Below are 57,671 nucleotides of genomic sequence, written 5' to 3' on the forward strand. Positions count from 1 at the left end.
CAATTGAGACGACAGGAGCAGGAGATACATTCTGTGGTTGTGTATTACATTATATCTGTGAACACGGAATGGAAGGTTTGGAGGAAGAAAACCTGAAAGAAATGCTGACTTTTGCAAATGCAGCGGCATCTGTGATCACAACAAGAAAAGGGGCACTGCGTGTAATGCCGACAAGGAATGAAATTCAGAATATTATTCATGGTTTATAAAAACTAAACCTATTGACATAGTAGGTATATAGATGTATTATAAATACGACAGAGAAAACAGTTATGAAATCTGTAACAAGCCGGTGCAGGCAGTGGTCAGGAAGTTATACGAGAATATAGAATAAATAAGAGCATGCAATAAATCCGAAATAACGGATCATTTTGAAATGTTTTCCGGTATGTGTCGGATCAAACGTTTTATGAATTTTATATAGAAGACGGAAGCAGCAGAGCACAGCCGGTCAGAACCGAAGATTTTAAGGGCTGTGCGTTCTCTACACGCTGTCCGCATGCGACAGAAAAATGCAGACAGGAAGCACCGGTTTTCAGAGAAGTGAAGGCGGGGCATAAAGTAGCTTGTCATATGGTAGAAGAATAGAGGTATGTAAGAAAACACCGCAGGAAATGGGGGAATCCTGCGGTGTTTTTGTGTGGAAGGGGACGAAAGGCAGGGGAGGTTGTGAGACCGACCGGACGAAAAGAATTGTCATAAATTCCATTACGCAAACCATTCCGATGAACCCCTTGGGGCGGGAATCGTGTTCAGCAGAGGCTTCCACGATTCCTGGGTTTCATCTCCATTGCGTAATAAGTGAATCTATGACAAATCTTTTTGTCCGGTCGGTCATTCTACTTTGCCGGCTTTGCCCTTCTGAGTATTCCATAATAAAAAGGGCAGGGATTTCTGCTGTGGGAAGTGGGCGGATTATTTATGTAGAAATAAAAGAACGAAAGTTCAGTCAAAAGATTATATGACACAGAAATGAACGAAAATTTAAGAAAATCTAAATAGTATTTCCAACTGTTTTCCAGTATACTGAAACTATGATTGGATATCGGAACGCAAGTTACGGGGCGATGGTATTGTGCGATAACTTAGAGGGACAAAGTGTATATAGAAAGTGCTGCGGCTTCCTTATTGAGGCAATGGAGAGGAAACTCAGGAATCGTGGAAGCCTTTGCTGAACACGATTCCCGCTTTCAGAGGTTCCTCGGAATGGTTTGCCGAAGGGAAGCCGCAGCACTTTCTATATACACTTTGTCGGACTAACTTCAACAAACTTTTACACCTTAAAAGTAGAATGATGAGGAGGGAATGAGAATGAATTTCAAAGAAAATCTGATGGGGAAGAAAAAGGTGATTTTTATTGTATGCTTTATTTTTGCAGTCGCTCTGATTGCCGCAATCCTGCACATGGTTTCAGGAGGGGGAAAGGATTCTGCGAAGAACATCCTCTACGCGGATAAGGTCAGCGTGATCACCGGAAACGGAAGCGGAACCGTGAACCGCTTTGCAGGCGTTGTGGAGGCGCAGGATACTTTGAAAATCTCACTTTCAGAAGGACAGAAAGTGAAAGAGATTTTCGTGGAAAAAGGGCAGGAAGTGGAGCCTGGGACGAAACTCTTTGAATATGATACAGAGGAGCTTGCGATGACACTGGAGCAGGGAAATCTGGAACTGGAAAAGATAGGAAACAGTATTTCCAATCTGAATTCACAGATTGCGGCCTTAACGACAGAGAAAAAGAATGCACCGGCAGGTGAGCAGCTTTCTTATACAACGCAGATCCAGGAGCTGCAGACGAATGTAAAACAGGAAGAATATAATTATAAAGTAAAAGAACTGGAAGTGAACCGGACGAAGAAGAGTCTGGAATCATCCACGGTGACATCCACGATTGCAGGAATCATCCAGGAGATCAATCCGGATCCTGGTTATGATGATTACAGTGGAGAAAAGCAGGCATTTATGAGCATTCTTTCTACCGGAAAATATCGAATTAAGGGAAAGATCAATGAACAGAATATCGGTGAGCTTCAGCCGGGAATGGATGTGACGGTGCGGGCAAGGAATAACCAGGAGGAGATCTGGAAGGGATCTGTGGATGTGATCGACACAGAAAAACCGGAGAGCAGTTCACAAAGCGAGATGTATTCCGGTTCGGATTCTTCTGCCCGGGCAACTAAGTATCCATTTTATGTAACGCTTGAAACCAGTGATGGTCTGATGCTGGGACAGCATGTATATATCGAGCCTGGAACCGGAGTAAATACAGAGGGATTACATCTGATGACTGCTTATATTGTAGATGCAGACGGGAAAGAGCCTTACGTTTGGGTAGCAAATAAAAAGGACAGACTGGAAAAGAGAAATGTAAAGCTTGGTGCTTATGATGAGGAGCAGGATACATGGGAAATCACAGAAGGACTGAAAGAGACGGATTACATTGTCTGGCCGGATGGAGAATGTAAAGAAGGAGCAGCCGTTCAGAAGAACGAAAATGTACAGGCAGGAGGCATGGAAGAGGGGGAATAAAGGATGACTTTTCAAAAAAGAAATAAGAAAAAAATTCTTCAGATCGGGATTGCTTTGGTTGTCTGTGTATGTTTCATTGGAGGCGGCATTATATTTGCAATGAAAAAAAGTGAAAAAGCGGTCAAGGTAGCACCGGTAGCCAGTATGAGTAATGGTGGATGGTATTCAGAATCGGATATTTATGATTATGCGAAGGTGCAGGCAGGTGCGAGCCAGGACATTTATCATGATGATACCCTTACGATCAAGGAGATTTATGTCAAATCAGGGGATACGGTGAAGATCGGCGATCGTCTGGTTGCTTATGATACCACGCTTGCAGGTCTTGAGCAGGAAATGAAGCAGATGGAGATTCAGGGGATTGAACTGAATATTCAGAATCAAAAGGCAGAATTAGAACAGTTGAAAAATGCAAAGATTGTTGCGTCTGTTGAAAGAAGCCAGGATGAACTACGAAAAATGACTGCAAAAGGAACCAGACCTGGAATAATACGGACTGCGGATGCAAAGAAAAATGAAGGGGAAAATCCGGATACTTCCGAAAATCCTGAGCAGCCGGAGACACCAGAAAATCCGGAAGGACCGGAAAAACCATCAATCGGGAAACCGTTTCCGGAAGAACTGAAGGATAAGATCATTTATAAAGAGATTACAAAGGACGCTGCTCCTTATAATGAAGATGGAGATGGAACAAAAGAAAAGCCGTATCGCTATCTTTGTGCGCCGGGAGCAACGGTAAATGCGGAGTTCATGCTGAAAATGCTGGAAGAGAGGACCGTCTGCGTCTTTGATGTAGTGGATCAGGAGAAGGAACCGACGCTTCTTTTATATTCCTGGACGCTGGACGGAAAGACCGGACAGGTGATAAAGCCCGAAAATCCGGAACAGCCGGGGACACCGGAAGAGCCGAAAATTCCGGACGAACCGGATAATTCTGGTGGATATGAGGAGCCGGATCTGGGAGAGGCAGATGGAATGACCAGGGAAGAGCAGGCAAAGCAAATCCAGGAAAAAGAGCAGAAGATCAAGGACCTGGATCTGGAAAAGCGAACAGCACAACTGGAATTGAAAAAGCTGGATAAAAAAGTAAATAATGGTGTTGTAAAGAGTACAGTAGAGGGAACGGTAAAAGCTGTACTTGACGAAGAAGAGGCAAAGCTGGAGAATAAACCGGTTATATCTGTGACCGGAAAAAATGGTTGTTATGTAATCGGAGGGATTGCCGAAAGCAGCTATGATAAATTAAAAGAGGGTATGACTGTGATGGTGACTTCCTGGAATACGGGGAACTCTTATGAGGCAACGATCACCAGTATCGGTAATTCACCGGTTGAAAGTATGAAGAGCAGCGAGAATCCTAATATGTCCTACTATCCGTTTACTGCAGTGGTTGAGAAAGATGCAGACCTTTCATCTGGTGAGGGTGTCAGTATTTCCGTAGACGGACTTTCGGGTGACAGTGGGAATTCGATTTACCTGGAACAGATGTTCATAAGAGAAGACGGAAACCGCTCCTATGTATACAAGAAAGGAAAACATGGAAGGCTGGAGAAGCAGTATGTAGAGGTTGGAAAAAATATGTACGGTTCCATTGAAATCGTTTCCGGACTTACCATGGAGGATGAGATTGCATTTCCGTATGGAAGAAATGTAAAAGAGGGTGCGAAGACAAAGACAGTGGAGTCATTGTATGATTATAATTAATGAGGGGGTGAGGAGATGCTTGAAGATATCAGGCTGGCATTTCAGGGAATCTGGAGTCATAAGCTGCGGTCTGCGCTGACGATGCTTGGTATTATTATCGGAATCGGATCGATCATTGCAATTGTTTCAACGATCAAAGGAACCAATGAGCAGATCAAGAAAAATCTGGTTGGCGCGGGAAATAATGCGGTCAATATCCAGCTTTATCAGGGAGACTGGACACTGGATCTGTCTTATCAGGAGGTTCCGGATGGAATACCGGAGATTTCAGATCGGGTACTTGGTGAGATCCAGGCACTGGATGAGGTGGAAAGTGCAGCCCTTTATCACAGACGGAATGAATATGATGCTGTATATGCAGGCAGTCAGAAGCTGGCAAGCTGTAATATTTTTGGAATAGATTCCAATTATCTGGATGCCTATGGATTTCAGATTACAAAAGGGCGTGGCTTTTCCGAAAAAGATTTTACTGCAAACCGAAAAGTTGTGCTACTTGATAAAACGACAGCCACAGCTCTATTTCCGGATGGAAATGTGATTGGAAAGATTATTGAGGTTAAAGGGGAGCCATTTACGGTGATCGGTATGATGGCGAGAAAAGAAAATTCACAGCCGGTGATCAATTCGATGGAAGACTATTATCGTTATGTATCCACGGATGGAAGTGGAACGATCTGTATTCCGGATACACTGTGGCCGATTATTTATCAGTACGATGAACCGCAGAATCTGGTTGTCCGCGCGACAAGCACAGATGAGATGACTGCGGCAGGAGAAAAGGCGGCAGATATCCTGAACAGTTACCTGACCGTGTCTGATGAGACGATAAAGTATAAAGGGGAAGATCTTCTGGAACAGGCGAACCAGATCCAGGAGATCAGCAGCTCGACGAACCAGCAGTTGCTCTGGATTGCAAGCATTTCACTTCTGGTTGGCGGGATCGGTGTTATGAATATTATGCTGGTGTCTGTGACAGAAAGAACGAGAGAAATCGGTCTGAAAAAGGCACTGGGGGCAAGAAAAAGAAGGATCCTGACGCAGTTTCTGACGGAAGCGGCAGTACTTACCCTTCTTGGAGGTCTGATCGGTGTGGCAGGAGGGATTGCGCTTGCCTATATTATTTCCGCAGTCTCGGCAGTTCCGGTGGCAATCAGCGGAGTGTCCATTCTGGTCGGAGTAGTATTTTCCACATTGATCGGAATTATTTTCGGACTCCTTCCGTCGGTGAAGGCGGCGAACATGAATCCAATCGATGCACTGAGAAGTGAGTAGGTTTATGTAGAGAAGAATTATTTGTCGGATCCAAGATTGCAGATAAATAGATAGTATCTGTTCTACAGGAAAGTGGCGTGCCTTACTGGCACGCCATTTTTAAAAATTCTTCCATTGCCCTTGTCTGGTAGCGACCATTTTTCCAGTAGAACCGGATGTCACGGCTGCTTTCGCCTGCAGGAAGCTTATAGTACACCACATCAGGGGTAAGAGGTACTTTTGAGAGCATGATATCTCCGATAAAAGAGATCCCCATGCCGGAGCAGGTGATGTTGTAAGAAGTCATCTGCTGATCCATTTCCAGGATGATATTTGGTTCAAAGAGATTGTTCTGGCAGATCATACGGGCACGTTTTCCAGTGTCGTTTTCCGGTTTCAGCATAATAAAAGGCTCACTTTTAAAGCGTGTCAGAGGAACGGGAGGACAGGATTCTTCCAGAAATTTTTTGTTCAGGATATCTTCTACAGGAAGCTGATAGGAGCGCAGCGTATTATTGATCGGGAATGCTCCCGGAACAGCAAGGATCAGGTGCTCTTCCTGAAATTTACGGCAGCCGTAGATGGTGGCATCCAGAACACTGCTGTCCAGCATCAGATCCAGCTGCCCGTGTCGCAGCATACGGGCAAGATTGGCAGTGGTTTCTTCAACCAGGCTGATCTGGATCAGAGGATATCTGCGGGCAAAATCCGCGATCAGCGAAGGCAGGATCCAGGAGGAAAACAAGTTGCTTCCTCCGAGGGTGAGTGTTCCTTTTTTTAGGTCGCCCCAGTCGTTTGCAAATCCTTCAAATTCATTCTGGATACTTTTTATTTTTTCTACCGCTTTGATATACTGTACCCCACATTCGGTAAGGGAAAGTGGTTTGGTACTCCGGTCAAAGATCGGATATCCGATGTGATGCTCGACACGCTTTACGTTGGCACTGAGTGAAGGCTGTGAGATAAATAACTTCTCAGCCGCCTTGGAAAAGCTTTTTTCCAGATAAACTTCATAGACATATTCCATTCCCTGAAACATAGGTATTCTCCTTTGACATAGTTTTAAAATTATAGTTACTATAAAAATATATGTATTAGATTATATTATAACACAGAGCTATAATGAAAACAACAAAGGCAATACGCCAGAGAAAAATGGAAAATCGAGGGATTTTGAGATGGAAAATGGAAAAGAAAACAAGACAGGTTATCGTGTAGAACAGGATTCAATAGGAGCAAAAGATATTCCAGGAGATGTATATTACGGGGTACAATCACTGCGTGCTGCGGAGAATTTCCGTATTACCGGGCTGAATATGCATCCGGAGATCATCAACAGTCTTGCGTACATAAAGAAAGCATCTGCGATCACCAACTGCGAGAGTGGGATTCTGGAAAAGAAAAAGGCAAAAGCAATCGTACAGGCATGTGATGAAATCCTTACAGGAAAATTGCATGAGTACTTTATCGTAGATCCGATCCAGGGAGGTGCGGGTACTTCTCTGAACATGAATGCAAACGAAGTCATTGCCAACCGTGCGATTGAGATTCTTGGCGGGAAAAAGGGAGATTATTCAGCAGTAAATCCGAATGATGATGTAAACTGCGGACAGTCCACAAATGATGTTATTCCGACAGCTGGCAAGATGACTTCACTCAGACTTCTTCAGAATCTGAAAAAAGAACTGCTCAGACTTCATGAAGCGCTCTGCAAAAAGGCAGAGGAATTTGACCATGTGATCAAAATGGGACGCACCCAAATGCAGGATGCAGTTCCGATCCGTCTGGGTCAGGAATTTCAGGCATATTCCGATGCCATCATGCGTGATATCCACCGTATGGATAATGCGATGGACGAGATGCGTACCGTCAACATGGGTGGAACGGCAGTCGGAACCGGAATCAATGCAGATGAAGCCTATGTAAGCCGCATTGTTCCGAATCTTTCAAAAATATCTGATATTCAGTTTGTCCAGGCTTTTGATCTGATCGATGCAACCCAGAACCTGGATCCGTTTGTGGCAGTATCCGGTGCAGTGAAAGCGTGTGCAGTCACACTTTCCAAGATTGCCAATGACCTGCGTCTGATGTCATCCGGACCAAGAGCCGGATTTGGTGAGATCAACCTTCCGGCAAAGCAGAATGGTTCTTCGATCATGCCAGGAAAAGTGAATCCGGTTATCCCGGAAGTAGTGAACCAGGTCGCATTTAACATCATTGGAAATGATGTGACGATCACGATGGCAGCAGAGGGTGGACAGCTGGAACTGAATGCGTTTGAACCGATCGTATTCTACTGTCTGTTCCAGTCGATCGATACACTTGCCTATGCAGTGCAGACTTTTATTGACAACTGTGTGACAGGAATCACAGCCAATGAAGAGAGATGCCGTCAGCTGGTAGAGAACAGCATCGGCGTAATTACTGCAATCTGTCCGCATGTAGGCTATGAGAAAGCAGCGGAGATTGCGAAAAAAGCAATGAAGACCGGGGAATCCATCCGTAATCTGATCCTCAGAGAAGGTCTTTTAAGTGAAAAAGAGATGGAAACCGTTCTGAATCCGGTCAATATGACAGAGCCAGGTATTTCGGGAAAAGAACTTCTCAGAAAATAAAGAATAAAATTTTTCTAAAAGACATGATTTTCTCCTTTTAAGGGTGTACAATGAAACATACGCGTTTCATGAGTTACAACTTAAAAGGAGAATTTTTATGCTTCAAATTCAACATATCTGCAAAGAATACCGTACAGGTACGCTGGTACAGAAGGCACTGGATGATGTAAGCCTGAATTTCAGGGACAATGAATTTGTTGCGATCCTGGGACCGAGTGGTTCGGGAAAGACGACGTTTCTTAACATCATCGGTGGACTGGATCGGTACGATAGTGGTGATCTGATCATCAACGGGATTTCTACGAAAAAATATAAAGACAGAGACTGGGATTCCTATCGGAATCATACAATTGGTTTTGTATTTCAGAGTTATAATCTGATTCCACATCAGACGGTGCTTGCCAATGTGGAGCTGGCACTGACTATTTCTGGGATCGGGAAGGAAGAACGGAAAAAGAGAGCGATTGAGGCTCTGAAGAAAGTTGGTCTTGGGGAGCAGTTGCATAAAAAACCGAGCCAGATGTCAGGCGGACAGATGCAGAGGGTGGCAATCGCCCGTGCGCTGGTCAATGATCCGGATATCCTGCTTGCTGATGAGCCGACAGGAGCGCTGGATACGGCGACCAGTGTGCAGGTTATGGAACTTTTAAAAGAAGTGGCAAAAGACCGGCTTGTTGTAATGGTTACACATAACCCAGAGCTTGCTGAAGAATATGCGACCCGTATCGTAACGCTCAAGGATGGAAAGATCCGTTCGGATACGGACGAATTTTATGTCAATGAAGCGGTCATGAAGGAGCCGGAGCATAAGAATATGGGGAAAGCTTCCATGTCATTTCTGACGGCTCTTTCCCTGAGCTTTAATAACTTAAAGACGAAGAAAGCAAGGACTCTTCTGACATCTTTTGCCGGTTCTATTGGAATTATCGGGATTGCACTGATACTGGCACTTTCCAACGGAGTCAATGCCTACATCAAGTCAATTGAAGAAGAGACTCTTTCCGAGTATCCGCTTCAGATCCAGAGTACCGGATTTGATATGACATCGATGATGGTAGGTAATATGGACAGTGATTCGGGCAGTTCGGATAAGAAGGAGACAAAAAAAGACGGGGAAGTCAAGGTTATGCAGATGATGACCAATATGTTTTCCACGATGGATTCCAACGACCTGAAGTCTTTAAAAGAATATCTGGATGGAGGAAAAAGTGGAATTGAGGACTATACCAGTGCCGTTGAATATTCTTATAATATTTCACCAAGAATCTATCGGCAGAACAAGGATGGTTCCATTCGCCAGGTGAATCCGGACAAATCCTTTGAGTCGCTTGGAATCAGCTCTGGCGCAAGTACCAACAGTCTGATGTCATCGATGATGAGTACGAATGTTTTTTATGAAATGCCTAAGACGGAGGGGCTTTATGAGAACCAGTATGATGTGAAGGCGGGACGCTGGCCGCAGAATTATAATGAATGTGTACTGGTGTTGACTTCGGACGGAGGCATGAGTGATTTTCTCCTTTATACTTTGGGACTGCGGGATCAGATGGAACTGGACGAAATGATCCAGGAATTTATCAATGAAGAAGATGTGAACACTCCGGCAAATATCGGAACATATACCTATGAGGATATTATTGGAAAAACTTTTAAACTGGTCAATGTGTCTGACTGCTACGAATATGACAGCCAGTACAAGATCTGGAAGGATAAATCCGATAATAAGGAATATATGAAGAAACTTGTGGATCAGGGCGAAGAACTTAAAATCGTCGGAATCGTACAGGCATCGGAAGATGCAAATGCTTCCGCTCTGACACCGGGGATTGGCTATCCGCAGAGACTTACTGAGCATGTCGCAAAAGAGGCTGCAAAAAGTGAGATTGTAAAGGATCAGCTGAAAAATCCGTCAAAGAATGTATTTACTGGAGAACCGTTCGGGACGACAGAAGAGAAGAATGGACTGGATGCGGACAGCCTGTTTACGGTCGATGAGGATGCACTTCAGAAAGCATTTGGTTTTGATAACAGTGTACTTTCCAGTGGATTTTCCGGTGATATGTTGTCAGCAGATTCCCTGAACCTGGAAAATGCATTCCGGATGGGTGGGGATTCTCTGGATCTGTCCGGGATGATAAATCTGGATCGGATCAGTCTTGACGTGTCCGGTATGCCACAGATGAATCTTGGCGATATGATCGGAAGCCTGAATCTTACCGTAAAACCGGGTGGAATGCAGAAGCTGTCCGAGAGTGTTATGGAAGGTTATCAGGAGTATGTAAAATTCCATCCGGAAGCAGATTATTCAAATCTGGCAAGAGATTTTATGGATTACCTGATGACGGATGAAGCGCAGAAGATCCTGAAAGATAATCTGCAGGAGATCATTGAGAGCACCGGTGGGTTTAAGATTACAACTGATCAGATGCAGGAGCTTGTACAGCGTGTGATGGAAGGATATCAAAAGTATGCTGCGGAAAAAGGATATACAGATCCGGATAAATTTGGAGAATACCTGGCGGAGTATTTACAGACCGAGGAAGCAAAAGAGATTATGAATGCCTGGCAGCAGGAGATTTTTGGAGATACGGTGATAAATATTACTTCTGACCAGCTGAAAAAACTGACAAAAGAACTGGCGAGTAGTTATTCGGCATATGCTGCGGCGAATGGAAAAGCAGATCCGACCAAAATGGGAGATTATTTTCTGAACTACCTTGCTACAGCAGATGGAAAACAGCGTCTGATGAACGGGCTTTCCGAGGTGATCGATATGGATCAGCTGGAGAGCCAGTTAAGTGCGACAATGGGAAGTTACATGGCAAAGGCAATGGGAACTTATACCCGAGCAATTTCGGATGTGCTTGAGACACAGATCACTTCGGCAATGAATCAGATCGTCACTCAGATCACAGAAGAAATCGGGAACGCCATGCAGGCTGCCATGGGAAATGTGGGAACCCAGCTACAGAACATGCTTGGAAGTTCGATGAAGATTGATACCGATGCATTTGCAAAGGCATTTCAGATTAATATGACAGAAGATGATCTGAAAGAGCTGATGACATCCATGACAATGAGCGCGACTGCTTCCTATGACAATAATCTGCAGAAGCTTGGATACGTGGATTTTGCGAACCCGAGTCAGATTTCCATATATCCGATGGATTTTGAGAGCAAGGAAAAAGTGGTGAAAATCCTGGATTCTTATAACAGCCGGATGGAAAAAGAAGGAAAAGAGGAACAGATCATCACTTATACCGATATAGTCGGAACACTGATGTCTTCCGTGACAAATATCGTGGATATCATCAGCTATGTGCTGATTGCGTTTGTGGCGATTTCCCTTGTAGTATCTTCAATTATGATCGGGGTTATCACCTACATCAGTGTACTGGAACGGAAGAAGGAGATTGGAATCCTGCGCGCGATCGGGGCATCTAAGAGAAATGTATCGCAGGTATTTAATGCAGAAACCGTTATCATTGGTCTGTGTGCCGGACTGATCGGAATCGGACTGTCACTGCTGCTTCTGATCCCTGGAAATATGATCATCCATGCAGTGGCAGATAATAACAAAATCAATGCATTTTTACCAGTGCTTCCGGCAATTGTGCTGATTCTTTTGAGTATCGGGCTTACCCTGCTCGGTGGAATCATTCCGTCAAGGAAAGCAGCAAAGAGCGATCCGGTGACAGCGCTTAGGACAGAATAAAAAAAGAGAATGAGGGAAAAGGAAAATGGATAAAGAGAAAAATACAGAAGCAGTGAGTGAGGAAAATATTTACTGTCTGAATGGAAGAGTGCCGGTAAAAAAGGCGATTCCGTTCGGACTACAGCATGTTCTGGCAATGTTTGTGTCGAATCTGGCACCGGTGCTGATCGTGTGCAGTGCGGCATTTGTGAGAGGATCGGAGAATCACTTAAGTGCTGCGGAAATTACGCAGCTTCTGCAGTGTGCGATGTTTGCAGCGGGGATCGGGACCTGTCTGCAGCTTTACCCGGTATGGAAGATTGGCTCCAGGCTTCCGATCGTTATGGGAGTCAGTTTTACCTTTCTTGGTAGTCTGCTGATGATCTGTACCAATCCGGAACTTGGATATGAAGGGATGGTTGGTGCGGTGATCGCCGGAGGTATTTTTGAGGGACTGGTAGGAATGAGTGCCAAATACTGGAAACGGTTCCTGACACCGGTAGTATCGGCATGTGTGGTGATTGCGATTGGGCTTTCCCTCTTGTCGGTAGGAATGGATTCCTGGGGCGGTGGAAACGGAGCAGAAGATTTTGGAGCGTGGTATCATCTTCTGGTTGGATTTTTCACACTGGTTGTGTGTCTGGCTGCCCGTTATCTGTTAAAAGGTGTATACAAGAACCTGAACGTACTGGTTGGTCTGGTCTGTGGGTATCTTCTGTCCATTATATTTACTGTGGCAGGGATTGCACCGATGGTTGATTTTTCAGGAATTACAAAGACGATCGAGCAGGTTGGTGTATTCAGCCTTCCAAAGCTTGTATTTTTTACTTCCCATAAACCGGTTTTTGATCTGGGAGCATTCTTTACTATTGCAATTGTATTCCTGGTATCGGCAGCGGAGACAACGGGTGCAACTACTGCAGTGTGTACCGGTGCACTTGGACGGGATATCAAGATGGAGGAACTGCAGGGGTCTCTTGCCGTGGATGGATTTTCCAGTGCGATTTCAGGATGCTTTGGATGTCTGCCACTTACTTCTTTCAGTCAGAATATTGGGCTCGTCACTATGACGGGAGTTATCAACCGTTTTACGATTCTGATGGGGGCTTTGATTTTGATCCTTGCTTCTCTGTTCCCGCCGCTTGGAGCTTTTTTCAATTCGCTTCCGCAGGCGGTACTTGGAGGATGTACGGTTATGATGTTCGGATCGATCATGTATGAAGGAATCAAGATGCTCAAAGGGTGTGTGTTTGATGATAGAACTATGATCATCGTATCGCTGGCATTCTGTATCGGTGTCGGACTGACACAGACTTCCGGAAACTTCTTTTCCGCATTTCCGAAGGAGGTAGGAGATATTTTTAATGGAAATGCAGTTGCAGGGGTGTTTGTGGTGTCATTGATCTTAAGTATCTGCCTTCCGAAGAAAAAAACAACAGATTTGTAAAATGTGATAAAAATAAGTCAATCAGAAGGAAGAGATGAACGAGGATGAGGACAAAAAGAAAGATCGAAACGCAGGCGTCTGAACAATTATAATCGAAAATTGTTGAGCAAATAAGGAACTGGCGGCACGATAAAAAGTGTCGCCAGTTCTTTTTAAGTGTGGAAGTGACCAGTTCCAGAAGCTTGTTCATTATATTTGATTAGCTTGGAAGTATTTGTTGCATAGAGCATTGGAATCAATGTAGCAGCGTCCTGGAATTGCTGCATTTCTTCTGGTGAAAATCCGGTTGTGCCGCATACCAGGGCTTTTTGGTGTTTCACTGCGAGGGAGAGTACCTTCAGACTGGTTTCTCTGGTAGAAAAATCGATGATGACTTGACCGGATCCGCACCGAATGTTCAGTAAGCTATGATTCCAATTGTAAGAACTAAAAAAGCATGCTATACTTACGGCAGATGAAAAACTGACAGGATAAGACAACAAAGGAGAGACACATGAATTCTAATTTTGAATATTATAAAGTTTTTTATTATGTGGCGAAGTATGAGAACCTTACAAAGGCATCCAGCGTTCTGAAGACGAGCCAGCCGGCGGTGACGAGAACGATACACAACCTGGAAAATGAACTGGGATGCCGGTTATTTACCAGAAGCAAATCCGGCATGAAGCTGACACCGGAGGGAAGAACCTTTTACAGCTATGTATCGGCAGGGTGCGCCCAGTTTTTTAAAGGGGAAAATGATCTGAGCAATCTGATCAGTCTGGAGAACGGGACAATCTATATCAGTGCGACTGAGACAGCCTTGCACTGCTTCCTGTTCCGGGCAATGGGAGAGTTCAACAGCATTTATCCGAACGTACATTTCAAAATCTTAAATAACAGTACCATGGACTCGGTCAACGCGGTAAAAGAAGGAAAGGTAGACCTTGCATTTGTGTCAACGGATCTGCAGGTAAATAAGCCGCTCAGGATGAAGAAACTGCGGGAATACCATGAGGTGCTGATCGGCGGCAGTCGTTACATAGAATTAAAAGGAAGAAAGATTTCATTGGAGGAGCTTTCGGCTTATCCTTGGATCAGCCTGACTTCGGAGGCACTGACCAGAAAATTCCTGAATAATTATTTTGCAGATCATGGTCTGCAGTTTTTGCCGGATATGGAGCTTGCGACGACAGACCTGATCTTGCCGGCAGTCCGTCACAATCTTGGAATTGGATTTGTCCCGGAAGAATTTGCCGAAGAAGAGAAGAAGGCGGAAAATGTATTTGAAATCGAAGTGGAAGAGAAGCTTCCGACCAGAAATATTATTCTGATCTATGATACTGAGTATCCTCAGAGTATTGCATCGAAGGAGTTTCAGAAGTTTCTGAGCAGTCAGAAGAACTAAAGAAGAAATAGATTTTCAAAGTGGATTGTACAAATCGGTATCCTTTGCAGCCGGGATGTGTATCTGCAAAGAAAAATATAAGGAGAATGCCCCGGAATTTTTTATGTGTGGATCATAAAGTTCCGGAGCATTTTTATATTTGTAAGTATAAAGTTATAAAGTAGAATTTTGGATTAGAAAACGATTGATATTATTTATGCCATTCCCAGTTTCTGATTTCTTCCAGATCCTGTCCGTATTCAGCGATGTACTGCTTGTGCTCAACCAGTTTGTCGTTCATCTTCTGAATCAGGAATGATCCCTTATTGCCAAGCTGTGGCAGATGCATGATTGCATCTTTTACAAGGTTGAAACGGTCGATCTGGTTCTGTACACGCATATCAAATGGAGTAGTGATCGTACCTTCTTCCTGATATCCATGAACAGAAATGTTGTGGTTGTGACGTTCGTATGTCAGTTCATGAATCAGTGTCGGATATCCGTGGAATGCAAAGATAACCGGTTTATCTTTTGTGAAGATTGCATCGTATTCTGCATCACTTAATCCGTGTGGATGTTTGTGGTCTGATTCCAGTTTGAACAGGTCAACTACATTGACAACGCGGATCTTGAGCTCTGGCATTTCATCACGAAGGATAGTAACAGCAGCCATAACTTCAAGAGTAGGAGTGTCACCGCAGCAAGCCATAACAACATCTGGTTCTTCACCGCAGTCATTACTTGCCCATTCCCAGATACCGATACCCTGTGTACAATGCTTTACAGCCTGTTCCATAGTCAGCCACTGGCAGCTTGGATGTTTAGACGCTACGATTGCATTGACATAGTTCTTACTCTTGATGCAGTGGTCGAAGCATGAGAGTAAGCAGTTTGTATCCGGTGGTAAATACATGCGGACAACGTCTGCCTTTTTATTGGCAATGTGATCCAGAAATCCTGGATCCTGATGTGTAAATCCGTTATGATCCTGTTGCCATACATTAGATGTCAGGATAAAGTTCAGCGAAGCAATCGGCTGTCTCCATGAAAGCTGGTTGCAGACCTTCAGCCATTTTGCATGCTGTGCTGCCATAGAGTCAACGATACGGATGAATGCTTCATAGCTTGCAAAGAATCCATGACGTCCTGTCAGAAGATATCCTTCCAGCCATCCTTCACACATATGTTCACTTAACATACCGTCCATGATACGTCCGTCTCTTGCAAGGCAGTCATCAGTGTCAAGCAAGTCTGCCTGCCAGTCACGTTTCTGTTCTTCAAATACTTTGTACAGACGGTTGGACATACTTTCATCTGGTCCGAAGATACGGAAGTTCTTACTGTCTTCATTTAATTTGAAGATGTCGCGGATGTATCCGCCAAGTTCGATCATATCCTGAGCTTTTGTCTTGCCAGGTTCTACTTCGATTCCGTATGAGCGGAAATCCGGAAGACGAAGGTCTTTCAGAAGAAGTCCGCCATTTGCATGCGGGTTTGCACCAAGACGGGCATCTCCCTTTGGAGCAAGTTCTGCAAGTTCCGGAATCAGATGTCCTTTTTCATCGAAGAGTTCTTCTGCATGGTAGCTTTCCAACCATTCTTTCAGAAGGTCAAGATGTTCTGGTGATTCCATAGAAAGCGGTACCTGATGTGCACGGAAAGATCCTTCAATCTGAAGTCCGTCAACAACCTTTGGTCCTGTCCATCCCTTTGGAGTACGAAGAACGATCATTGGCCAGAACGGACGGGTAGGATCATTGTTTTCACGGGCATTTTTCTGGATTGCTTTGATTTCTTCGATGCAGGCATCCATAGTCTCAGCCATTTTTCTGTGCATAGTCATCGGATCGTCACCTTCTACGAAGTAAGGTTTCCATCCGCAGCCCTTGAAGAAGTTTTCCACTTCCTCATGAGAAATACGTGAGAAAATGGTCGGGTTACTGATCTTGTATCCGTTCAGATGAAGGATTGGAAGAACAGCACCGTCTGTGATCGGGTTCAGGAATTTGTTGGACTGCCATGAAGTAGCAAGCGGCCCTGTTTCAGCTTCACCGTCACCGACAACAACTGTAGCGATAAGATCTGGGTTGTCCAGAACAGCACCAAAGCCGTGAGCAATTGAATATCCAAGTTCTCCACCCTCATTGATAGAACCTGGTGTTTCTGGAGCACAGTGACTCGGAACTCCGCATGGGAATGAGAACTGCTTAAACATTTTCTTCATACCTTCCTCATCCTGGCTGATGTTCGGATAAACTTCACTATAAGAACCTTCCAGATAAGTGTTGGCAATCAGGAAGTTTCCGCCATGTCCCGGACCGGAAAGAAGAATCATATCCAGATCATAACGTTTGATGACACGGTTGCAGTGTACATAGATGAAGTTTTGTCCAGGTACGGTTCCCCAGTGTCCGACGATTTTTTTCTTGATCTGATCCATGGTCAATGGCTTTTTCAGAAGCGGATTATCAAGAAGGTATAACTGACCGGCTGACAGGTAGTTGGCAGCACGCCAGTAGGCATTCATTTTGTTGAGCAGTTCATCAGATAATGGCTGCTTTTCAAGACATAATTTATTGTCTTCCATTTTTGTACCTCTCTCTTTCTCTAGTTCATTTTTGTTATTTTTTTAACTGAGTTCATCATATCATGAGTAAAAGATAACGTAAAATAGCAATAATGAATTATATTCATATCAAAATGTTATGGATAGGGAGAGGAGGAGTTCCTTAATTTCGTAATAGGTGGTAGACATTGTGAAAAAATTGAAGTATAATTATGAATAGCTGTTTTTATGTAAGATTTTTGAATAAAGCGTTTAAAATGTTAATGTTTTGACGGAGAAAAACAGTGTATATAATGTAGATTGACAGTTTTTAGTGAGGGAGAATTTATTATGAAGACTACTCTGATTATTATGGCAGCAGGAATCGGTTCAAGATTTGGAACAGGAATCAAGCAGCTCGCCAAGATGTCTCCGAATGGGGAGATCATTATGGATTACTCTATTTATGATGCAAAAGAAGCTGGTTTTGACAAGGTTGTATTTATTATCAGAAAAGATATTGAAGAAGAATTCCGTTCTGTAATCGGGAATCGTATCGGAGATCAGATCGAGGTGGAATATGTATATCAGGATCTTGCAGATATTCCAGCTGGTTTTGAAGTTCCGGAGGGACGTACCAAACCTTGGGGAACTGGTCAGGCAGTCCTGTGTTGTAAAGATGTAGTAAAAGAACCGTTTGTGATCATCAATGCAGATGATTATTATGGAAAGGAAGCGTTTAAGCTTCTCCATGATTACTTGATTGCGCACGCAGAGACAGCAGATAAGATGCAGATGGGAATGGCTGGTTTTATTCTGAAGAATACGGTTAGTGAAAATGGAACAGTTACCCGCGGCGTATGTGTGGTAGATGAAAATGGAATGCTTGAACAGATCCATGAGACGACTGGAATCAGTATCCAGGCTGACGGGGTACACTGCGACAGCGAAGCGGTTCAGAAATGGATCACACCAGATTCTAATGTATCCATGAATATGTGGGCTGGCTATCCGGATTTCATTCAGGTTCTGGATGAGAGATTCGCAGAATTTTTAAAAGATGAAGCAGGAGATCCTTTGAAAAAAGAATATCTTCTTCCAAATATTGTAGGAGATCTTTTAAAAGAAGGAAATGTGGATGTAAAGGTTCTGGAAACACACGATAAATGGATCGGTATTACTTATAAAGAAGATACAGAACTTGCACAGGCCGGATTCAAGAAGATGACAGAAGATGGCGTTTATCCGGAAAAATTGTGGAATTAAAGAACAGAAGAGGAAAAAAACTATGAGTGAGTTGAAACAGTTAGAAATGCAAAAAGATGATGAGATGGAGATTGATCTCGGAGAAATTTTTCATTTGCTGATGAATAAATTGTGGATAATTGTTTTGTGTTTTATCATAGGAGCGACACTTGCGTTTGGTGGTACGAAACTGCTGATCACACCGAAATATTCCGCTTCCTCAATGATTTATATCTTAACAAAAACAACAAGTGTGACATCCCTTGCAGATATTCAGATGGGTACGCAGCTTACAGCAGACTTTGAGATTTTGGCAACGAGCCGTCCTGTTCTCGAAGAAGTAATTGAAAAATTAAATCTGGATTATACATATGAAGAGTTAAAAAGTATGATTCAGACAGATAATCAGACAGATACCCGTATTTTGAGATTTACTGTTTTGGATGCAAACGCTAAAGAAGCAAAGAAAATTGCAAATGAACTTGCGGATGTGACAGCTGAGAGAGTGGCATATGTAATGTCCAGTGACAAGCCGAAGGTTGTTGAAGAAGCTGTTGTGCCAAAATATCCTTCTTCACCGAATACTAAGAAGAATACTGCAATGGGTGGACTTGCATTTGCGTTTGTGGCAGCTACTGTTATTGTACTTCGTTATCTCATGAATGATACAATTCAGACAGAAGAAGATATTAAAAAATATCTTGGACTTCATATGCTTGCAGCGATTCCGACAGAAAAGAGGGAATCGATTTGAAAGACAGGACAAGAAAGATTATTGTTGCGGTGTTGCTTGTGATAGCAGTCTGCTGTGCAGGTTATCTGATTTGGTATTACGCCACGGCGGCAAAGACGAAGCAGTCGTATGATGATGCAAAAAAGCTGGCAACGGAAAATGTGAAACCGTCAAAAACAGATAGTGATGACGGAGAGCAGACAAAGCCGGAGATACCGGTTGATTTTACTGCTCTTCAGGAAAAAAATCCGGACATTTACGCATGGATTAAGATTGATGGAACAACCGTTGATTATCCGGTTTGCCAGAATAATGAGGATGATAATTATTATCTATCTCATACCTGGGAACGGGTAGAAGCGGCGGATGGTGCTATTTTTACACAGGCATGCAACAGTAAGAATTTTACAGATTTCAATACGGTTATTTACGGACATCAGATGGGTGAGGGTGTAGATACCATGTTTCATACACTGGATCGTTATCTGGAAGAAGGATATATTGAAAAATATCCAAATGTGATCATTTATACACCAGATCATGTTCTGACTTACCGGATTTTTGCGGCAGTTATTTATGATGACCGTCATCTGATCAACTCTTTCAATTATGTAATGGATGACCAGAGACAGGCTTTCCTGGATTCACTTCAGGATTCCAGAGACCTGAGAAGCCGTTACAGTGATATCGAAAGCGTAGGAACAGAAGACCGGATCCTGTCGCTCAGTACCTGTGTGACGGGAGAATCAAACCATAGACTTCTTGTGGAGGCGGTTCTGACAAATGAAGAATAGAAATCTGGTAATCGTGATACTTGCAGTTATCTGCGCAGGGCTGTTGGCAGGTGTCGTTTATACGGTTACAAAAGGGAAAAGCGGTACGCAGAAAAAACAGGAGGCATCGGCAGAAGCGGGTGCAGACGAAACGGAATCACAGTCCGGAATCATCGAAGAAGACGGAAAGAAATACAAACTCAACCCGGATATCAAGACCGTTCTGTTCATGGGTGTTGACAAGGAAGAAAAAGCAGATCTTGGTAATAACCCGGGAGAAAACGGACAGAGCGACAGCCTGAATCTTCTGGTCCTTAATAAAGAAGAGAAGACGGCACAGATCATTCAGATTTCCAGAGATTCTATGGTGGGAATCGATATTTATGATGTGACAGGTAACAGGCTGATGACGGAAAATGGGCAGATCGCACTTCAGTACGCATATGGGGACGGGGCAGAAGAGAGCTGCCGTCTGACATCTGAGAAGGTATCAGAACTTATGTATGGCGTGAATGTGGATTCTTATTTTTCACTGACGCTGGAGGGGCTGGTTGCAGCAACTGATGCGGTTGGAGGAATTACTCTTACCGTGCCAGAAGATTATACAGCTGTTGATCCTGCATTTGAAAAAGGTGCAGAAGTTACTCTTAATGGGGAACTTGCTGAAAAATATGTCCGTAAAAGAGATATTGAAGTCCTTGACAGTAACAATCAGCGCATGGAACGTCAGTCACAGTTTATGGATGCTCTGATCGAGAAGATGCAGAGTATTCAAAGCGAAACAGAGTATCTTTCTCTGTACCAGAAATTGGAGGATTATATGACAACAAACATGACTGCGGATGAGATGGAAGAGCTGACAGATTATAAGATTGCAGAGGACACCGTGAAAGTTCCGGGTGAGATTATTGAGAAAGACGGACATGCGCAGTATCTGGTAGACAATAAAGAATTAAAAAAAATAATATTAAAAATGTTTTACAAAATAATGTAATTGTAGTATAGTATAGCTTGATATAGCGAATATCAAATAAACTATGTGAGGAGGTCAAAGAAAATGAAGTCAAGAATCTTAAAGACAGTTGGTCTTATTGCAGCTATGGTATCCTGCATCGGAATGACGGCATTTGCAGCACCAAGTCCGGCAGCTTCTACAGTTGTTACAGCTGTAAGCAGCGCAACAGATACAGATGGTAATGCAGTGAATGTTTCTATCACATCTGAGATCCCGACAGAATACACACAGGCAGTTGCAGACATTAAGACTGAAGCAAAATTGAAAGAAGTAATTGGGAGCGATTTTAATGCGAATATGACAGTTGCTGATGTTAAGGAAGTTACAGCGCCGGAAGGAGCTAAATTCCCACTTAAGATCACATTCGTAATGAAAGGCGTAACAGCTTCTTCTAAAGTTCAGATTCTGCATTACAATAGATCAGCATCAGCTTGGGAGAAGATTGATACAACTGTTGCAGATGGAACAGTAACAGGTACATTTAGTTCACTGTCACCGGTTGCATTTGTTGTTGACAAGACAACTCTTACATCCGCTACAGGAACAGCTACTTCACCGGCTACAAGCGCAACAGCTGTATCAGCAGTTGCAGTACTTGGACTGGCAGCAGTAGCAGCAGCATTCGGTCTTAAAAAGAAAGCTGTTAGATAATACAAACATATGTTGAAAACGCTTCTTTGTGGCGGGAGTCACCGTGAGGGGCGTTTTCTTTTTGACAGGAGAGATACGTTTTGATGTTGGTAGATATTCATTGTCATATTCTTCCGGGAGTAGATGATGGAGCACCGGATATGGAGACTTCCAGAGCAATGATACGGGATGCCTATGAGCAGGGAGTACGTTATATCATTGCGACTCCGCATTACAGACCGGAGATGTTTGAGCCTTCCATGAAAAAGGTGATCCGAGTATACCATGAACTTCGCGATTATGCTGAAGAAGTTGGAATTGGACTGAGGCTTGGCTGCGAGTATTACCGGAATGAGCAGATGATCCGGCATCTTGATAAGAAGCTTCGGCCGACGATGCTTGGAAGCAGATATGTTTTGACAGAGTTTTCAACCAATGACAGTTTTGTCACGGTCCGTAATTACATTTATGAGCTAATCACCAAGGGATATCGACCGATCGTTGCACATGTTGAAAGGTATTTTTGCTGTCAGGAACCGGAGAGAATCCAGGAACTGAAAAAACTTGGAGCACAGATCCAGATAAATGCAGATTCCGTATTGGGATATGAAGGACATACGATTAAAAAGTTCTGTGCCGGCCTGATGAAAGATGATCTTGTGGATTTTATAGGATCAGATGCACACAATCTGGAGGGGCGGAAGATGAACCTCGGGAAGTGTGCCACTTACGTCAGAAAAAAGATGGGACAGGATTATGCGGAAGAGATTTTTGTAGATAATCCAAGACGGATATGGAAGAGCAGATAAAGAGATTCAGATAGCCCCGCGTGGGGAAGAAAGCAGGTGTTTTGTTGAAAAAGGTTAATTTATCGATTGAAAAGAAAAGCTACGGGGTGCGTGAATCAATCCGGACATTGCGTACCAATCTGCAGTTTTGCGGAGATGATAAAAGAGTCATTCTTGTAACAAGCTGTGTGCCGAGAGAGGGGAAAAGCTCTGTTTCTGTTGCGCTGGCAGAATCAATTGCAGACATGGGAAAATCTGTTATTCTTGTTGATGCGGATATTAGGAATTCTGTTATGGCATCGAAACTTCAGATTACCGGTGCAGATAAAGGGCTGTCACACTTCCTCTCCGGACAGTGTGTGCTTGCAGATGTGATTATGGCGACAAATATTCCGAAATTTCATATTCTTCTTTCTGGACCGGAGGCTCCGAATCCGACAGAGCTTCTGGAATCCAAACGTTTTACCGGTATGCTGGAGTCCATGAAGAATGTCTATGATTATATTATCATTGACTGTCCGCCGCTTGGTCTTGTTATTGATGCGGCAATCATCGGACATCAGAGTGATGGCGCGATCATTGTTGTCGAAGCAGGTAAGACCAAATACCGTTTGGTGCAGAATGTAAAAGACCAGCTGGAAAATTCGGGAGTGTCCGTTCTTGGTGTTGTCCTTAACAAGGTAGAGCGTAAGAACCAGAAGGGATATTATAACAAATATTATGGCTCACAGAAGTATGAGGGCTATTATGGACACAATGAAGAAACAAAAAATGCATAAAAGTGAAAATAACACTTGCAATTGTTAAAAGTTTCTGTTAAAATAATTATTGTTGTGAGTCTGCAAGATTTGTAAGCAGACATTTCAGATCGTTAGGAGGTGCAATCATGGCTAAATGTGCTATTTGTGAAAAGGGTGCTCATTTCGGAAATAACGTAAGTCACTCTCATAGAAGATCATCTAAGATGTGGAAATCTAACGTAAAATCCGTTAGAGTTAAAACGGAAAACGGCGGAACACAGAAAATGTACGTATGTACAAGCTGCCTGAAATCCGGACGCGTTGAAAGAGCTTAATCTGAGCGGAATGATGAGAACCGAAGCTTTTAAGCTTCGGTTTTTTGCGTATACGATGAGCCAAATACGGAGCTGTCCAGATTTGTGCTCGCACAAAAATCTGATTGGATCTGTATTTGGCGAATGTACGACAGTGAACTGTTAAGTGAGCTGCCGTATAATCAGGCAGGTGTCAGCATGCCTGATTATCGGGCTGCATTGGTTGTAAAAGCATTGGAAATAGAGTATAATATTTTCAACGTTTAAAAATAGATTTATTGATATGAATTTTGAGAATTGGAGGATGGCATATGAAGGGAAGTATGAGTACTGATTTAGGAATCATCACGATCGATCCGGAAGTGATCGCAAAATATGCAGGATCTGTAGCAGTTGAATGTTTTGGAATTGTCGGTATGGCAGCTGTCAGCATGAAAGATGGTCTGGTAAAACTTTTGAAAAAAGAAAGCCTTACAAAGGGAATCCAGGTCGGAATCTCTGATGAGAATAAGATTACACTTAATTTTCATGTGGTCGTAGCTTACGGAGTAAGTATTTCAGCAGTAACAGACAATCTGATCAGCAACGTGAAGTATAAAGTTGAAGAATTTACAGGTATGAGCGTCGATAAGATCAACATCTATATCGAAGGCGTCCGCGTGATCGATTAATTAAGGAGGAACTTGTTGTGGCAACAAAGAGTATCGATGTAGAACTGCTTGCGAAGATGTTTCTTGCAGGCGCACAGAATATAGAAGCAAAAAAGGAATATATCAATGAACTGAACGTGTTCCCTGTACCGGATGGTGATACAGGAACCAATATGTCTATGACAATTATGGCGGCAGCGAAAGAAGTAACTGCACTGGAAGGCATGGATATGGCTTCTCTTGCGAAGGCAATTTCATCCGGTTCTCTCCGTGGTGCAAGAGGTAACTCCGGTGTTATTCTATCCCAGCTGCTCCGCGGATTCACAAAATCCATCAAGACGGAAAGCGAAATTGATGTACCTGCACTTGCAAGAGCAGCAGTACGTGCAAAAGAGACAGCATATAAGGCTGTTATGAAGCCGAAAGAAGGTACGATTCTTACCGTTGCAAAAGGGGTGGCTGAAAAGGCTCAGACACTTGCAGAGGAGACAGATGATCTGGAAGAATTTCTCCCGAAGCTGATTGAAGAGGCAGAGACTGTTCTGGCAAAGACTCCGGATATGCTTCCTGTATTAAAAGAGGCAGGTGTTGTAGATTCCGGCGGACAGGGACTTCTGGAAGTACTGCGCGGGGCATATGATGCATTCCTCGGTAAAGAGATTGACTACAGCGCACTTGCACCAACTCCTCAGGCTGTTAATGCAACAAAGGTTGAAACTGAGGGTACAGTGGATATCAAATTTGGATACTGTACCGAATTTATTATTCTTCTGGATAAAGAATTTACAGAAAAGGATGAAATAGAATTTAAGGCTTATCTGGAATCCATTGGTGATTCTATCGTATGTGTAGCAGATGAAGACGTTGTTAAGATACATGTTCATACGAACGATCCGGGACTTGCAATCCAGAAAGCACTTACTTATGGACAGTTATCCCGTATGAAGATTGATAATATGCGTGAAGAGCATCAGGAAAAGCTGATCAAAGATGCAGAAAAGCTTGCAGCAGCCCAGAAAGAGAAAGAAAAAGCCAAAGAGCCACGTAAAAAGGTCGGATTTATTGCTGTTTCGATCGGAGAAGGATTAAATGAAATCTTCAAAGAACTTGGCGTGGACTACATTATCGAGGGTGGTCAGACCATGAACCCGAGTACGGAGGATATGCTGACAGCGATCGATCATGTAAATGCAGACTATATTTACGTTCTTCCGAATAATAAGAATATCGTAATGGCTGCAAATCAGGCGCGTGATCTGACAGAAGACAAGGATATTATCGTAATTCCGACAAAGACCGTTCCGCAGGGAATCACAGCAGTTCTGAATTACAATGCAGAAGAAGATGTGGATACAAATGAAGAGACGATGCTGGAAGCGATCAAATGTGTAAAGACAGGTCAGGTGACTTATGCTGTCCGTGATACCCACATCGATGATAAGGAAATCCATGAAGGTGATATCATGGGAATTGGTGATGCAGGTATCCTTGCAGTTGGCAAGTCTGTCGATGGTACTACAAAGGACATGCTGGCACAGCTGGTAAATGATGATTCTGAACTGATCAGTCTCTATTATGGAGAAGAAGTTTCCGAAGAAGAAGCAGAAAAGCTGACAGCAGAGATTGAAGAATTATATCCGGATATGGACGTAGATGCACACATGGGCGGACAGCCGATTTATTACTATGTGTTGGCGGTAGAATAGGCTTATGAATGAGCAGTCAGAAATCCGTAACCTGAAAGGAATCGGGGCAAAAACCGAGGAACTGTTTCACAAGATGGGAATTTTTACCATCGGCGATCTGCTCCGTTATTATCCCAGAGGATATGATGTATATGAAGAGCCGGTAAGCGTAGGAGAGTTGGAAGAAGGAAAGATCAGCACGGTAAAAGGTGTGATATACGGAAGAGTACAGGTTGGAGGAGGAAAGCGTATGCAGATTACGACAGCATACGTAAAAGATCTGACTGGTACTTTGAAGGTGATCTGGTTTCGTATGCCATTTCTGCGTAATACATTGAAGCAGGGAATGCCGGTTATCATAAGAGGACGGGTAGTTTCAAAAAAGGATCAGCTGATTATGGAGCATCCAGAGTTATTTTCACCACCGGATAGTTACGATAAAAAGTGTGGAACTCTTCAGCCAATTTATCCGTTAACTGCCGGTATGACGAACAATGCGGTAGCAAAAGCGGTTAAAGGTGCGATGGAATATCTGGATCTCGTCTCTGATGATCTACCGAAAGATCTGCGCCTTCGATATCATCTGGCTGAGTATAACTATGCGATCCGCGGGATACATTTTCCACTGGATAAGGCAGAATTCTACCATGCAAGAGAGAGACTTGTATTTGAAGAATTTTTAGTTTTCGTGCTTGCTCTTCGCAGGACGAGGGAGCGAAATGAGCGTGCCGAAAACGGATTTGTGATAAAAAGGCGGTCGGAAATCGACCGCTTTCTTGCAAATCTGCCATATGAACTGACCGGAGCGCAGAAGAGAGTCTGGGAACAGATTCAGGAAGAGATGTGCGGAAAGCTAGTGATGTCACGCCTGATCCAGGGGGATGTTGGCTCTGGTAAGACAATAGTAGCGCTTCTGGCTCTTCTTCTGGCGGCACTGAACGGTTATCAGGGCGCAATGATGGCTCCGACAGAAGTTCTGGCCAAGCAGCATTACGAATCAATCATAGAGATGCTGGAAAAGTATCAGATTCCGGTGAAAACCGAGCTCTTGACCGGGTCGATGACAGCAAAGGAAAAAAGGGAAGCTTATCAGAGGATTGCTGCGGGAGAAGTGCAGATTGTTCTGGGAACCCATGCACTGATCCAGGAGAAGGTGGAATACCAGAATCTGGCACTTGTTGTTACCGATGAGCAGCACCGATTTGGTGTCCGTCAGAGAGAGGCACTTGCCGGGAAAGGACAAATTCCTCATATTCTTGTAATGAGTGCGACACCGATTCCTCGAACACTGGCAATCATTTTATATGGAGATCTGGATATTTCGGTGATTGATGAACTTCCGGCAAACCGTCTGCCAATCAAGAACTGTGTGGTGGATACCAGTTACCGACCGACTGCTTACCGCTTTATGCAGAAGCAGGTCGCCGAAGGAAGACAGTGCTATGTGATTTGTCCGATGGTAGAAGAGAGCGAGGCAATGGACGCAGAGAATGTTCTTGACTATGCGCAGCTTCTGCAAAGTGAGATGGGTGACAAGATCCGGATCGCTGCGCTTCATGGGCGGATGAAACAGGCAGAAAAAGACGAGATCATGGGAGCATTTGCAAAGAATGAGATCCAGGTCCTGGTGTCGACAACAGTTATCGAGGTTGGTATCAATGTGCCGAATGCTACGGTGATCATGGTGGAGAATGCTGAGCGTTTTGGGCTGGCGCAGCTTCATCAGCTTCGCGGGCGCGTAGGACGTGGCAGACACCAGTCCTATTGTATTTTTATGAGTGGTTCGAAGGCGAAAGAGACAAAAAAACGACTTGAGATCCTGAACAAATCCAATGATGGATTTTTTATTGCGAATGAAGATCTGAAGCTTCGGGGACCAGGAGATCTTTTTGGAATCCGGCAAAGCGGATTAATGGATTTCCGGATCGGAGATGTGTTCCAGGATTCGGAGCTTCTGAAAAAAGCAGGAGAAGCATCGGGGGAAATCCTGAGGGAAGATCCACTGTTAGAAGGCGAAAAATATAAACTGCTTGGTGAAAAGCTTGCGGCATACATTTCGGGAAACAATCTGGAAACGACGTTGTAGATAAAAAGATAGTGGGCAAATTGTTCTGCCCACTATCTTTTTATTCATAAAACCAGTAAATAATAAATTTGTTAAGGGATGCTTCTTCACTGTATGAATAAGAAACCTGCCAAAGCCCATATAGCTCACCCAGGTATCCTGCACCTTCTTCCATGAGGGTTTCGTGCATTTCATCCACGACCTCCTGATAGACTGCATCATCTGACATTTTAAATATCGTATAAGCCTCCTGGCTCTCAATCGATCTGGCGATCACTTCTCGCAACATACCAGGCTCATAGGTATCATAATACATGCCGTTCAGCTGATAATAGTTCAGATTTTCAGACTGACATGACGGATATACATAGTCCGTGCTGATCATATGTGTTTTTTCTAGCTCTTTTTCACTGCAGCAGAGATAATCGTAAGCAATCAGGTTCGGTATCTGATAGCCATTATCTTCGCCGAGAAAAATCGGATCTCCCCAGGTTGCATCTACATAATAATACTGACCATTGCACTGAACAATATTCCATGCATGGTCTGCGACGCCTCCATTTGGATCTGTAGTCTGTCCGGTTACATAGATACAGTAAATACCCAGTTGTTGCAGCAGATACTGGCAGCTTTTTGCATAGCCGGCACAAACCGATCTTTTTCCGACAAGAGCACTGTAAATATTCTGGTTATCCGGTGCATCAAGATCATAATCTACGTTATCTATGAGATAGGTGTAAATGTATTTTATCTTTTCGTATTCATCTGAAAGGTCTGAAATGCCAGAAAGACAGGTGGTTCTTGCCGATTCAATCTCCTGATTCCGTTGTTCTTTTTCTTCTCCCTCATAAAGATAATTGGGTTCTATTACTACATATTGGCTCTGTCCTTCAGACTGAGAATATTCTGTGGAAGTTGCATTTCCATCACACCAGAAAATTTCCGGCCTGTCATTTAACACATTCTGAAATACTTCATTTGCAGTATTCGCGTTGCTGCAATGCAGATAAATTTCTTTTTTATTTTCCTGGATACCCTGAAGAATTTCCCGGTAAACCGTTTGCTCTTCATCAGAAAGCTGTTCATAGTAGAATTCTCCGGTAACCTCTGCATCCGTAATTTTTTCCTGTTCATAAGGGACTTCTTCCGGCGCGGAACTCTCTGCTTTCGGAGTGGCTGACATTTGTCTGCCGATCAGGATTCCTCCGGATATAAGACAGAGACAGCCAAGTCCCAAAAGAATGAACGAAAAAAATTTCCCTGTTTGATGCATCTTTTTTCGCATAATCTATTTAATTCCTCCAAATACTCATCTGTATGTTTCATCATAACATACCCTTCATTTTTGCACAACACGGACATTTTTTACATATAATGTTTCTGACAGTATAAAAAGCCTTGAGGATATCAGCTATGAGATTTTTGAAAGCCATGCAGACTTCTGATCGGGGGAATTTGCAGATACAGATTACTTCGTCTATTGATTCTTTTCCTGTTCCAGATGCGTCAATCCGTATTTCCTATACAGGTATTCCTGAAAACACACTGGAAGAACTGACAACCGATAGCTCCGGACAAAGTGAAACCATTGAGCTTGACGCACCGCCTGTGGAGTATAGCCTGGATGTAACAAATGAAGAACAGCCATATGCGGAATATACCCTGGAAGTAAACGCTCCGGGATTCGAGTCGGTCAACATCGCAGGAACGGAAATACTGGCCGGTGTGACGGCAATTCAAAAGATTCGTCTGCGTCCACTTGTCACGGAAGACCAGACTCCGGATATCTTTGTGATTCCTGCACATACTCTGTACGGTGTGTATCCGCCGAAAATCCCGGAAAACGAGATCAAGCCGGTAAACGAAACTGGTGAGATTGTGCTAAGCAGAGTTGTCGTGCCGGAATACATTGTTGTTCACAATGGCTCACCACGCGATTCTACCGCACAGAATTATTATGTAAAATATAAAGATTATATCAAAAATGTTGCTTCCAGTGAAATCTATGCAACCTGGCCGGAAAATACGATCCGGGCAAATGTACTGGCAATCATGTCTTTTACGCTGAACCGGGTTTACACCGAATGGTATCGCAATCAGGGCTATGATTTCACAATTACATCTTCTACGGCTTTTGATCACAAATGGATTCCGGAACGAAATGTTTTTGACTCCATTTCTACAGTGGTGGACGAACTGTTTGCAGATTATCTTTCCAGACCGAATGTAAGGCAGCCGATTCTGACACAATACTGTGACGGAAGACAGGTTCAGTGTCCGAACTGGATGACCCAATGGGGTTCTAAAGCACTTGGTGATCAGGGGTATTCTCCGTCGGAAATCCTCCGCTATTATTACGGAGATGATATTTACATCAATACCGCTGAAGAAATTTCAGGCATTCCGTCTTCATGGCCAGGGTATACCCTTTCCCAGGGCTCTTCTGGTACAAAAGTCCGGCAAATGCAGGAACAGCTAAATGTCATTGCCGGTGCATACCCGGCAATTCCGAAAATCACAGTTGACGGTATTTATGGTCCGGCAACAGCATCGTCCGTCAGAAAATTTCAGTCGGTGTTCGGGCTTCCGGTAACCGGAACTGTTGATTACCGTACATGGTATAAAATTTCCGAAATTTATGTAGGTGTATCCAGAATTGCAGAATTGTCCTGACTTGGATTTTATATTATGATCTAAGTTTTCTCCCAAAGTCTGCTTTTATGCAAAGAATACCAAATGTGTCATGCTTCAGTTTAAAATGTTTCATACTCATCTGGTGCAGATTACTGCAAAATAAAAAATGCTAAAATTAACAAAACCTCCCAGTGTAATCTGAATTTATTCTCCATATACTAGGAGCGTAACACAAAACAAAATGTTACAAAAAAGGAGGAAATGAATATGGCAAGTCGTTCATCAAACAGAGCAGCCGTGCCAGAAGCAAAAGGTGCACTGGACAAATTTAAATACGAGGTTGCAAGCGAACTGGGAGTACCGTTATCAGATGGGTACAACGGAGACTTAACTTCAAGACAGAACGGATCTGTCGGAGGTTATATGGTCAAGAAAATGATCGAAGAACAGGAAAAACAGATGTCCGGTCGATAGGGACAGTCAGTGAAGGTATCACAGGCATTTCTGCCGGATACAAAAAGGGAATGTCTGATAAACAGGCACTCCCTTTTTCTCTGATCACTAAGCTGGAAATCGGACTTGAACCGACGACCCCTTCATTACGAGTGAAGTGCTCTACCGACTGAGCTATTCCAGCATTCGTACTGCTTTTGCAGTCACGAATTATATTATATCAAATTTTTGAATAAAAGCAACTCTTTTTTAAAAAAATTACACTTTAAAATAAACATAAAAAATAGGTATTGAAATCTGTAACCAGATATGGTAAACTTTTTACAATTTGAGAAAGTGTGGGCGCTCTGGAATTGAAAAGACTCCAAGAGTGCCCCTTTTTTGAGAATAAAAGAGTATTACGAAGGGATAAGGTGAACATATGAAAGCGTTTCTAATTTTAGAAGACGGAACTGTGTTTGAAGGCACAAGCATCGGCTCAACAAAAGATATGATTAGTGAGATTGTATTCAATACTTCAATGACTGGATACTTAGAGGTGCTGACAGACCCTTCTTACGCCGGACAGGCCGTTGTCATGACATATCCGCTGATCGGAAACTATGGTATTACACCGGATATGGAGTCCAAGAAGGCGTGGCCGGATGGTTATATTGTAAGAGAATTGTCCAGAATGCCAAGCAACTTCCGTTGTGAAGGTACAATTCAGGATTTCCTGAAAGAACAGGATATTCCGGGAATTGCAGGAATTGATACCAGAGCACTTACCAAAATCCTCCGCGAAAAGGGTACAATGAATGGTATGATCACAACGAATGAAAATTACAATCTGGACGAGGTACTTCCGAAACTTCATGCATACAAAGTAGGAGATGTAGTTTCCAAAGTAACTTGCAGTGAAAAATATGTATTAGAAGGCAATGGACCAAAAGTTGCATTGATGGACTTTGGTGCTAAGAACAACATTGCAAGATCTTTAAATGATCGTGGATGTGAAGTTACCGTTTACCCGGCAAATACACCTGCAGAAGAGATCATTTCCGCAAATCCGGACGGTATCATGCTGTCGAACGGACCTGGCGATCCGGCGGATTGCACTTCCATTATTAAAGAAATCAGAAAATTATACGACTCAGATATCCCGATCTTTGCAATCTGTCTGGGACATCAGCTGATGGCACTCGCCAACGGTGGTAAGACCTATAAGTTGAAATACGGACACAGGGGCGGGAACCATCCGGTAAAAGATCTGCAGACAGGAAGAGTTTATATTTCTTCCCAGAACCATGGGTATGCTGTAGATGCTGATAGTATTCCGGAAAGCGTTGCAGTACCTGCATTTGTGAACGTCAATGACAAGACAAACGAAGGAATGTCATACGTTGGAAAGAATATTTTTACAGTACAGTTCCATCCGGAAGCTTGCCCGGGACCACAGGATTCTGGTTACTTGTTTGACAGATTTATGGATATGATGGGAGGAACAAAATAATGCCAAGAAATAAAGACATAAAGAAAGTATTAGTTATTGGTTCCGGTCCAATCGTAATCGGACAGGCAGCAGAATTTGACTATGCCGGAACACAGGCATGCCGTTCACTGAAGGAAGAAGGACTTGAAGTTGTACTTCTGAATTCGAATCCGGCAACGATCATGACAGACAAAGATATTGCAGACCGCGTTTATATCGAACCACTTACGGTAGAAGTTGTAGAACAGCTGATCCTTAAAGAAAAACCGGACAGCGTACTTCCTACCCTTGGAGGCCAGGCCGGACTGAACCTTGCAATGGAGCTGGAAGAAGCAGGATTCCTTAAGGAACATAATGTGAGACTGATCGGTACAACGGCGGAAACCATCAAGAAAGCAGAAGACCGTCTGGAATTTAAAGATACCATGGAAAAGATCGGTGAGCCGGTTGCAGCTTCACTGGTCGTTGAAAATATAGAAGATGGTGTCGCGTTTGCAGATAAGATCGGATATCCTGTTGTTCTTCGTCCGGCATATACCCTCGGCGGAAGCGGTGGTGGTATCGCACATGATCAGGAACAATTGGAAGAAATCCTTGAGAACGGACTCCGTCTGTCACGTGTAGGACAGGTTCTTGTAGAACGCTGCATTGCAGGATGGAAAGAAATCGAGTACGAAGTAATGCGAGATAGTGCTGGAAACTGTATTACTGTATGTAATATGGAAAATATTGATCCGGTCGGAGTTCATACCGGTGACAGTATCGTTGTTGCACCTTCCCAGACTCTTGGAGATAAAGAATATCAGATGCTGCGTACTTCGGCACTGAATATCATTACAGAACTGAATATTACTGGTGGATGTAACGTACAATACGCATTAAATCCAGACTCTTTTGAATATTGTGTAATTGAGGTAAACCCGCGTGTAAGCCGTTCTTCTGCACTGGCTTCCAAAGCGACAGGATACCCGATCGCAAAAGTTGCTGCAAAGATTGCCCTTGGATATACACTGGACGAGATCAAGAATGCAGTTACAAAGAAAACTTATGCAAGTTTCGAGCCAATGCTTGACTACTGTGTTGTTAAGATGCCAAGACTTCCATTCGATAAATTTATCAGTGCAAAGAGAACATTGACGACACAGATGAAGGCTACCGGAGAAGTTATGAGTATTTGCGATAACTTTGAAGGAGCTCTTATGAAAGCGATCCGTTCTCTGGAGCAGCATGTAGACTGCCTGCTTTCTTATGATTTTTCAGCGCTTTCCAAAGAAGAAATTCTGGAAAAACTGGAAATCGTAGATGACCGCAGAATCTGGATGATCGCAGAAGCAGTCCGTAAAGGAATTTCATATGATGAGATCCATGCAATCACAAAGATCGACAAATGGTTCATCGACAAGATTGCGATCCTTGTTGAGATGGAACAGGCTCTGAAGACACAGGAACTCACGCCGGAACTTCTGAAAGAAGCAAAACGTATTGAATTTCCGGATAATGTTATTGCACGCCTGACTGGAAAAGATGAGAGAGAAATCCACAATATGCGTCATGCGAACGGAATCGTTGCAGCATACAAGATGGTTGATACCTGTGCGGCTGAGTTCGCGGCAGAGACCCCATATTATTATTCTGTATTCGGAAGCCAGAACGAAGTAGAAGAGACTTCCGGCAAAAAGAAAGTTCTAGTACTTGGATCAGGACCGATCCGTATCGGACAGGGTATCGAGTTCGACTTCTGTTCTGTACATTGTACATGGGCATTTGCAAAAGAAGGATACGAGACTATTATCGTAAATAACAACCCGGAAACTGTAAGTACCGATTTTGATATCGCAGATAAGCTGTATTTCGAACCACTTACTCCGGAAGATGTAGAGAGCATTGTAGACCTGGAAAAACCGGACGGAGCAGTTGTTCAGTTTGGTGGACAGACTGCGATCAAATTAACAGAATCCCTGATGAAGATGGGAGTGCCGATTCTTGGAACTTCCGCAGAAGATGTAGATGCCGCAGAGGACAGAGAGCTCTTTGACGAGATCCTTGCACAGTGCAATATTCCACGTCCGAAGGGAGATACAGTATTTACCGCTGAAGAAGCAAAAGAGGTTGCCAACCGTCTCGGATATCCGGTACTGGTTCGTCCTTCTTATGTACTTGGCGGACAGGGAATGCAGATTGCAATCAACGATCATGATATTGATGAATTTATCGGAATCATCAACCGTATTGCACAGGATCACCCGATTCTGGTTGATAAATATCTGGTCGGTAAAGAAATTGAGGTCGATGCAGTATGTGACGGAACAGACATTCTGATCCCTGGTATTATGGAACATATTGAGCGTGCCGGAATCCATTCTGGTGACAGTATTTCTGTATATCCTGCGCAGAGCATTTCGGAAGTGACAAAGCGTAAAATTGAAGAATATACAAAGCGTCTTGCAAAAGCTCTTCACGTAATTGGTATGATCAATATCCAGTTTATCGTATGTGGCGAAGATGTATATGTAATTGAAGTTAATCCACGTTCAAGCCGTACGGTTCCTTATATCAGTAAGGTAACAGGTATACCGATCGTTCCACTTGCAACAAGAGCGATCATTGGACACAAGATCAAAGAAATGGGTTACACACCGGGACTTCAGAAAGAAGCTGATTATATTGCAATCAAGATGCCGGTATTCTCATTTGAGAAGATCCGTGGTGCAGATATCAGCCTTGGACCGGAAATGAAGTCTACAGGTGAGTGTCTGGGAATTGCAACTACATTTAACGAGGCACTTTACAAAGCGTTCCTTGGAGCTGGAATCAACCTTCCAAAATATAAGAACATGATCATGACTGTTCGTGATGAGGATAAGGGAGAGGCTGTCGAGATCGGACGCAGATTTGAGGCACTTGGCTACCGCATCTTTGCAACACGCGGTACAGCTGATGCATTAAAAGAAGGTGGCGTAAAAGCAATTCCGGTCAATAAGATTGAGCAGGAATCACCGAACCTGATGGATCTGATCCTTGGACACGAGATCGACCTTGTAATTGATACTCCTCCGCAGGGAGCAGATCATGCACGAGATGGATTTGTAATCCGTCGTAATGCAATCGAGACAGGTGTTAATGTACTGACAGCTATGGATACGGCAAGAGCACTTGTGACAAGTCTGGAAAATACAGATATCCGTCAGCTTACACTGATTGATATTGCGAAAGTTGAATAAGATGTTATGAATACGGACAGGCAGGGATTGGATTCTCTGCCTGTTTGTGTTATGGAAAATGCAGGGACGAGACGGACGCTACAGTGGCAAAAGAATGTGAAGCTGTGTAGAGGATTTCGGATATTGGCTGGAATTGCGGGGAAGGAGTTCGGTAGTGTGAAAACTATTGTATGTGTGGATAACCGGATGGGGATTTGTTTTAATGGCAGGAGAGTGAGCCGGGACCGGATGGTGTCAGAGGATATTCTTGAGATGACGAGAGGGAATGTGCTCTGGATGGCGCCGGAGGCAGATAAGCTTTTTAAAGAAGTCTTTAAAGCAAAAGAAGAGGTATGCCGGGAAACTGGGACTGGGAAGAAAATACAGGACGCAGGGCGACTGGAGGATGAAAAAATGTGGAAGGTTGACCGGAATTTTCTGGAAAAGGCAGAAGAAGAGGATTTCTGTTTTGTTGAGGGGGAGAATCTGGCTGGATATGAGGGGAAGATTACAGAGATTGTTCTGTATAAATGGAACCGGGATTATCCGGCAGATGTATTTTTTGAGGTAGATTTAAGCAAGTGGAGACTGGAAGAGAGAAAAGATTTTTCCGGTTACTCCCATGAGAAGATTACAAAAGAAATTTACAACAGGCAGGGATTGCTATGAAGAAGAAAATTGGGAAAATGAGAGGTGTGCTGCTTCTGACGTTTGCATTGTTTCTGACAGCGTGTGGCACAGGTGGAGCAGATGCGCAAAGTGCATCATATGGAAACAGTCAGGCAGCAGTAGTTGAAAGGCAGTCGGGTAGCGGAGAAAATGAATCGACAGCAGGTGGCAGCCAGGATCCGGTGAGCGCTACATTGGATAATATTCCGGCATACAGCGGAACACCGTATGTAGTGATTGACGATAATGAACCGGATTTTACCGAAGATGAGCTGACAGATCAGTCTTATGAAAGCTACAGTGATCTGGATGAGCTGGGACGATGCGGCGTTGCCGTGTCCAACATTGGGACAGATCTGATGCCGACCGGGAAAAGAGGAAAGATTGGACAGGTGAAACCGTCCGGGTGGCAGACAATAAAATTTGACAATGTGGATGGAAAATATCTTTACAACCGTTGTCATCTGATAGGCTATCAGCTGACGGCAGAAAATGCAAACGAAAAGAATCTGATTACAGGAACCCGCTATATGAATGTGGATGGGATGCTGCCATTTGAAAATATGGTTGCCGACTACATCAAAGAGACAGATAATCATGTAATGTATCGTGTCACACCGGTATTTGAAGGGGAGAATCTGGTTGCATCCGGAGTTTTAATGGAAGCAGAATCAGTGGAGGATCATGGAGAAGGTGTGAAATTTAATGTGTATGTCTATAATGTACAGCCGGGAATTACGATTGATTATGCAACGGGAAAGGCAGTGCTTTCCGATACGGATGCGTCAGCGGGTACGGGAAAAACCAGTGGAAATACAGAGAAAAAGATGTATGTGTTGAATGAAAATACAAAGAAGTTCCATACGCCGGAGTGCTCAGGAGTAAAAGATATCAAAGAAGGAAATAAAAAAACATTTACAGGTTCAAGAGAAGAACTGACTAAAGAGGGGTATAGCCCGTGCGGGAGATGTAAACCGTAAGAGGAAAATAAAAGAAAAACTGCATATTCTGCAAAAAATATAAAACAAACGGGAGATTTTTAAACAAAATCTCCCGTTTTCTGCTATAATAGAAAACATACTTAATGAATATACATTAGAGGAAATGTGTAAAAGAAAAAGGAGGAACTTTCTCATGAATACTTATCATATGGGAACAAAATGCGTGCAGGGAGGATATACACCTGGAAATGGAGAGCCGAGACAGGTTCCGATCATTCAGTCTACGACATTCAAATACAATACAAGTGAAGATATGGGAAAATTATTTGATCTGGAGGCATCCGGATATTTCTACACCCGTCTGCAGAATCCGACTAACGACCACGTAGCGGCAAAGATCGCGGCGATGGAAGGCGGAACAGCTGCAATGTTGACTTCTTCCGGACAGGCAGCGAATTTCTTTGCTATGTTCAATATCTGTGAAGCAGGAGATCATATTGTGGCTTCCTCTTCGATTTATGGTGGAACCTTCAATCTGATCAGTGTGACAATGAAGAAAATGGGAATTGACGCAACATTTGTTTCTCCGGATGCAACAGAAGAAGAATTAAATGCGGCATTCCAGCCAAATACAAAGCTGATGTTTGGTGAGACGATTGCCAATCCGGCACTTACTGTTCTGGATATTGAGCTTTTTGCAAAGGTTGCGCATGCGCATAGTGTACCGCTGATCGTGGATAATACCTTCCCGACACCGGTCAACTGTCGTCCGATCGAATGGGGAGCAGATATTGTGACACATTCGACTACAAAATATATGGACGGACATGGAGCAGCAGTCGGTGGAGCAATCGTAGACAGTGGTAAATTTGACTGGATGGCTCATGCAGATAAATATCCCGGACTTTGCACACCGGATGAAAGCTATCATGGAATTACCTATGCTGAGAAATTCGGAAAAGAAGGCGCATTTATCACAAAATGTACTTCTCAGTTGATGCGTGATCTCGGATCGATCCAGGCACCACAGAATGCATTTATCCTGAATCTCGGACTGGAATCTCTTCATGTGCGTATGCCAAGACACGTGGAGAACGGACAGGCTGTGGCAGAATTTCTGGAGCAGCACCCAAAGGTTGCTTATGTCAATTATCCGGGACTTCCATCTAACAAATACTATGAAAGAGCAAAGAAATACATGCCAGACGGGGGCTGTGGAGTGGTATCTTTCGGATTGAAAGGTGGAAGAGAAGCTGCTTCCGTATTCATGCAGAATCTGAAGCTTGGAGCGATTGAAACCCATGTGGCAGATGCGAGAACCTGTTGCCTGAACCCGGCAACATCCACACATCGCCAGATGAATGATGAGCAGTTAAAAGAAGCAGGAGTTCCGGCAGAACTGATTCGCATCAGTCTGGGACTTGAAGATAAAGAGGATCTGATCGCAGATATTTCTGCGGCACTTGACGCAATTCAATAATCGTGTCACAATGACAGATAAAGAAATCTGATCAGACAGGAGGAAAAGAGTCATGACAAAGAAATCAGAAAGACAACCAATCAAAGCAGATAATGTAGCGGGTGGCGCAGGCTATATCCTGAAGGAAGAACTGATCAAAGGTGAACAGCTCGGCGCGTACTGCAAGATGTTCAATGAAGTAACGTTAAAACCTGGATGTGAGATCGGATATCATGAGCATCATGGAGAGACTGAGACTTACTATCTGACAAAAGGGGCAGGCATTTACAATGATAATGGCAAAGAATATCCGGTGGAAGTTGGTGATGTGACTTTCTGCGCAGACGGAAATGGACATGGCATCAAGAATGCGGGGAAAGAAGATCTTGTGTTTGTGGCGCTTATTTTGAAAGAATAGTGTGAAGAGGGACGGATCCTGGCGCAAATGATATTGATCGTCACCTATGAAACTGTCACTGGCAGTTTCATACGGATGCATGGCAACTCCGAAGCTTGTACAAAAAAGGGGATGATGTTCGTGTGAACACGGACACCACCCCTATTTTTGTGCGCTCTTAGCCACAACGATTCAATCTCATTTGCGCCGGGATCCTGTGCTGCTCAAAATTTTTAGAAATAAGAGTTGGCGATTTAGTGAATGGTCTTCTTGTGGGGATAGGAAACATTATGCAAAGAAATCCTGTATTCCTTGAAGCAGTCTCTTATTATCTTCCGGAGCCATAATGCAGAACCGGAAGTATTCCCCGCCCAGTTCTTTGAAGCTGGAGCAGTCTCTCACCATCAGACCCTGCTTGATCAGAAATTCAAACACATCCGCAGAAGTAACTCCCTCTTTTTCAATCTTTACCAGTACAAAATTCGCATAAGCAGGATACACAGTCAGCACATTGATTTTGGAGATTTCAGTGCACATTTTGTCTCGCTCGGAGAGGATCAGATCCCGTGTTTTCCGGATATACTCCTGATCCTGGAGCATTTTCTCACCAGCGTAAGCGCCGAGGCTGTTCAGACTCCATGGGTTCTGCATCAGCAGAAGATCCTGAAGAAACTGGCTGTTACTGGTTGCACCGTAGCCGAGGCGGAGACCAGGTGCGGCATAAAATTTGGATACGCCACGGAGAATCATCAGATTATCAAAACTGCTGATCAGAGACATGGAAGAAATTTCATTAATATCCGGTGCAAATTCAACGTAAGTCTCATCGATCATCAAGAAAGAGCCAGCCTCCCGGCAGCAGTCCAGAATGGTCTGGATCTCAGGCATTTTGAGAGCGGACGAAGTCGGATTGTTCGGGTTACATAATATCACCAGATCATAGCCCTTCCTGATTTCTTCGCAGAAGGCATGGATATCAAGATGGAACAGATCTGACTCTTTTAACAGGTAAGTATGGATGGAACTTCCCACCAGATCCAGTTCACGTCCATACTCGGAATAAGTTGGTCCAAGAACCAGCGTTTTTTGTGGTTTCCGTGTCTGGATCAGGAGAGAGATCAGCTCGGTAGAACCATTTCCGACGATTACATGTTCCGGTAAAATCTGGCAGTAATCGGCAATCACTTTCTTCAAAGTAGTGTAATTTCGGTCCGGATAACTACTGAGAAGATCCAGATGTGCAGCAAGATCTTTTTTCAGGTTTTTGGATAATCCAAGTGGGTTGACATTGGCTCCAAAGCAGACGATCTCGTCCACCGGTACATGATAAAATGCGGCGACAGCAGCGGTGTCACTTCCATGAAACTGCGGTTTTGCTTCCATAAATAGTATTCTCCTTTGTGTATAACAAAAATCTGTGAATTAAAAAAATCGGGTATTCCGCATTGCCTGATATGCAGAATAATGTTATAATTTATTATAATGTCTTTTTGAAAAAATGCAATGCAGAAGTAGGTGGCAAGCTTGAAGAATAAAATAAAAAAATTTTCCAAAGGAGATTTTCGAACTGTTCATCCGGAGATTGTACTGCCGGTAACGAATCTTGAGATGACGATCGGGGAAGGAGAGTCCTGCCAGGGAAGTTTCATTTTGAAGAACAGGAAAGAAGGAGATATCAGAGGACTTGTATATTCTTCTTCTTTTCGTATACATTTAGAAGAACAGGGATTTGAGGGCAACCCGGTGGAGCTCCGTTTTACTTATGATGGAAGTGGACTTGCTCCCGGGCATGTTGAACAGGGAAAGTTTACGATTGTATGTAATGGTGGAGAATTTGAGGTAAACTTTACTGCGATCATTGAAAAACCATCAGTCGAGACTTCCTGTGGAAGAGTACAGAATATCCGTGATTTTAAAAGGCTGGCGATGGAGAACTTTATTGAGGCACACCGTCTTTTCAGATCACGCGATTTTTATGACGTGATAAAGTATGAAGAGCCAAGGATAAAGGCACTTTATGATAATATTAGGAAATGGTCTCTCGGTGAGCAGGCGATGGAAGAATTTCTGGTCGGAATCAAACAGAAAGAATGTATTTTCCTGACAATGGGACGGAATCAGAGAACTTTCCGCAATTTAAAAGAAGCAACCCGTGAGATTATTCATTTTACAAAGAATACTTGGGGATTTATGCCGGTGAAGGTGCATGTGAGCGGTGATTTTATCCAGATTGGAAGGGATAACTTTACAACGGACGATTTTGTGGGAAATCTGTTTGATTTCAGTTATATCATTCATCCGGAAAAGGCTCATGCGGGAAATAATTATGGACAGATTGTTTTTGAAAGTCCGTATGAATCGCTGACCTATGAGGTAATGTTGGCCAATCACAAGGATCATGCAGAGAACAGACGTGTGGCAGATAAGACGATTGCATCAATCATAAAGGATTTCCTTGCGTGTAATGCGGAAGGAAAGAATCTGACAGCCTGGGCGGACGCAACAAGAGAAAAACTGAAGGGACTGGATATATATTCAGAAGACGGAGATGTTTATCCACTGTTTGATGCACATCTTAACCTGCTCTGTAAGGAGCCGGACAAGGCCAGTGGTATTCTGGATGATTACAATTACAGCCGTTTCTCAGTGAATAAGGATTCGGTCATTTCATCGTATTATCTGTATCTGACTGCGCTTTTGAGAAAATCAGGCAGCCAGGTTAACAAAGCAATTGAAGAACTGAATAAGGCATATATGAAAGAACCAACTTCATGGGAGCTTGTGTGTATGCTGATTGACATTGATCCGGAATATAAAAACTACAGCAAAAAATTACAGGTTCTGGAACGCCACTGCTGCAACGGTGCGAACCAGGTAATTCTGTACTGGCAGGCATACCGGTGTTTTCTGGAGAAGCCAACCTGTCTGAAAAAGCTCTCGGCATTTGAAGTACAGATTCTCAATTTTGCGCAGAAGCACGGAATTCTGACAAAGGAAATTGCGCTTTATATGGCGAACCTTGCATCCCAACAGCGGACTTATGATAAGAATCTGGATGTTGTGATGCAGAAGGTTTATCGGATTTTCCCGGATCCACAGATTCTGACAGCAATTTGTACCCATCTGATCCGTGGCAATCGGACAACACCGGAATGCTTCAAGTGGTATGCCTTGGCAGTAAAAGAAGATCTGAAGATTGCACAGCTTTTTGAATATTATATGATGACTGTGGATGACAAATATCTGGACAGACAGTTTCCAAAATCCGTATTACTTTACTTCCGACATGGAAATACACTGGAATATAAAAAAGCAGCGGTGTTGTATGCAAATCTGATTAACTGTGAGGAAGAAAGCAGTGAGCTTTACAGTGCTTACAGAGAGCAGATGGAACGGTTTGCCTGGATGCAGCTTGAGAATCGAAGGATCAATGATATTCTGCATATTATTTACAAACGCTGCTGTACTGAGCGGGATATGACACCGGAAAGAATCCGGGCAGTTTATGATATCTGCCATGCTTATGAGATTAAGACAACGGTAAAGAACATGGCGTTTGTCATGGTGATCGAGCCTGACGGAACGATCAGTCAGAAAGTACAGTACAGTGCGGATGGAGTGATTGTATATTTATACAATAAAGACGCACGGATTGTCTGGGAATCAAAAGACGGCCGCCATTACATTGATTCCATTCCATATGAGACTATGAGGATGTTCTATGAGAACCGGTATATGGAAATCTGCAAAAAATATCAGGAAGAGCATGAGGAAGAGGAACGGAAGAAAGAGAAAAAAGAACTGACCTGGGATATGCTTAGAGAGCACGGGCTGGAGATGGCAGATGAAAAAGAAGTGTTTAAAATGTGCAGTATGCGCCTGCGTGAAGAAGGTACGGAGGAGGATGATTTTCTTCTGGCATTATGCTTTGAACTGTTTCTGAAAGATCAGTATGATAAGCAGACGCTGTCTTATCTTGCTGAGTATTATTGTGGATCGACCCGTAATATGAAGAAACTCTGGCATGTGGCAAGAGATTATGATATTACAACCTACAAGCTTTCAGAAAGAATCATTACGCAGATGCTTTTCTCGGAAACTATGTTTGGTGAGGAAGAAATTTTTGCGGATTATTATGAAGGAAGAACGTATTTTCGTTTAAAGAGAGCATATCTTGCTTATGTTTCAAGAGAATATGTGGTGAACGGACGCCAGGTAAAAGGATGTATTTTTGTAATCATCGCAAATGAATACCGCAAAGAGGAAGATCTTCCGGATATCTGTAAGATCGCCCTGCTAAAATATTATTCCAGCAGGGAAGTGCATCAGGAACTGGAACCGATGCTACGGGAATTCCTGCGCGAAATGTGTGAAAAACAGCTGTATTTTTCTTTCTATTTGAAGTATCCGGAGAACTGGCTCAGAGAAGTGCAGCTTTATGATAAGACGATGATCGAATATCACGCAAAACCTGGAAGCAAAGTGGCAATTTCCTACCAGATACGGAAAGGCGAAAGTGATAATATGAATTATCAGGAAGAAATACTGCTTCCGGCATATGAAGACACTTATATCAAGAGCTTTATTTTGTTTGGTGATGAATCTCTGCGTTATTATTTTACAGAGACGAATAAGGATAAGGTGACGGTTACGGAAAAAAGTGACTATAAGCCACGTGAGGTGAGACCAATCGGAAAATTTGGAAGACTGAATGATATGACATCACTGAAGAATGAAGCACTGGCAATCGCGATGAAGGAATTTGCAACAGAAAAACAGCTTGCTGAGGATATTTTTGTTGCTTACTAAAGGAGGAAATACTTCATGACACATGGAAGTATTATAGGATATGACATCAATGCAAAGATGTGTCAGATCAGTTATTATAATGAAAAAACACAGGAACCGGAGACGGTGGATACCGGAATTGAAAAAGAGAACAATCAGATTCCTCTGGTGATGAACTATTATAAAGAGACCTGGACTTACGGAAGACAGGCAAGAAGGATGTCTACGGTAAGGGACAGTATCTGCGTGGAAGGGATCTGGGAGTGTGCGCTTGGCAATAGAAAAATTGAGGTAGACGGACAGGAATATGAAGGCGTCCAGCTGCTGGCGGATTTTGTAAAGTACACGTTGAACGGATTTGAAGAAATTGAAAGCATCACGTTTACAGTCCCGGAGAAAAACGAAGACATCCGCGTCTTGCTGAAGGGAATCGGACAGAAACTCGGAGTGGCAAAGGAAAATATTTATGTTCAGGACTACAAGGAAAGCTTCTGTCATTATATGTTTAACCAGCCGAAAGAATTATGGCAGTATGAAGCGGCACTTTTTTACTGTGACGAGGATGTGATCCGGGCATATATGTTGCGGGAACTGAAGAACAGTTCGCAGAAAAGCAGAGAAAGCTTTGTGACGGTGGACAAGGTGGCAGATGCACGTATGGAAGAACTGGAAGCAGTTTATCCGGTGCTGCATGTTGAGAAGGCAAAAGCGGCAGATGAGCATTTTAAACGTTTTATCCAGAGTGTATTCAACAAGAAGATGATCTCTTCTGTCTTTTTGACAGGAGATGGATTTGAAAATAACTGGTATCCGAATTCTCTGCGCGTTCTCTGTAACGGACGCCGTGCGTTTATGGGAAATAATCTGTACAGTAAAGGAGCGTGTTATACAGCGCAGCGCAGAAAAGAGGAACAGTCAGATGCACCAGTCTACCTGGATGAGACAAAACTGACCGAGCAGATTTCCGTGCGGATGCGCGTGAATGGAGAAGAAGGCTGGTACCCACTGGTATCCTGGGGCAATCACTGGTACGAATCAGACAGACAGTTCGAGGTGCTTCTTGGTGATACAGAGGATATTGAGATCCATGTAGATTCTCTGGTGACCGGCAGGCATCTTGTGGAGTCGGTTTCTCTGAAAGGTATGCCGGACCGGAAAAACTATGCGCTTCGTCTGAAAATTAGTACATTCTTCTCGGATGAAAAGACCTGTCATATTATTTTTGAAGATATGGGATTTGGCGAATTTTTTGCGCCATCAGGATTCCGGTTGGAGAAGATCATTGAATTAGGAGGCAGCAATGGGCAGTTTAATTCTTTGTCATAAGAAAAAGGCAAAACATCCCTATGAAATTTCGAGGATCCATACAAGGATCAGTACACTGGAAGAGCTGTGTTATTATCTGTGCAACAATCTGTATCTGATCGATTATACGATCATGAATGAGCAGCTCTGCAGATGGATCGCAGATGAACTGGAAATGCAGGATCTTGCAGTAAAGCTGGTGGAACTGATCCGGAATCATGGTTCCGTGGAGAAATTTGTGGTTCTTGTGCTACATGAATCCAGAATTTACACACCGGGTGAAATGGCACACATCCAGAATGTTCTGGAGAAACTCAAGAACCAGAAAGAAGTAGAACGTCAGAAATACAAAGCAGATAAGCTGATGGAAAGTGGAGAACTGGAATCGGCAATCCTGGTTTACATGTCGATCGTCAACGGAGAAAAGGATGATTCGGTAGATAAGCGTTTTTATGGTCGCGTGTCTGCGTGTCTTGCCGGAGCATATGGGAGAGCATTTCTGTATGAAGAGTCGGCGAGAATGTATGAGAAGGCGTATAAGATCTGTGAAGATAATAAAATGCTCGAAGGTTACCTGTATGCAAGTTCCAGATACATGCCGCAGGATGAATATCAGAAGATGGTCATGAGCAATGAAATCCTTTTGGAAATTGACAACAAACTTACAGAAAAGATAGAAAAAGTGAGAGAAAATATCAACATCGAACCGTCAAAGGAACTGTTTGAAGAATGGAAAAAAGAGTACAGAAGAGCATAGTGTACGGGAGAAAGTTCAAGGCTGTGTATTGATTTTCGGAAAATCATGTATTATACTCTCTATGTAAAAATTAAGCGGATACAACAAATAGGAGAAGACAAAACGATGAGCGAACTTGAAAGAGTAGAGACTGGTTTAGGTGAAGAATGTGGTGTATTCGGTGCCTATGATATGGATGGTGGCGATGTTGCGCCGTCAGTGTACTATGGTTTGTTTGCCCTTCAGCACAGAGGGCAGGAAAGCTGCGGAATTGCAGTGACAGATACCTATGGCAAGCGGAAAGTTCATTTCAGAAAGGGACTAGGACTAGTCAATGAAGTATTCGATGAGGAAGAACTTGGCAAATTAAAGGGAAACCTTGGCGTCGGACATGTGCGGTATTCGACAGCAGGGGGGACTCGTGCGGAAAATGCACAGCCACTGGTTCTGAATTATGTGAAAGGTACATTGGTGATTGCCCATAATGGTAATCTGACGAATGCGATCGAGCTTCGTCATGAACTGGAATATACCGGAGCAATCTTCCAGACAACGATTGATTCGGAAGTGATTGCCTATCATATTGCAAGAGAGCGTCTGAAGGTTTCAAAGGCAGAGGATGCGGTCAGGAATGCAATGAAGAAAATTGAAGGCGCATATGCACTGGTTGTATCAAGCCCGCGTAAGATGATCGGAGCGAGAGATCCATTTGGTCTCAAACCACTCTGTATCGGCAAGCGAGATAATACCTGGTTCCTGGCATCGGAAAGCTGTGCCCTTGCAGCAGTTGGTGCAGACTTTATCCGTGACGTGGAACCGGGAGAGATTGTCAGCTTTACAAAGCATGGAGTATCTTCGGACAAAAGTATGCAGATTCCACCTGAAAAGCAGGCACGTTGTATTTTTGAGTACATTTATTTTGCACGTATGGACAGCGTGATCGACAACATCAATGTATATCATGCAAGGATTGTTGCAGGAAAGGCTCTTGCACAGTCTTATCCGGTAGAGGCTGATCTGGTTGTCGGTGTGCCGGATTCCGGACTGGTTGCGGCAAAAGGATATTCGGAATATTCCGGAATCCCTTACGGTATGGCATTCCACAAGAACAGTTATGTAGGAAGAACCTTTATCAAGCCGAAACAGAGTCAGAGAGAGTCCAGTGTGAAGATCAAACTGAATGTTATTGAAGAGGTTGTACGGGGCAAGCGTATTGTTATGGTAGATGATTCCATCGTCCGTGGAACGACCTGTGCAAATATCATCAAGATGCTCAAAAAAGCAGGAGCAAAAGAAGTTCATGTAAGAATCAGTTCGCCACCGTTTTTACATCCTTGTTATTTTGGTACAGATGTACCGTCGAATGATCAGCTCATTGCTCATTCACATACAACGGAGCAGATCCGTGAAATGATCGGAGCAGATTCTCTTGGATATATGGAAATAGATAAGCTGAAAGACATGGTTGGAGATCTTGGATACTGCGATGCATGTTTTACAGGAAATTACCCGATGCGCGTTCCGGGAAAAGATATTTCCCACGCGTTTGAGTCAGAAGAATAGGGAGGATAAGACTATGGGATACGACAAGTATGTAAGTCCGCTTTCAGAGCGGTATGCCAGCAAGGAGATGCAGTATATTTTTTCTCCGGACATGAAATTTAAGACATGGAGAAAACTCTGGATCGCACTTGCAGAGACAGAAAAAGAGCTGGGGCTCAATATTACAGATGAACAGATCGCAGAACTGAAAGAGCATGCAGAGGATATCAATTACGATGTCGCAAAAGCGCGTGAAAAAGTAGTGCGCCATGATGTGATGTCTCATGTATATGCATATGGACAGCAGTGCCCGAAAGCAAAAGGGATCATTCATCTGGGAGCAACTTCCTGTTATGTAGGTGATAATACTGATATCATTATCATGGCAGAGGCTCTGAAACTTGTTAAGAAAAAACTGGTTAATGTTCTGGATGAACTTTCAAAGTTCGCAGATCAGTATAAAGATCTTCCGACACTTGCATTTACTCATTTCCAGCCAGCACAACCGACAACGGTTGGAAAGAGAGCAACTTTGTGGATGCAGGAATTTTCTATGGATCTTGCGGATCTTGATTATGTGCTTGGAAGCCTGAAACTTCTTGGATCAAAAGGAACAACCGGTACACAGGCAAGCTTCCTGGAACTTTTTGAGGGAGATCAGGAGACCATTGATAAGATCGATCCAATGATTGCTAAGAAGATGGGATTTGAAGCATGCTATCCGGTATCCGGACAGACCTATTCCCGTAAAGTGGATACAAGAGTTGTGAATGTTCTTGCCGGAATTGCAGCAAGTGCACACAAATTCTCCAATGACATCCGTCTTCTCCAGCATCTGAAAGAAGTGGAAGAGCCGTTTGAAAAGACACAGATCGGATCTTCTGCAATGGCATATAAGAGAAATCCAATGAGAAGCGAACGAATCGCATCTCTGTCCCGTTACGTGATGATTGATGCACTGAACCCGGCGATTACTTCTGCTACACAGTGGTTTGAACGTACTCTGGATGACTCTGCGAACAAGCGTCTGAGTGTACCGGAAGGTTTTCTTGCGATTGACGGTATTCTGGATCTGTGCCTGAATGTCGTTGACGGACTGGTTGTATATCCGAAAGTAATTGAAAAACGTCTGATGTCTGAACTTCCGTTCATGGCAACAGAGAATATTATGATGGATGCAGTAAAAGCTGGTGGAGACCGTCAGGAACTGCATGAAAGAATCCGTGAACTTTCGATGGAAGCAGGAAAGAATGTTAAAGAAAAAGGTTTGGACAACAACCTTCTTGAACTGATCGCGTCAGATGATGCATTTAATCTGAGTCTGGAAGATCTTCAGAAAACAATGGATCCATCCAAATATGTAGGACGTTCCAAAGAACAGGTCGAAGCATTCCTTAAGAATGTGATCCGGCCGATCCTGGATGAAAATAAAGAGCTGCTTGGTGTAAAAGCAGAGATCAATGTATAGAATAACTGAATAAACAGAATGGAAGAGCAGGAAGCAGATTTCCGGGTAAGACGGAAGATTGCTCCCTGCTTTTTATTTATGTTTCATGGTCTGAAAATAACTTCTTTGAAATATCAATATAGTAAAGAATTAATGCGTTCATCTGAAAGAATCTATAAATCCCATGGAAATGCATAGATATTAAATCGTCATTAATTAGACAATTTGACGAAAAATATGAAAACTGAGTTTTTGACAAACACAGAAAAGCGCGAAAAAACGCACTTATTTAGAACAAATTTATTATGTTATCGTAATAACATGGTGATAATACACAAAAAATAAATAAGTTAACTGAAAATATTGCATAAAAACTATAAATAGGTTATTATAGATTCAACAGATAAAAACTATAAGGGATGTCTATTAAAAAGGAGGGTTACCGTATGAGTATTAACGATTTAGTATTAAAGGTAAATGATGTCCTAACAGGATCGGTGCTGATCATAGCACTTGTAGGTATTGGCTTGCTGTTCACATTTAAGCTTGGATTTATCCAGATCCGTGGTTTTAAAGATGGATGGAACAGAACTTTTGGCGGACTTTTTAGCAAGAAAGGGGATGCCGGAAAAGACGGAATGTCTTCTTTCCAAGCACTTGCAACAGCGATTGCTGCTCAGGTTGGTACCGGTAATATCGCCGGAGCTGCAACTGCAATTGCAGTCGGTGGTCCGGGAGCAATCTTCTGGATGTGGATCAGCGCATTCCTCGGAATGTCAACGATCTTCGCAGAAGCGGTTATGGCTCAGAAGTTCAAGCAGGTCAGTGATGACGGAACCGTAACCGGTGGTCCGGTATATTACATACGAGGAGCATTTAAAGGAACGTTCGGAAAAGTTCTGGCAGCTATTTTTGCAGTCCTGATTATCTTTGCACTTGGATTCATGGGCAATGCAGTTCAGTCTAACTCAATCGCAGCATCATGGAACACTGCATTCGGAATTCCGAAGATTGCAATGGGTATTTTTGTAGCAGTTGTTTCTCTGTTTGTATTCACAGGTGGTATGAAGCGAATCGCAAAAGTTACTGAACTGATCGTGCCGATCATGGCAGCATTTTATATAGTAGGTTCTTTGATCGTAATTTTTGCAAACGTTACAGCAATCCCGGCAGCATTCCATGACATTATTGTCGGTGCGTTTAAACCGGCAGCAGTAGCAGGTGGTGCAATGGGCGCAACCTTGAAGCTTGCAGTACAGAAAGGTGTGGCAAGAGGTCTCTTCTCCAATGAAGCTGGTATGGGTTCTACACCACACGCACATGCAGTAGCAAAAGTAAAACATCCGGTTGAACAGGGCTTTGTAGCTATGATCGGTGTGTTCATTGATACATTCGTAATTCTTAACCTGACAGCACTTGTTATTATCACAACCGGTTCAAGAACGACTGGTCTTACAGGTGCACAGCTGAGCCAGTATGCTTTCTCTACATTATATGGTAAGTTCGGTGAGATCTTTATCGCGATCTGTATGTTATTCTTCGCATTCTCAACGATCATCGGATGGTATTTCTTCGGTGAAGCAAACATCCGTTACCTGTTTGGAGCAAAAGCTGTTAAAATTTACTCAATCATTGTATGTATCTGCGTAGCACTTGGATCACTTCAGGAAGTAGAACTTGTATGGAATATGGCAGACTGCTTTAACAGTATGATGGTTATCCCGAATGCGATTGCACTGGTAGCACTCAGTGGTCTTGTTAAGAAGACGCATGACGATTACTATAATAATTTCCTGCCAAATCAGAAAAAAGGCAAATAGATAATTTGTATAATAACTGAAAAATAGTTATAGAAAAAAACAATAAGAAATATACAAAAAAATCTATAAAAAGACTAGCATTTTGTATAAATGTGTGTTATAGTAATCATGTCAGCAAGAAAGATGCTGCAAAATGAATAAAAAGATGCAGTCAATTAGATAGTAGGTTGATATTTCCTGCGAGAGAATCATTTATAAAGATATTTGATAAATGGTCGCCGAAGATGCAAACCGTAGAGCAGTAAAGCTCGTTGAATGGTGAAACTTTCAGGCAAAAGGAACGGGAAAGGTACTACACTCTGAATCCGGAATTACCGAATTTACAAGGAGACAGAAAGGACGTTTAAAACAGAGAAATTGTTTTGGCGTCCTTTTTTGATACCAGATATATGTTAAAAATTATCTGGAGTATTTCAGACACAGGGAGTCAAAAAAGACCGCATAAACGGACAGGGGACGAAAGGAAGAAGCGGCTATGAATACTGGATTTATGATTATCACAAATAATCCACTGGTAAAAGAAAAACTGGGGGAAGAATATCATGTGGAATACGAAGAACTTTCTTATGAGGACACACTTAAAAAAGTTCAGAAGATGATCTTCCAGGGATACCGACTTTTGACACATCCGCTGTCCGGAAGCGTAAAACCGAATGAGACTCCATATAAGTCGGTTATGCTCTCGGAAACGCCGGAAGGCCTGGATGCACAGGCGATGCAGATCATTGCAAGCGCTATTCAGGCGTGCGGTAAATTTCAGTTTAAGTCTGATCTTTATAAACCTCAGGTTTATGCAGACTTTCAGCTTGTAGATTACACATTGATCTCAAGTGCTCTGCCGTCAGCGGAAAGCTGGCGCTAGAAAAAAGGCTGTAGAAGTACATGCGGTTTGGTGTACTTTTGAGCATACAACAAACACATTCAAAAAAGGAGGGAATTTACAGTGAGATTAGAAATGGGTCACATTTTTATTAACGACATTCAGTTCGCGTCTGAGTCTAAAATCGAAAACGGCGTTCTCTATGTTGATGAAGAAGCTGTAAAGGCAATCGTTCTTGAGGACGAAAAAATCAAAGGCGTTAAGTTTGATATTGCAAAACCAGGTGAAAGCGTTCGTATCACTCCGGTTAAAGACGTTATTGAACCACGTGTTAAAGTTGAAGGAAGAGGGGGAATCTTCCCGGGCGTTATCGCAAAAGTTGACACTGTAGGAAGTGGTAAGACATATGCATTAAAGGGAATGGCTGTTGTAACAGCTGGTAAGATCGTTGGTTTCCAGGAAGGTATCATCGATATGTCAGGCCCGGGTGCAGAATATACTCCATTTTCAAAGCTGAACAACTTAGTTGTTGTCTGCGAACCGGTTGAAGGAATCAAACAGCATGAATATGAAAAAGCTGTTCGTCTTGCCGGATTCAGAGTAGCAGTTTATCTTGGGGAACTTGCTCGCGAACTTACACCAGATGAGACAAAGGTTTATGAAACATACGGAATCATGGAAGGAAAAGAAAAATTCCCGAACCTTCCGAGAGTTGCTTATGTACAGATGCTTCAGAGCCAGGGGCTTCTCCATGACACATATGTATACGGTGTTGATGCTAAGAGAACACTCTCTACAATCATGAACCCGACAGAAGTTATGGACGGAGCTATCGTATCTGGTAACTGTGTATCCGCTTGCGATAAGAACCCAACATATGTTCATGAAAACAACCCGGTTGTACATGACCTGCTCGAAGAACACGGAAAAACAATCAACTTCGTTTGCCAGATTCTTACAAACGAAAACGTATACCTTGCTGATAAGATGCGTTCATCTGACTGGACAGCTAAGATGTGCCGTCTGTTAGACCTTGATGCAGTTATCGTATCTCAGGAAGGATTCGGTAACCCGGATACTGACCTTATCATGAACTGCAAGAAGATCGAAGCTGAAGGCGTTAAGACTGTAATCATTACAGACGAATATGCCGGACGTGACGGAAAATCTCAGTCACTGGCAGATGCTGATCCGGCTGCAGACGCAGTTGTAACCGGTGGAAATGCTAACCAGGTAATCGTACTTCCTAAGATGGATAAAGTAATCGGAACAGAAGAATTCGTTACAACCATTGCTGGTGGTAATGAACATTCTCATCGTGAAGATGGAACAATCGAAGTTGAAATTCAGGCCATTACCGGTGCTACAAATGAAACCGGATTTGGATATCTGAGTGCACGTTAGGAATGGAGGACGAAAAGATAATGAGTAAAATTAAAGTTGTACATTATATCAATCAGTTCTTCGCTCAGATCGGTGGAGAAGAAAAAGCTGATTATCCTGCTGAACTTCGTGTAGGCGAAGTTGTCGGACCAGGTATGGCTCTGATGCAGCAGTTTAAAGATGAAGCAGAGATCGTAGCTACAATCGTTTGCGGTGACTCTTACTTCAATGAAAACCTTGACAAAGCAAAAGCTGATATTCTTGAAATGGTTAAGAGCCAGAATCCTGATATCTTCATCGCTGGACCTGCTTTCAATGCTGGACGTTACGGTGTTGCATGCGGAACTATCTGTGATGCAGTACAGGAAGAACTCGGAATCCCGGCAGTAACTGGTATGTACGTTGAAAACCCAGGTGCTGATATGTTCAAGAACAAAGTTTACACAGTATCTACAAAGAACAGCGCAGCTGGTATGAGAGACGCAGTTAAGAAACTTGCTCCTCTTGCTCTTAAGATCGCTAAAGGCGAAAAAATCGGTGCTTCTTGCCAGGAAGGTTACATGCCGAACGGAGTTCGTGTAAACTTCTTCGAAAAAGAACGTGGATCTAAGAGAGCTGTTAAGATGCTCCTTAAGAAACTGGCAGACAAGCCGTTTGAGACAGAGTATCCAATGCCAACATTCGACCGTGTTGATCCACAGCCAGCTATCAAAGATCTTAGCAAGGCTACAATCGCACTTTGTACTTCAGGTGGAATCGTTCCGAAAGGAAATCCGGACCACATCGAAAGTTCAAATGCCTCACATTACGGAGAATATGACATCACAGGTGTTATGGATCTTACAGAAGAGACATACGAAACAGCTCATGGTGGATATGACCCGGTATATGCAAACGAAGATCCAGACCGTGTACTTCCTGTAGACGTTATGCGTGAATTCGAAAAAGAAGGCGTTATCGGAAAACTTCACAACAAATTCTATACAACAGTTGGTAACGGTACAGCCGTAGCTTCTGCAAAAGCTTTCGCTGAGGAATATGCTCAGAAACTTATAGCAGACGGTGTTGACGCAGTTATCATGACCTCTACTTGAGGTACCTGTACACGTTGCGGTGCAACAATGGTAAAAGCAATTGAAGCAGCTGGACTCCCGGTAGTTCATATGTGTACAGTAACTCCGATTTCCATGACAGTTGGTGCGAACAGAATCGTTCCTACGATTGCTATTCCTCATCCACTTGGAAATCCGGCTCTTGAAAAAGATGAAGAGTATGCTCTTCGTAAGGGTCTTGTTGAAAAAGCTCTGAAAGCTCTTACAACAGAAGTAGACGGACAGACAATCTTTGACAACTAAATCATAGTTAGAAGGTCATGTAATTTTATTAAAAAAGGAGAGAACGTTATGAGCAAAGTTTATGACGTGATCGTCCTGGGTGCGGGACCTGCAGGCTTAGCTGCAGGTCTGTACGCAGGAAGAAGCCGTCTTTCAACACTGGTTATTGAGAAAGGTAAAGATGGCGGACAGATCGCAATCACAGATGACATCGAAAATTATCCTGGACAGATCGTAGAAGGGGAAAGCGGTCCTTCTCTTATCGCAAGAATGACACAGCAGTGTGAAAAATTCGGCGTTGAGAGAGCCTCAGATGTAATTAACGAAGTACACCTGGACGGCGATATCAAAGTACTGAAGAGTGCGAAGGCTGAATATCAGTCAAAGACGGTTATCATCGCAACCGGAGCTTTTGCAAGACCGATCGGATGCAAAGGCGAAAAAGAGTTCATGGGCAAGGGCGTTTCTTACTGCGCTACCTGTGATGCAAACTTCTTTGAAGATTTTGAAGTATACGTAGTAGGTGGAGGAGACTCTGCTGTAGAAGAAGCTATGTACCTTACAAAATTTGCAAGAAAAGTTACCATTATTCACAGACGTGATGAGCTTCGTGCAGCAAAATCCATCCAGGAAAAAGCTTTCAAGAACGAAAAACTTCACTTTATGTGGGATACGGTTGTAGAAGAAGTTGGCGGTGACGGAATCCTTTCTGAGATGACTGTTAAAAATGTGAAAACAGGTGAACTCACTAAGATCGTAGCTGATGAAGATGACGGAATGTTTGGTGTATTCGGATTTATCGGAACACTTCCAAACTCAAAGATCTATGAAGGAACAGGTCTTGAGATGGATGAAAGAGGATATATTCCGACAGATGCAGATATGCACACTAATATCCCAGGCGTATTCGCAGCAGGCGATATCCGCGTTAAGAGCTTAAGACAGGTTGTTACAGCTGCAGCTGATGGAGCAATTGCAGCTACACAGGCAGAAAAGTATATTAACGAATTAAAATAATAAACACTTTTTAATAGAGTGAGGAGGACATTTGACATGTTAGAAGTAGATAAGAAAACATTCGAAGACGAAGTCTTAAAAGCAGAAGGTTATGTATTCGTAGATTTCTTTGGTGATGGATGTGTTCCGTGCCAGGCTCTGATGCCGTTCGTACACGAAATGGCAGATAAATACGGAGATAAGATCAAATTCACATCTCTGAATACAACAAAAGCTCGTCGTCTTGCTATCGGACAGAAGATCCTTGGACTTCCGGTTATGGCTATTTACAAAGATGGCGAAAAAGTTGAAGAAGTAGTAAAAGACGATGCTACACAGGAAAGCATCGAAGCAATGATTAAGAAATATATCTAATCATTATTTAATTAGGTGAGCCGCGCACAGCCGGCAGAGATCCGGCTGTGTGCTCACAATATATAATCGCGTAAAGCGTGTAAAACTATTATCAAAACAAAATTTTAAAAGAAAGGAAGGAGGAAAAGACATCATGGCAATTTTAAAAGATAAAAAAGTTGTTATTATCGGTGACCGTGACGGTGTACCGGGACCAGCAATCGCAGAATGCGTTAAGACAGCTGGCGGAGATGTAGTTTTTTCTTCAACAGAATGTTTCGTCTGAACTAGCGCAGGCGCAATGGATCTGGAGAATCAGAAAAGGGTAAAAGAATTTGCTGAGGAGTACGGCCCGGAAAACGTAGTCGTAATCGTAGGCGCAGCTGAAGGAGAAGCAGCAGGACTTGCTGCAGAAACCGTTACAGCAGGAGACCCGACATTCGCAGGTCCGTTGACAGGGGTCCAGCTTGGACTCACAACTTATCACGTATGTGAACCAGAGTTAAAAAAAGAATTTGACCCGGCTGTTTACGATGAACAGGTAGGCATGATGGAAATGGTCCTTGATGTTGATGATATCGTAGACGAAATGTCAGCAATCCGCAACGAATATTGCAAATACCTCTAAGATAAAGAGGGATTTATCCTTCGAAGCGGAATATCTGAGATAGAGGTACAGGCGGCAGGATTCTTCCTGTCGCCTGTTTTATTGCCAGGCATATCGGGAACATGCTGGTATTGCATTAGTGAATTGCCTAGCATCTCGGAAGCGTGCCAGTGATGCGCTTCTGATAAAAGCTTGTTTAGCGCATTCTGCCCAAAATCTTTTAAATCAGGACAGGTAGATTATACGCGCATATCACGGAGAAATGAATGATGGTGACACTCGTAAAAAGAGAATGTCAGGAAAGGTGGAAACCAGCGATGAACAGTGTAATTAAAGGAGCAGGATATGTACTCGTACATACCCCGGAAATGGTAGTTTACAACGGAACAACACAGACAACAGAAAGAGTTGTTAATCCGGAATCAGAATATTTAAAAGAACTTAGAGATCATCTTCGGTCATATGATACATGTGTAAATTATTGGCCGAATCAGGTATATATCGGAAATGCAACACCGGACGACCTTGCCCAGGTTGAATTTCCTTACTACGATAAAGTAAAAGAAGGTGCAGAGCGTTACGGAAAATACGGTGAGATCATGCCGGAAGACGAATTCCTTCTTTTAGCTCAGGCATGCGACATGTTCGAAGTTGTTATGCTTGAAAAAGGATTTGTAGCAGCTACAAAAGAAAAATTTGCAGCAGATCCGATCATCACAGATGATATCGTAGAAAAAGTAATCGAGGGATTTGAAATCTCAGAAATCGAACACTTTGTAAATGAAGAGCATGCTGAAGGTCTGTATCATGAAAACAAACTGGTAGGCTGTGTAAAGAGAGCGCATGACATTGATGCAAACCTTTCAGCTCATGTTATGCATGAAAACATTATGAGTAAGGCATCCAGCGTGCTCGCCCTCCTCTATGGTGTAAGAAACGCAGGAATCGAAAAGACAGACGTTGAGTATGTCATCGACTGTGCAGAAGAAGCTTGTGGTGATATGAACCAGCGTGGCGGTGGTAACTTCGCAAAAGCAGCAGCTGAAGTTGCAGGACTTTTGAACGCAACAGGTTCTGACTCCCGTGGATTCTGTGCCGGACCATCTCACGCACTGATCGAAGCAGCAGCTCTCGTAAAATCAGGCGCATACAAATGTGTAGCTGTAACAGCTGGTGGTTGTACAGCAAAACTTGGTATGAACGGTAAAGACCATGTAAAGAAAGGTCTTCCGATCCTGGAAGACTGCCTTGGCGGATTCTGCGTAATCATCGCAGAAAACGATGGTGTAAACCCGGAAATCAACCTGGATATCCTTGGACGCCATACAGTAGGAACAGGAAGTGCTCCGCAGAACGTAATCGGAAGCCTTGTAGCTGATCCACTGGAAAGAGCAGGACTTAAGATCACAGATATCGATAAATTCTCTCCGGAAATGCAGAACCCGGATATCACAAAACCGGCAGGAGCCGGAGATGTACCGCTTGCTAACTACAAGATGATCGCAGCTCTCGCAGTTAAGAGAGGCGAA

The 57,671-nt window shown here is 43.2% G+C and carries 47 protein-coding genes, 1 tRNA gene and 1 riboswitch (2 of these 49 cut by a window edge); of the genes, 42 read left to right on the top strand and 6 right to left on the bottom strand.

Annotation, left to right across the window (positions count from 1 at the left end):
- The 5 genes from PGY05_RS10730 to PGY05_RS10750 form a co-directional block, all read left to right on the top strand.
- On the top strand, positions 1-209 hold the final stretch of the coding sequence (locus tag PGY05_RS10730) for a carbohydrate kinase family protein (RefSeq protein ID WP_270475885.1). The gene continues 754 nt to the left of window position 1, outside the view; only the last 209 of its 963 coding nucleotides appear in the window; the start codon falls outside the window, past its left edge; the stop codon is at positions 207-209.
- Between the two features lie 181 nt (positions 210-390).
- On the top strand, positions 391-588 hold the full coding sequence (locus PGY05_RS10735) for an oligopeptide/dipeptide ABC transporter ATP-binding protein (RefSeq protein ID WP_270475886.1): 198 nt from the start codon (positions 391-393) through the stop codon (positions 586-588).
- A gap of 723 nt (positions 589-1,311) precedes the next feature.
- The gene (locus PGY05_RS10740) at positions 1,312-2,526 is read left to right on the top strand and encodes an efflux RND transporter periplasmic adaptor subunit (RefSeq protein WP_270475887.1); all 1,215 of its coding nucleotides are present in this window, start codon (positions 1,312-1,314) and stop codon (positions 2,524-2,526) included.
- A gap of 3 nt (positions 2,527-2,529) precedes the next feature.
- Positions 2,530-4,230, top strand: a complete 1,701-nt coding sequence (locus tag PGY05_RS10745; protein ID WP_270475888.1) for an HlyD family secretion protein — start codon at positions 2,530-2,532, stop codon at positions 4,228-4,230.
- A 15-nt stretch (positions 4,231-4,245) separates the two neighbouring features.
- Positions 4,246-5,502: an ABC transporter permease gene (locus tag PGY05_RS10750; RefSeq protein WP_270475889.1), complete on the top strand. Its 1,257-nt coding sequence runs from the start codon at positions 4,246-4,248 to the stop codon at positions 5,500-5,502.
- A gap of 82 nt (positions 5,503-5,584) precedes the next feature.
- On the opposite strand, the gene PGY05_RS10755 is transcribed toward PGY05_RS10750, so the two are convergent.
- Positions 5,585-6,520, bottom strand: coding sequence for a LysR family transcriptional regulator (locus tag PGY05_RS10755; RefSeq protein ID WP_270475890.1), 936 nt, complete (start codon positions 6,518-6,520; stop codon positions 5,585-5,587).
- A 139-nt stretch (positions 6,521-6,659) separates the two neighbouring features.
- On the opposite strand from PGY05_RS10755, the gene PGY05_RS10760 reads away from it, so the two are divergent.
- From PGY05_RS10760 to PGY05_RS10770, 3 genes are all read left to right on the top strand, one after another.
- Positions 6,660-8,096 (top strand): aspartate ammonia-lyase, encoded by a 1,437-nt coding sequence (locus PGY05_RS10760; protein ID WP_270475891.1) that lies wholly within the window; start codon positions 6,660-6,662, stop codon positions 8,094-8,096.
- A gap of 97 nt (positions 8,097-8,193) precedes the next feature.
- Entirely contained in the window at positions 8,194-11,811 is a 3,618-nt protein-coding gene (locus PGY05_RS10765) for an ABC transporter ATP-binding protein/permease (RefSeq protein ID WP_173826007.1), read from the top strand.
- A 25-nt stretch (positions 11,812-11,836) separates the two neighbouring features.
- Entirely contained in the window at positions 11,837-13,237 is a 1,401-nt protein-coding gene (locus PGY05_RS10770; protein ID WP_173826006.1) for a uracil-xanthine permease family protein, read from the top strand.
- A gap of 152 nt (positions 13,238-13,389) precedes the next feature.
- Here PGY05_RS10770 and PGY05_RS10775 read toward each other — a convergent pair whose 3' ends face one another.
- A complete protein-coding gene (locus PGY05_RS10775) occupies positions 13,390-13,719 on the bottom strand; it encodes a hypothetical protein (RefSeq protein WP_330672999.1) in 330 nt (109 codons plus the stop codon).
- Positions 13,720-13,730: 11 nt separating this feature from the next.
- Between PGY05_RS10775 and PGY05_RS10780 the strand changes: the two genes are divergently transcribed.
- On the top strand, positions 13,731-14,624 hold the full coding sequence (locus tag PGY05_RS10780; protein ID WP_055157867.1) for a LysR family transcriptional regulator: 894 nt from the start codon (positions 13,731-13,733) through the stop codon (positions 14,622-14,624).
- A gap of 190 nt (positions 14,625-14,814) precedes the next feature.
- Here PGY05_RS10780 and PGY05_RS10785 read toward each other — a convergent pair whose 3' ends face one another.
- Positions 14,815-17,190 carry a phosphoketolase family protein gene (locus tag PGY05_RS10785; protein WP_055157865.1) on the bottom strand — a complete coding sequence of 792 codons (2,376 nt, stop codon included), beginning with the start codon at positions 17,188-17,190 and terminating at the stop codon, positions 14,815-14,817.
- A 309-nt stretch (positions 17,191-17,499) separates the two neighbouring features.
- On the opposite strand from PGY05_RS10785, the gene PGY05_RS10790 reads away from it, so the two are divergent.
- The 12 genes from PGY05_RS10790 (at position 17,500) to recG (ending at position 27,807) form a co-directional block, all read left to right on the top strand.
- Complete coding sequence (locus PGY05_RS10790; RefSeq protein ID WP_055247228.1) at positions 17,500-18,414, top strand: nucleotidyltransferase family protein; 915 nt, start codon at positions 17,500-17,502, stop codon at positions 18,412-18,414.
- A gap of 22 nt (positions 18,415-18,436) precedes the next feature.
- The gene (locus PGY05_RS10795) at positions 18,437-19,147 is read left to right on the top strand and encodes a YveK family protein (RefSeq protein ID WP_070098610.1); all 711 of its coding nucleotides are present in this window, start codon (positions 18,437-18,439) and stop codon (positions 19,145-19,147) included.
- On the top strand, positions 19,144-19,920 hold the full coding sequence (locus PGY05_RS10800; protein WP_055247232.1) for a class B sortase: 777 nt from the start codon (positions 19,144-19,146) through the stop codon (positions 19,918-19,920). The genes PGY05_RS10795 and PGY05_RS10800 overlap by 4 nt, the downstream gene beginning before the upstream one ends.
- Positions 19,910-20,893 (top strand): LCP family protein, encoded by a 984-nt coding sequence (locus PGY05_RS10805; RefSeq protein WP_195368933.1) that lies wholly within the window; start codon positions 19,910-19,912, stop codon positions 20,891-20,893. Before PGY05_RS10800 ends, PGY05_RS10805 begins: the two co-directional genes overlap by 11 nt.
- A 63-nt stretch (positions 20,894-20,956) precedes the next feature.
- Complete coding sequence (locus tag PGY05_RS10810) at positions 20,957-21,565, top strand: hypothetical protein (protein WP_270475893.1); 609 nt, start codon at positions 20,957-20,959, stop codon at positions 21,563-21,565.
- An 83-nt stretch (positions 21,566-21,648) separates the two neighbouring features.
- A complete protein-coding gene (locus PGY05_RS10815; protein WP_117558305.1) occupies positions 21,649-22,353 on the top strand; it encodes a CpsB/CapC family capsule biosynthesis tyrosine phosphatase in 705 nt (234 codons plus the stop codon).
- Between the two features lie 20 nt (positions 22,354-22,373).
- The gene (locus PGY05_RS10820) at positions 22,374-23,111 is read left to right on the top strand and encodes a CpsD/CapB family tyrosine-protein kinase (protein WP_270475895.1); all 738 of its coding nucleotides are present in this window, start codon (positions 22,374-22,376) and stop codon (positions 23,109-23,111) included.
- A gap of 107 nt (positions 23,112-23,218) precedes the next feature.
- Positions 23,219-23,407, top strand: coding sequence for a 50S ribosomal protein L28 (gene rpmB / locus PGY05_RS10825; RefSeq protein ID WP_022219990.1), 189 nt, complete (start codon positions 23,219-23,221; stop codon positions 23,405-23,407).
- Positions 23,408-23,530: 123 nt separating this feature from the next.
- Positions 23,531-23,653, top strand: coding sequence for a hypothetical protein (locus PGY05_RS10830; RefSeq protein WP_264472185.1), 123 nt, complete (start codon positions 23,531-23,533; stop codon positions 23,651-23,653).
- Positions 23,654-23,697: 44 nt separating this feature from the next.
- A complete protein-coding gene (locus PGY05_RS10835; RefSeq protein ID WP_008375262.1) occupies positions 23,698-24,057 on the top strand; it encodes an Asp23/Gls24 family envelope stress response protein in 360 nt (119 codons plus the stop codon).
- Between the two features lie 17 nt (positions 24,058-24,074).
- Positions 24,075-25,742, top strand: coding sequence for a DAK2 domain-containing protein (locus tag PGY05_RS10840; RefSeq protein WP_270475896.1), 1,668 nt, complete (start codon positions 24,075-24,077; stop codon positions 25,740-25,742).
- Between the two features lie 4 nt (positions 25,743-25,746).
- A complete protein-coding gene (gene recG / locus PGY05_RS10845) occupies positions 25,747-27,807 on the top strand; it encodes an ATP-dependent DNA helicase RecG (RefSeq protein ID WP_270475898.1) in 2,061 nt (686 codons plus the stop codon).
- Positions 27,808-27,847: 40 nt separating this feature from the next.
- Here the strand turns inward: recG and PGY05_RS10850 are convergent, their stop codons facing one another.
- Positions 27,848-29,071 (bottom strand): transglutaminase domain-containing protein, encoded by a 1,224-nt coding sequence (locus tag PGY05_RS10850; RefSeq protein WP_195251228.1) that lies wholly within the window; start codon positions 29,069-29,071, stop codon positions 27,848-27,850.
- Between the two features lie 128 nt (positions 29,072-29,199).
- Here PGY05_RS10850 and PGY05_RS10855 point away from each other — a divergent pair, with 128 nt between their 5' ends.
- Together PGY05_RS10855 and PGY05_RS10860 are read left to right on the top strand one after the other, a co-directional pair.
- A complete protein-coding gene (locus PGY05_RS10855; RefSeq protein ID WP_173691863.1) occupies positions 29,200-30,459 on the top strand; it encodes a peptidoglycan-binding protein in 1,260 nt (419 codons plus the stop codon).
- Between the two features lie 228 nt (positions 30,460-30,687).
- On the top strand, positions 30,688-30,894 hold the full coding sequence (locus PGY05_RS10860) for an alpha/beta-type small acid-soluble spore protein (protein WP_022220917.1): 207 nt from the start codon (positions 30,688-30,690) through the stop codon (positions 30,892-30,894).
- A 90-nt stretch (positions 30,895-30,984) separates the two neighbouring features.
- Here the strand turns inward: PGY05_RS10860 and PGY05_RS10865 are convergent.
- Positions 30,985-31,057, bottom strand: a tRNA-Thr gene (locus PGY05_RS10865).
- Positions 31,058-31,294: 237 nt separating this feature from the next.
- Here PGY05_RS10865 and PGY05_RS10870 point away from each other — a divergent pair.
- From PGY05_RS10870 to PGY05_RS10895, 6 genes are all read left to right on the top strand, one after another.
- Positions 31,295-32,365 carry a carbamoyl phosphate synthase small subunit gene (locus PGY05_RS10870; protein ID WP_055157847.1) on the top strand — a complete coding sequence of 357 codons (1,071 nt, stop codon included), beginning with the start codon at positions 31,295-31,297 and terminating at the stop codon, positions 32,363-32,365.
- Positions 32,365-35,565 (top strand): carbamoyl-phosphate synthase large subunit, encoded by a 3,201-nt coding sequence (carB, locus tag PGY05_RS10875; protein WP_270475903.1) that lies wholly within the window; start codon positions 32,365-32,367, stop codon positions 35,563-35,565. Before PGY05_RS10870 ends, carB begins: the two co-directional genes overlap by 1 nt.
- Positions 35,566-35,721: 156 nt before the next feature.
- Positions 35,722-36,213 (top strand): ribonuclease Z, encoded by a 492-nt coding sequence (locus PGY05_RS10880; RefSeq protein ID WP_175305055.1) that lies wholly within the window; start codon positions 35,722-35,724, stop codon positions 36,211-36,213.
- Positions 36,210-37,193, top strand: a complete 984-nt coding sequence (locus PGY05_RS10885) for a DNA/RNA non-specific endonuclease (RefSeq protein WP_270475904.1) — start codon at positions 36,210-36,212, stop codon at positions 37,191-37,193. Before PGY05_RS10880 ends, PGY05_RS10885 begins: the two co-directional genes overlap by 4 nt.
- A gap of 154 nt (positions 37,194-37,347) precedes the next feature.
- Complete coding sequence (locus PGY05_RS10890; RefSeq protein ID WP_008375280.1) at positions 37,348-38,634, top strand: O-acetylhomoserine aminocarboxypropyltransferase/cysteine synthase family protein; 1,287 nt, start codon at positions 37,348-37,350, stop codon at positions 38,632-38,634.
- Between the two features lie 52 nt (positions 38,635-38,686).
- Entirely contained in the window at positions 38,687-39,031 is a 345-nt protein-coding gene (locus tag PGY05_RS10895) for a cupin domain-containing protein (RefSeq protein ID WP_270475905.1), read from the top strand.
- Positions 39,032-39,298: 267 nt separating this feature from the next.
- Here PGY05_RS10895 and PGY05_RS10900 read toward each other — a convergent pair whose 3' ends face one another.
- Entirely contained in the window at positions 39,299-40,393 is a 1,095-nt protein-coding gene (locus tag PGY05_RS10900; RefSeq protein WP_022220914.1) for a pyridoxal phosphate-dependent aminotransferase, read from the bottom strand.
- Positions 40,394-40,525: 132 nt separating this feature from the next.
- On the opposite strand from PGY05_RS10900, the gene PGY05_RS10905 reads away from it, so the two are divergent.
- The 13 genes from PGY05_RS10905 to grdC form a co-directional block, all read left to right on the top strand.
- A complete protein-coding gene (locus tag PGY05_RS10905; RefSeq protein WP_270475906.1) occupies positions 40,526-43,819 on the top strand; it encodes a DUF5717 family protein in 3,294 nt (1,097 codons plus the stop codon).
- Between the two features lie 15 nt (positions 43,820-43,834).
- The gene (locus PGY05_RS10910; protein ID WP_008375290.1) at positions 43,835-45,124 is read left to right on the top strand and encodes a DUF5716 family protein; all 1,290 of its coding nucleotides are present in this window, start codon (positions 43,835-43,837) and stop codon (positions 45,122-45,124) included.
- Positions 45,099-45,860 carry a hypothetical protein gene (locus PGY05_RS10915; protein WP_270475907.1) on the top strand — a complete coding sequence of 254 codons (762 nt, stop codon included), beginning with the start codon at positions 45,099-45,101 and terminating at the stop codon, positions 45,858-45,860. Before PGY05_RS10910 ends, PGY05_RS10915 begins: the two co-directional genes overlap by 26 nt.
- Before the next feature lie 105 nt (positions 45,861-45,965).
- Positions 45,966-47,402: an amidophosphoribosyltransferase gene (purF, locus tag PGY05_RS10920; RefSeq protein WP_044999256.1), complete on the top strand. Its 1,437-nt coding sequence runs from the start codon at positions 45,966-45,968 to the stop codon at positions 47,400-47,402.
- A 13-nt stretch (positions 47,403-47,415) separates the two neighbouring features.
- On the top strand, positions 47,416-48,849 hold the full coding sequence (purB, locus tag PGY05_RS10925; RefSeq protein WP_044999258.1) for an adenylosuccinate lyase: 1,434 nt from the start codon (positions 47,416-47,418) through the stop codon (positions 48,847-48,849).
- A 425-nt stretch (positions 48,850-49,274) separates the two neighbouring features.
- The gene (locus tag PGY05_RS10930; protein WP_022220910.1) at positions 49,275-50,648 is read left to right on the top strand and encodes an alanine/glycine:cation symporter family protein; all 1,374 of its coding nucleotides are present in this window, start codon (positions 49,275-49,277) and stop codon (positions 50,646-50,648) included.
- A gap of 168 nt (positions 50,649-50,816) precedes the next feature.
- A riboswitch (glycine riboswitch) is annotated at positions 50,817-50,941 on the top strand.
- A 197-nt stretch (positions 50,942-51,138) separates the two neighbouring features.
- On the top strand, positions 51,139-51,510 hold the full coding sequence (locus PGY05_RS10935; protein ID WP_330673001.1) for a GrdX family protein: 372 nt from the start codon (positions 51,139-51,141) through the stop codon (positions 51,508-51,510).
- Between the two features lie 81 nt (positions 51,511-51,591).
- Positions 51,592-52,872 (top strand): glycine/sarcosine/betaine reductase component B subunit, encoded by a 1,281-nt coding sequence (locus tag PGY05_RS10940; protein ID WP_270475911.1) that lies wholly within the window; start codon positions 51,592-51,594, stop codon positions 52,870-52,872.
- A gap of 20 nt (positions 52,873-52,892) precedes the next feature.
- Positions 52,893-54,206, top strand: a complete 1,314-nt coding sequence (gene grdB / locus PGY05_RS10945) for a glycine reductase complex selenoprotein B (protein WP_082428246.1) — start codon at positions 52,893-52,895, stop codon at positions 54,204-54,206.
- Between the two features lie 48 nt (positions 54,207-54,254).
- Positions 54,255-55,202, top strand: coding sequence for a thioredoxin-disulfide reductase (trxB, locus tag PGY05_RS10950; RefSeq protein WP_008375312.1), 948 nt, complete (start codon positions 54,255-54,257; stop codon positions 55,200-55,202).
- A 36-nt stretch (positions 55,203-55,238) separates the two neighbouring features.
- Positions 55,239-55,556, top strand: coding sequence for a thioredoxin TrxA (gene trxA / locus PGY05_RS10955; protein ID WP_008375313.1), 318 nt, complete (start codon positions 55,239-55,241; stop codon positions 55,554-55,556).
- Positions 55,557-55,689: 133 nt separating this feature from the next.
- Entirely contained in the window at positions 55,690-56,163 is a 474-nt protein-coding gene (gene grdA / locus PGY05_RS10960) for a glycine/sarcosine/betaine reductase complex selenoprotein A (RefSeq protein WP_081445294.1), read from the top strand.
- Between the two features lie 296 nt (positions 56,164-56,459).
- Positions 56,460-57,671: the 5' portion of a glycine/sarcosine/betaine reductase complex component C subunit beta gene (grdC, locus tag PGY05_RS10965; protein ID WP_055247420.1), read on the top strand. 327 nt of this gene lie beyond the right edge of the window; 1,212 of the gene's 1,539 nt are visible here — the first part of the coding sequence; it begins with the start codon at positions 56,460-56,462; its stop codon lies beyond the right edge, outside the window.

This window comes from Coprococcus sp. AF51-11b1 (genome assembly GCF_027682785.1).
GTDB lineage: Bacteria > Bacillota > Clostridia > Lachnospirales > Lachnospiraceae > Allocoprococcus > Allocoprococcus comes.

Bases quoted from the DNA above. Each gene is read 5' to 3' on its own strand.
- PGY05_RS10740 (WP_270475887.1), top strand. From the start codon at position 1,312: ATGAATTTCAAAGAAAATCTGATGGGGAAGAAAAAGGTGATTTTTATT.
- PGY05_RS10745 (WP_270475888.1), top strand. From the start codon at position 2,530: ATGACTTTTCAAAAAAGAAATAAGAAAAAAATTCTTCAGATCGGGATT.
- PGY05_RS10750 (WP_270475889.1), top strand. From the start codon at position 4,246: ATGCTTGAAGATATCAGGCTGGCATTTCAGGGAATCTGGAGTCATAAG.
- PGY05_RS10755 (WP_270475890.1), bottom strand. From the start codon at position 6,520: ATGTTTCAGGGAATGGAATATGTCTATGAAGTTTATCTGGAAAAAAGC.
- PGY05_RS10760 (WP_270475891.1), top strand. From the start codon at position 6,660: ATGGAAAATGGAAAAGAAAACAAGACAGGTTATCGTGTAGAACAGGAT.
- PGY05_RS10765 (WP_173826007.1), top strand. From the start codon at position 8,194: ATGCTTCAAATTCAACATATCTGCAAAGAATACCGTACAGGTACGCTG.
- PGY05_RS10770 (WP_173826006.1), top strand. From the start codon at position 11,837: ATGGATAAAGAGAAAAATACAGAAGCAGTGAGTGAGGAAAATATTTAC.
- PGY05_RS10780 (WP_055157867.1), top strand. From the start codon at position 13,731: ATGAATTCTAATTTTGAATATTATAAAGTTTTTTATTATGTGGCGAAG.
- PGY05_RS10785 (WP_055157865.1), bottom strand. From the start codon at position 17,190: ATGGAAGACAATAAATTATGTCTTGAAAAGCAGCCATTATCTGATGAA.
- PGY05_RS10790 (WP_055247228.1), top strand. From the start codon at position 17,500: ATGAAGACTACTCTGATTATTATGGCAGCAGGAATCGGTTCAAGATTT.
- PGY05_RS10795 (WP_070098610.1), top strand. From the start codon at position 18,437: ATGAGTGAGTTGAAACAGTTAGAAATGCAAAAAGATGATGAGATGGAG.
- PGY05_RS10805 (WP_195368933.1), top strand. From the start codon at position 19,910: ATGAAGAATAGAAATCTGGTAATCGTGATACTTGCAGTTATCTGCGCA.
- PGY05_RS10810 (WP_270475893.1), top strand. From the start codon at position 20,957: ATGAAGTCAAGAATCTTAAAGACAGTTGGTCTTATTGCAGCTATGGTA.
- PGY05_RS10815 (WP_117558305.1), top strand. From the start codon at position 21,649: ATGTTGGTAGATATTCATTGTCATATTCTTCCGGGAGTAGATGATGGA.
- rpmB (WP_022219990.1), top strand. From the start codon at position 23,219: ATGGCTAAATGTGCTATTTGTGAAAAGGGTGCTCATTTCGGAAATAAC.
- PGY05_RS10830 (WP_264472185.1), top strand. From the start codon at position 23,531: ATGTACGACAGTGAACTGTTAAGTGAGCTGCCGTATAATCAGGCAGGT.
- PGY05_RS10835 (WP_008375262.1), top strand. From the start codon at position 23,698: ATGAAGGGAAGTATGAGTACTGATTTAGGAATCATCACGATCGATCCG.
- recG (WP_270475898.1), top strand. From the start codon at position 25,747: ATGAATGAGCAGTCAGAAATCCGTAACCTGAAAGGAATCGGGGCAAAA.
- PGY05_RS10850 (WP_195251228.1), bottom strand. From the start codon at position 29,071: ATGCGAAAAAAGATGCATCAAACAGGGAAATTTTTTTCGTTCATTCTT.
- PGY05_RS10855 (WP_173691863.1), top strand. From the start codon at position 29,200: ATGAGATTTTTGAAAGCCATGCAGACTTCTGATCGGGGGAATTTGCAG.
- PGY05_RS10860 (WP_022220917.1), top strand. From the start codon at position 30,688: ATGGCAAGTCGTTCATCAAACAGAGCAGCCGTGCCAGAAGCAAAAGGT.
- PGY05_RS10870 (WP_055157847.1), top strand. From the start codon at position 31,295: ATGAAAGCGTTTCTAATTTTAGAAGACGGAACTGTGTTTGAAGGCACA.
- carB (WP_270475903.1), top strand. From the start codon at position 32,365: ATGCCAAGAAATAAAGACATAAAGAAAGTATTAGTTATTGGTTCCGGT.
- PGY05_RS10885 (WP_270475904.1), top strand. From the start codon at position 36,210: ATGAAGAAGAAAATTGGGAAAATGAGAGGTGTGCTGCTTCTGACGTTT.
- PGY05_RS10890 (WP_008375280.1), top strand. From the start codon at position 37,348: ATGAATACTTATCATATGGGAACAAAATGCGTGCAGGGAGGATATACA.
- PGY05_RS10895 (WP_270475905.1), top strand. From the start codon at position 38,687: ATGACAAAGAAATCAGAAAGACAACCAATCAAAGCAGATAATGTAGCG.
- PGY05_RS10900 (WP_022220914.1), bottom strand. From the start codon at position 40,393: ATGGAAGCAAAACCGCAGTTTCATGGAAGTGACACCGCTGCTGTCGCC.
- PGY05_RS10910 (WP_008375290.1), top strand. From the start codon at position 43,835: ATGACACATGGAAGTATTATAGGATATGACATCAATGCAAAGATGTGT.
- PGY05_RS10915 (WP_270475907.1), top strand. From the start codon at position 45,099: ATGGGCAGTTTAATTCTTTGTCATAAGAAAAAGGCAAAACATCCCTAT.
- purF (WP_044999256.1), top strand. From the start codon at position 45,966: ATGAGCGAACTTGAAAGAGTAGAGACTGGTTTAGGTGAAGAATGTGGT.
- purB (WP_044999258.1), top strand. From the start codon at position 47,416: ATGGGATACGACAAGTATGTAAGTCCGCTTTCAGAGCGGTATGCCAGC.
- PGY05_RS10930 (WP_022220910.1), top strand. From the start codon at position 49,275: ATGAGTATTAACGATTTAGTATTAAAGGTAAATGATGTCCTAACAGGA.
- PGY05_RS10935 (WP_330673001.1), top strand. From the start codon at position 51,139: ATGATTATCACAAATAATCCACTGGTAAAAGAAAAACTGGGGGAAGAA.
- trxB (WP_008375312.1), top strand. From the start codon at position 54,255: ATGAGCAAAGTTTATGACGTGATCGTCCTGGGTGCGGGACCTGCAGGC.
- trxA (WP_008375313.1), top strand. From the start codon at position 55,239: ATGTTAGAAGTAGATAAGAAAACATTCGAAGACGAAGTCTTAAAAGCA.